Genomic DNA, 55,639 nt, shown 5'->3' with positions numbered 1-55,639 from the left:
AATGTTCGATGGCGAAGTGTCGCAGACGCAGGCGCGGCTGCTGATGTCGAAGGTTCGCGTGCTGTCGTTCGGCGATGCGACACCGGAGCGCGACAGCGGCAGCAACACGAACGGCAATAACGGCCAGCCGAGCAACACGCGCATCGCGGTACTCGCGATACCGACCGCGCAGGTCGATGCACTGACGCTCGGCGAGGCGAGCGGCCGGCTGACGCTCGCGCTGCGCAATCCGCGCGACGACGAGCTTGCGACGCAAACGGTGGCGGTGCGCACCGACAACAAGCTGTCGCCGTCGGCGCTTGCCGCCGCCGGCGTATCGCTGCAACAACTGTCCGGCACGTCGAGGACCGCAGTGGCCAACATGAATGTGCCGCCGCTGCCGTCGCGCCTGCCGCCTGCGGTGCGGCCAGGCGGCAGCGGTAGCAGCGGTGGCGGCGGCAGCATCGAGGTAATCCGGGGCGGCCGGTCGGAAACGGTTGCGTATTGAACAACATCGATGGCCATCGATATCAGCGACGACAAGTAACGGCCGTGCGACGGTCCAATAAACAATGAAAAACTCACTGATTGCATTCGCGATTGCTCTCTGGACCCTGACATTCGCCTCCTTTGCAAGCGCGAGCAGCACGATCGAGCTCGCGGTTGGCGCGCAGCGGCAGATTTCCGCCGGCCGCGCGCTGCAGCGGGTCGCCGTCGGCGATCCGGCGATCGCCGATGTGCTGATCATGAAGGGCAGTCGTGCCGGTTCGGTGCTGCTGATCGCGAAAGCGCCGGGGGCGACGAACGTGATGTTGTGGGAGCGCGGTCACGACGAACCGACGGTCTGGAGCGTCGAAGTCGTCGACGCGGCTGCGCAAGCGGTACTCGATGGCTCGACGCCGCAGGTGAAAGCGTACGGCGGGACATCGGTGCTGCGGGGAACGTCGGCATCGCTCGATGCGCACGAGCGGGCCGCGGCGGTTGCCAAAAACATGAGCCCCAAGGGCACGGTGATCGATCGCTCGACGCTGGTCGGCAAGAACGTGGTGCAGGTCGACGTGCGGGTGGTGGAATTCAGCCGCTCGGTGCTCAAGCAAGTCGGCTTCAACTTCTTCAAGCAGAGCAACGGATTTTCGTTCGGCTCGTTCTCGCCGGGCGGCGTGCAATCGTACGGCGGCGGATCGGGGCCGGGCACGGGCGGGTACATTCCCACGCTCGGCGCACCGGTTGCCTCCGCATTCAATCTGGTTGTGAACGCCGCGGGACGTGGCATCTTCGCTGACCTGTCGCTGCTCGAAGCAAACAACATGGCGCGCGTGCTCGCGGAGCCGACGCTCGTCGCGCTGTCCGGCCAGAGCGCCAGCTTCCTCGCAGGCGGCGAGATTCCGGTGCCGTCGCCGCAGGGGCTCGGCTCGACTGCGATCCAGTGGAAGCAATACGGCGTCGGGCTGTCGCTGACGCCGACGGTGCTGAGCCCGAGCCGGATCGCGCTGAAGGTCGCACCGGAATCGAGCCAGCTCGACTTCGTGAACAGCGTGACGATCAGCGGCGTTGCCGTGCCGGGCATCACAACGCGCCGTGCCGATACGACGGTCGAACTCGGCGACGGCGAGAGCTTCGTGATCGGCGGCCTGATCGACCGCCAGACGATGTCGAACGTGAACAAGGTGCCGCTGCTCGGTGACCTGCCGATCATCGGCACGTTCTTCAAGAACCTGAACTACCAGCAGAACGACAAGGAATTGCTGATCATCGTGACCCCGCATCTCGTCGCACCGATTGCGAAGGGGGCGGTACTGCCGGCGACGCCCGGCGAGTTGTCCGAGCAGCGTGATGGGCCGGTGTGGCGATCCTATCTGGGCGGCGCGGCGTCGCCGGATGCAGCACCGGGGTTTTCAAGATGAATGTGAAGCATTGCGCGTTGCGGCACATTGCTACGCCTTGCGTAATCGGGGGTGTTCGACATGAATGCACGAACTCAATCATTGTGTGAACCCGCCGTGACCGACTACTTCGTTTGCGCATCGACAAAGGAAGCGCATGTGCGCTGGCTGGCCGATACGCTGGTGTCGGCCGGGGCGGTCGAGGCCGCGTCGCTGGAGCCGGGTGCGCTTGCGCAGCGCATCACGGGGCTCAATCCGGCCCTGGTGTTCATCGATTTCTCCGAACGCAGCGATGCAGCGAGCGTCGCCGCTGCCACGGTACGCGCAGCGCATCCGGGGTTGCCGATCGTTGCGCTCGGCTCGCTCGCCCAGCCGGAAAGCACGCTCGCTGCACTGCGTGCGGGTGTGCGCGACTTCATCGACGTGTCGGCCTCGGCCGAGGATGCACTGCGGACGACGCGTGGTCTGCTGACTCACGTCAGCGAGCCGACGAGCCGCCACGGCAAGGTCGTCGCACTGCTCGGGGCGCGTGCCGGCATGGGCGTCAGCACGTTTGCCGCGAATCTCGCGGTCTGGCTGCAGAAGCGGGCGCTCGGCCCAGGGTCGACAGGCAGCCCGGACGGCGGCGTGCCGGCCGGTCGCCAAACCGCGCTGATCGATCTGGGGTTGCCAGCCGGTGACGGTGCGCTGTTCTTGAATACGCGCTGCGAATTCCATTTCATCGACGCCGTGCAGAACCTGCGCCGCATCGATCGCACGTTCGTCAACACCGCACTCACGCGGCACCAGAGCGGCGTCGCACTGACGACACTGCCGCCGGACCTGGGCGCGTTGCGCGACGTGTCTTATGCGTCATGCATCGGTTTGCTGAACCGTTTTCGCGCGTTCTTCGACCAGCAGGTCGTCGACCTCGGCGGGTTCTCGAATCGCGAGTTCGTCATGCAGATCGCCGCATCGGCAGACGAGTCGTGGCTTGTCTGCGATCAGGGTGTCGCATCGATCGTGTCGGCGGCCGACTTGCTCACCGGGCTGCGCGATGCGGGCGTCGATACCGACCGCGTCAAGCTCGTGGTCAATCAGTACGATCCCGCGCTGGACCTGATGCCGGGGCAGATCGCCGAGCGTCTCGGCTTGTCGCTGGTCGGCACCTTGCCCGCGCGTCGCGTCGCGATCGGCCATGCCGCGAACCAGGGACGGCTCATCGTCGATGCGGCGGAGCGCGATCCGTATGTACGCGCACTCGAATCCCTCGCCGCGCGGCTGCCCGGCGTATCGGGCATGGCGGGCGCGTCGCGCGCCGCGCCGGGCCTGTCCGCGCTCAAGCGTTTCATTAAACCCTCGTCCAAGCGGTCATAACCGATGGCACACGACATTCAATTTGCCGACGGCGCAGCGCCGTTCTCCCAGACGCAGCAATTCCACGACATCAAGAATGCCGCGCACGAGCATCTGCTGACGCGTATCGAGGAACTGGGCGCCGAGTTCGGCCGATGGTCCCGCGAGGCGATCAATCAGTTCGTCGATCTCGAGATTGACAGCTTCGTGCGCCTGCGTCGCATTCCGCTCAACGAGAACGAGGTGCGCACGATCGCCGAAGCGCTGACGAAGGAACTCGCGGGCTTCGGGCCGATCGAGGATCTGCTCGCGGATCCGGCGGTCGAGGACATCCTGATCAACGGCTATAACGACGTGTACGTGTCGCGCCACGGGATTCTCGCGAAGCTGCCGGTGCGCTTCACCGACAACGCGCATTTGCTACGCATCGTGCGCCGGATTCTTGCGCCGATCGGGCGTCGCCTCGACGAGTCGAACCCGATGGTCGACGCGCGACTGCCGGATGGCGGACGCGTGAACGTCGTGATCGAGCCGCTGTCGATCGACGGCCCGATCGTGTCGATCCGGAAATTCCGCAAGGATCCGCTCAAGCCCTCGGACCTGCTCGGCAACGGCACCTACAACGAAGAGATCGGTGCGTTGCTCGAGGCGGCGGTCGAGGCGCGTTGCAACGTGCTCGTGTCGGGTGGCACGAGTTCGGGGAAGACGTCGCTGCTTAACGCGCTTGCATTCCACATTCCGGAGGCCGAGCGTGTCGTGACGATCGAGGATACGGCCGAACTGTCGCTGAATCACCCGCACGTCGTGCGTCTCGAGAGCCGTCCGGGCGGTTTCGACGGAACCGGCGTCGTGTCGATTCGCGACCTGCTGCGCAATACGCTGCGAATGCGCCCGGACCGGATCATCGTCGGCGAAGTGCGCGGCGGCGAAGTGCTGGAAATGCTGCAGGCGATGAACACGGGCCACGACGGCTCGATGGGCACCGTGCACGCGAGCTCGCCGCGCGAGTGCTTGTATCGTCTCGAAATGCTCGCCGGTTTCGCGGGCTTCCAGGGGACCGAATCGAGCCTGCGTCGCCAGATCGCGAACGCGATCGACTTCATCGTGCAGATCGGGCGACTGTCGAATGGACGCCGCCGGATTCTGTCGATCACCGAGGTGACCGGGTTGTCCGACAACATCATCGCGACGCAGGAGCTGTATCGCTACGAAGCGCGCGTGACGCCGGAGGGCGAGGAGGTCGATAACTGGGAGTCGCTGGGTATCCATCCGCATTCGCCGAAGCTCGCACGTTTCCGCCAGACGTTGATGAACAGCGGATTGGGTGGCGGCGGGTTCGGCGGCAGCGGTTTCGGTCGCGGCGGGGGCTTCAATGTATAGCGCGATGGTCTGGATGCTCGCGGTCGCAATGGTGTGCGTGGCATCGGCGCTGATGTTGTGGCGACATGCGGAAACTCGGCGCGTGCGCACCGATGCAAAGCGCTTCATCGACAGCCGGCTTGAACCCGGTGCACGCGCGGCTTCGCCGTCTGCAAGACCGGCGTCATCCGCTGCGTCGCGGACTGTGGCGTCATCCGGTGGCGTGCGCAACGCGACATCTCGTGCTTTCTGGGCGCACTGGTACGCGGTCGCGACGGAGTATCTGACCAATCTCGTGAACCGCGCCGGGATCGAAGGCGCGCGCGGCAAGGCGATCGTCGCGCTGGCCGTGCTCGTCGCGATTGCGTCATTCGCGGGCAGCCGCGGCGGCGCGCTCGCGTGCTTCGCCGCGCTGGTCTGCGGGGCTGCGATTTTTGGCATCTGGATCGCATCGCGCATCCAGCGGCGGCGCCTGAAGATCGTCCGGCAGATCCCGTCGTTTCTCGACGGGATCGTGCGACTGGTGACGCTTGGCAACAGCGTGCCAGCCGCATTTCAGGCAGCGCTGCTGACGACGGAGGAACCGCTGCGCGGGTGTCTCGATCACGTGTCGCGGATGTTGCGGACGGGTGTCGAGATCGACCGCGCGATGCTCCATATTGCGAAGATCTATCGGGCGCAGGAATTCGAACTGCTCGGGTCGGTGCTGCGCTTGTCGGTCAAGTATGGCGGCCGCGCGGACGTGATGCTCGAACGCATGGCCGTATTCATGCGTGACCTCGAGCAGGCGGAGCGCGAGCTGACGGCGATGTCGGCCGAGACGCGGCTATCGGCGTTCGTGCTTGTGATGCTGCCGATCGCGATCGGCAGTTTCGTCGTGATGACCAATCCGAAGTATCTGGAAGGGATGTGGATCGACCCGGGCGGAAGAACGCTCCTCATCTTCGCGTTCCTGATGCAGGTCGCGGGAACCGTGTGGTTGTATCGAATGGCTCGACTCAGGTGATGCGATGACGGCAACTCAGATCGGATCGGTTGCTCTGGCGCTTGGCGCGCTAGGCGTGCTGTTGTTTGGACTGATTGCGTTGATGCGTGCGAGCGCCGCGTCGCGTGCTGAACGCGCGCTGGCCGATGCGCTCGACCAGCGCATGGCAACACGCGACGCGGCCAAGGTACGGCCCACGGCGGAGGACGCGACCGACGCGAAACCGGTTTCTCCCGGCCGTCAGCGCATCGAGCGCATGCTTGCGCGACTGTCCGCGGCGGGGATGCGCTGGCTCGATACCGGGTTCGGCAAGCACATTGTCGCGGAAGAGGATCGCCGCATTCTCGAGCAATGCGGCTACGTCGATTCGCGCACGCGCGGACTGTTCCTGAGCGCGCGGATCGCGTGCGGGATCGGGTTGCCGATTCTGTTCGCGATATTCGCCAGCGGACGGATGAAGGGCGCGTACTGGATGATCGGGATGTTCGCCGCATTCGGGCTCGGTTTCATGCTGCCGAAGCTTTACGTGCAACGCCGTGCCGCCGCTCGTCGCCAAAGCGTCGTCGATGAACTGCCGTTGTTCGTCGACATGCTGCGCCTGTTGCAGGGTGTCGGGCTGTCGCTGGATCAAAGCCTGCAGGTCGTGACCAACGATTTCCGCGGGATGATGCCGGTGCTGTCGTCGGAGGTCGGCATCGCACAGCGTCAGTTCGCAGCAGGCCGCACGCGCGATCAGTCGATGCAGCGGTTGTCGGGCGGGTTCGAAAACGAGGACTTGCGTGCGATTGCCCGGTTGATGGTGCAGGTCGACAAGCACGGCGGCGCGGTGCAGGAGCCGCTCAAGCAGTTCGGCGACCGGCTGCGGGAGACGCGCCGCGCGATGCTTCGCGAGCGGATCGGCCGACTGACCGTGAAGATGACGGGTGTCATGGTCCTGACGCTGTTACCCGCGCTGCTGATCGTAACGGCAGGGCCCGGGTTGCTGGCAGTGCTGCATGCGCTGTCGGCGCATCAATGATGGGTGGAAGGGGCGACGATGAAGCGGATCATCAGGATGACGAGGCACGCAAGTATGGTGGCGGCGGTGCTGCTGCTGGGTGCTTGCGCGTCCAAGGAAAGCGGCTACGGCGTCGGCGCGCAGACCGAACGCGCGGCGCTGATTCATGCGGCTGACCAGAAACAGGCGGTGCCGGATACGCCCGCGATGTATCTCGGTCTGATCCAGCGGATGCAGGCGCAGGGTCTCTATTACGCGTCGCTTGCGCATATCGATGCGTACGACAAGACGTACGGCGTGTCGCCGGACACGATCCTGCTGCGCGCAGACGCACTGCGCATGACCGACCAGCCTGCTGCCGGCGCGGCCGCCTATACGCAGTTGCTCAAGACGCCGCTCGCCGCTCGCGGTTACCGGGGGCTCGGGTTGATCGCCGGTGCGGCCGGCGATTTCGGTCATGCGGTACAGGCCCTGACGCAGGCGACCGAACTCGAGCCGACCGACGCGTCGCTGCTGTCCGATCTCGCCTACGCGAAATTGCGTAGCGGCGATGTGGTCGGCGCGCGGGTGCCGCTGATGAAGGCGGCGGAGCTGGATCAACGCAATCCGAAAATCGTCAGCAACCTCGCGCTGTATTTGCTCGCGGCCGGGCGCACACAGGACGCGCAGCGGCTGATGAACCAGCAGCATCTGTCGGCGGATATTCGCAAGGACATCGTCGGCGATGCCGCAAAAATTACGGCGGCTGCACATGCACAGCAGCGTGCGGTCGCAACGCCACCGGTGGTGTCGCGGCGCACCGCGACCGCGCCGATCACGCCGATGGCAAACAATTTTGGCTATGACCAGACCGTGCCATTGCTGCAACGGTTTGCACAATGAACAGAACAGACAGGCGGGGAACGACATGAATAACAACCATCAGCGGGCTATGCGTGCGGGGCGGATCGCAGTACTGGGCGCGATCATTTGCATGGCAATGGGCACCGCAGTCGTACATGCGCAGCAAGTTACGGCGCCAGCCGCATCCGACGTCGACCGTTCGACCAGGGCATGGCTTTCGATGCAGCGAGACAACCGTGCGGCGGCGCCGGTGCAGCCGATGCTCGGCGATGTCGCGTCGCTCGTTTATCAGCGTTATCTCGATTCGTTCAAGAACAAGATTCCGCAGTCGATGATGAGCACACTCGGCAGTTCGTCCGGCGGCATGTCGGGTAGCGGGCAGAGTGCGCAGTAAGCGAGATGACGATGCGGGCAGATCAAGCATATGGGTCTCGGCGGCGCGGCGCTCGCTCGCCGGGCAAGCGACGTCAACGCGGCTCCATCATGGTCATGGCGGCGATCTGGGTCATGGTCGCGATCGTTGTGCTCGGGGTGATCGACATCGCGAATCTGTATTTGCAGAAGCGGGATCTGCAGCGGATCGCGGACATGGCCGCATTGGCGGCCGTGCAGCCGATGTCGAACGATCCGGTCAGTTGCCTGAACGACGCACAAAACAATGTGACGACGAGTGCCACCATCAACGACAAGGGCTATGCATTTACGTTGATAGCTGCCACGGCGACGGGCAATCCTACCGCGGGAAACGACCAGATTGCCGTCAGCTGCGGAAGTTGGGATTCGTCGAGCGCTTACGTGACGCCGGCGTCGACTGCGGCGAATGCGGCGCAGGTAACGGTGTACCGGCAGGTGAACTACTTCTTCCTGGGGCTGCTGATCCAATTGAGCGGGCGACAGACCTCTGTCTACGCGACGGCTACCGCACGTGCGTCGGCAATCGACACGTTCAGCGTGGGTTCGACGCTTGCGAGCCTGAATACCTCCTCGTCCGCGATACTCGATCCGCTACTCACCGGATTGCTGGGGGCCTCGGCCAACGTCAACGTCGGCCTGGCCAACTACCAGGCGTTGGCCGGAGCAAACGTTACGCTGGGGCAGTTGGCGACGGTGGCGACCCAACTCGGCACGGGGGGCATGTCGGGTCCCGCCAGCATCGGGAAGTTGCTCGGTCTTAATCTGACCGTCTCGGATATCCTGAACCTCACCGCCACGGCGGTGGGCAGCAATACCACGGTGGGCACGGTGCTCTCTGCGCTAAGCAACAGTGTTGGCGCCAATGTCAATATCAACAAGATCTCTTTGGGGAGTCTCCTTCAATACTCGGGCAGCAACGCGGAGGCGGCGGCGAACGCGAGCATCAATGTGCTTCAGTTGCTGCTCACGACAGCGGAGATCGGTGCATACAACAGCGGGCTGACACTGTCGGTCAATTCAACAAGCTGCCCCAGTAGTGCGTTCTGTCCGCTCATTTCAGCGGTGTCGTCGCTGGTTCGAGTCAATAACCTGCAATTGCAGGTGCTGGCGCCACCGTCGATCGGAATAGGCGAAGCCGGACAAGTGAACGGCATATGGCGCACGCAGGCGTCGCAAGCGGAGATCGGGCTCCTCGTCGACGTGCAGGTGCTGTCGGATCCGCCACCGTTGGGACTCCCCGGCCTGTTGACGCTTCAGCTTACAGGGCCACATTTGCCCCTCTACATCATTCTGGGTGGGCCGGGTCGGGCCTGGCTGGCCAGTACGAGTTGCCAGTCGACCCCGGCATCGAGCACCGCGACGTTCGGCGCATTGCCGGGCGTGGCGATGATTTGCGCCGGACAGACTACCGCCGGGAAGTTGAATCTCAATGCCCCGAGCTGTGCGACCAGCAGCGGCACGCTTTCTGTGGCGCAGCTGTCGGGGTCAGGGCTCCTCGCGAATTTTTCGCTTCTGCAACTCAATCTGTCGCTGCCGAACCCCGTAGCATACGTTGGGACCAGCGCCAGCACGCCGATCTACAGTGGGCCGCCATTGCCTTCGACTCCAGGCGCACTGAGCAGCAGTCTGCAGTTGTCGGGGACGGGAATCGTGTATCCGAACAATTCGCAATACTCGTTCTGCAATACCAAGCCGAGTAACGGTGCATGCACGTCGTCCGCATGGTCTCCGGGACCCAATTGGACCACGTCGTCGACAGCGACCAACTCGCTCAATGTGCAGCTGACCAATCTGTTGAACGGCACGGCGATTCAGCTCAACGTGGCAGGGCTGGATCTATCGATCCTGACCCAGATTCTCAAGCCGCTCACGGATCAGCTCATTCCTCTGCTGCTCGGGCTCGTCAACCCGTTGATCAACTTGTTGGTCACACCGTTGCTGACGGCATTAGGATTGCAAATCGGCCAGGTGACCGTGATACAACATGGCCTGACTTGCAATGCCCCGCAAATCGTTCATTGAAAGCATCAACAATGAGAAACACCTCCGCAATCGAAGAGCTCGACCTGTACGTCTGGGAAGGCAAAGCGGACATTGTCGACCGCGTTGCCCGCTGCATGGCGAGCTTCGACGTCGAAGTGATCCGCGCCGACAATGCGGAAATCTCGCCGGAGCGCGCTGCCTTGCGGCCGTCGCTGGCGATCATCAGCGTGACGATGATCGAAACCGGCGCGGCGTTCCTGCGCGACTGGCAGGCCAACATCGGCATGCCGGTCGTCTGGGTCGGCGCGGCGCGCGACCACGACGCGTCGCAGTATCCGCCCGAGTATTCGCATATCCTGCCGCTCGACTTCACCTGCGCCGAACTGCGCGGCATGATCGGCAAGCTCGTCACGCAGCTGCGTGCGCATACGGCTGAAACGTCGCATCCGACCGAACTCGTCGCGCACTCGGAATCGATGCAGGCACTGCTGCACGAAGTCGATACGTTTGCCGACTGCGACACCAACGTGCTGCTGCACGGCGAAACCGGCGTCGGCAAGGAACGCATCGCGCAACTGCTGCACGAAAAGCATTCGCGTTACCGGCACGGCGAATTCGTACCGGTGAACTGCGGCGCGATTCCCGACGGCCTGTTCGAATCGCTGTTCTTCGGTCATGCGAAAGGATCGTTCACGGGCGCGGTTGTTGCGCATAAAGGCTATTTCGAGCAGGCGGGGGGCGGCACGCTGTTCCTCGACGAAGTCGGCGATCTGCCGCTGTACCAGCAGGTCAAGCTGCTGCGCGTGCTCGAGGACGGCGCGGTGCTGCGCGTCGGGGCGGCGACGTCGGTCAAGGTCGATTTCCGCCTGGTCGCGGCGAGCAACAAGAAGCTGCCGCAGCTCGTGAAGGATGGCCTGTTCCGTGCCGATCTCTACTACCGGCTCGCGGTGATCGAGCTGAGCATTCCGTCGCTGGAAGAGCGCGGCGCCGTCGACAAGATCGCGCTGTTCAAGTCGTTCGTCGCGCAGGTCGTCGGCGAGGATCGGCTCGCTCAGTTGTCCGATCTGCCGTACTGGCTGACGGATTCGGTCGCCGACAGCTATTTCCCCGGCAACGTGCGTGAACTGCGCAACCTCGCCGAGCGTGTCGGCGTGACGGTGCGGCAGACGGGCGGGTGGGATGCCGCGCGGTTGCAGCGGCTGATTGCGCACGCGCGCAATTCGGCGCAGCCGGTACCGGCGGAGAGCGCAGCCGAGGTCTTCGTCGACCGCAGCAAGTGGGACATGAACGAGCGCAGCCGCGTCATTGCGGCGCTCGACGCAAACGGTTGGCGGCGTCAGGACACAGCGCAGCAGCTCGGCATCAGCCGCAAGGTATTGTGGGAAAAAATGCGTAAATATCAGATCTTCGACGAGGAGCCCGAGACCCGCGAAAGTGAGTAATTAATGAGATAAAATCGCGCTGAATTATAACGACTCGGGCGGGAATAGAACTTCATGAGCCATAAGACGGGGTTGGGAAGGGCGTGCGTATTGCTCGCCCTGGTGGGGGGCATGCAGGGCGCATACGCGCAAAGTCTGGCAGACAGCGGTTCGCCGGCAGTACAGCAGGCGTCGGCGCCGGTTGCGGCAATTCCGGTGATCGATTCGCAGACGTCGGTGCAGCCGCAGGCGGGTGAATCGACGGGGCCGAGCACGGTCGACGACCTGCAGCGCCAGATCCAGTCGCACACGCTGACGGAAATGCGCACGAGCTATAACGGCAGCTACGGCGCGAGCCTGCTGTTCAACGTCAAGGACGGTGCGTACTTCGTTGCGCTGTTCCAGCAGAAGGCGTTCTGGCGCGTGATCAAGACTTACGACGAAACGCGTGCGGAAGCGATCTATCGCGATTTCTCGCATCAGGCGGAGCGGCTGGCCGTGAACGAACTGCGGGCAGCGAAGCTGGAATCGCAGAAAGCGCAAATGGACAAGCAGATCGAAGTCACGCAGGATCGCGCGCGGCGCCTGCAGGCCGATATCTCGATCGCCCGCCAGCAGCAGGCGGCAGTCGCGGATCGCCAGAAGAGCGTACGCAACGAGACGGCCGCATTGCAGGCGCAGCAGGCCGAGTTGCAGTCGCAACTGCGTGCGTTGCAGCAGCAGGTGCGTTCGTTGCAGCGCGAGGCCGATGCGGGCCTGCCGACGACGGCACACTGAACCCGACGGCGGTGCGGCGACATGCCGCGCCGGCCGCACAAGTAAAAAGGGCAAGCCGGTTGGCTTGCCCTTTTGTTTTACTGGCCGTCCGGCACGATTCGCCGGCGGCGTGTCACGATCACCGGCCCGTTGCCGCCGCGCGAATCCGACGGCGATGCGCTGCCGGATGCGTCGCCGGCGTCGCGTGGCGCGCCGTAGCTTTCGCGCGGTTCACGGGGTTCGCGCGGGGCGCCGTAGCCTTCGCGCGGCTCACGCGAGCCGTAACCTTCGCGCGGTTCGCGCGAGCCATAGCCTTCACGCGGTTCGCGGGAGCCGTAACCGCCGTCGCCGCGCGATTCGCGCGAGCCGCCGTGCGAGCCGTACGGGCTGTGACCGCCGCCTTCACGGCCACCCGGGCGCCCGCCGGTGCGCGGCCCGCGGGGGCCGCTGCCACCCGGGCGCGAGCCGCCCGTGTCGAGCTGGATCGTGGAAATCGCGCGCTTGTAGATGCCTTGCAGACCCACGGGGGTGCGCAGCATCACCAGGTACTGGTCGAACGACTCGATACATCCCGTCAGACGAATGCCGTTGACGAGATAGATTTCAACGCGCTTACGTTCCTTGCGCGCCGAATTGATGAAGTCGTTTTGCGGATGGGATTCTGCGGGATTGGCCATTGAGGTGCGGCAGGAGCCTGCGTCAGAGAATATGTTGTGCGTGTGTGTGGCGTGGTCGTCCACAAGGTGTTTGGCGGGATTCTACCCTGTTCAATCGGGGAGCGCGTAGCCGTGATTGTGTCGAACCGTAACCCACTATAGACGTTCCAGCGCATTTTCGCGATTCGGCCGAACGGCCAATGTCATTTCGTTACGCCGCGTTACGACTCTCGCAGTGCCGTATCACCTTGGTTCGCGCGCCGCGCGTACATTCGGTCGAGCGAGCCGGGCGGGCCGGCATATCAGGGATTCAGAACATGAACAAGAGACGATGGGCAGGGTGGGTCGGGGCCGTGGCGTTGCTGGCTTCCGGCAGTGCGATGGCGGGGCATGTCGACCTGTCGGTCGGCATCGGCGTACCGGTCGCGCCGGTCTATGTCGAACCGGCGCCGGTCTATGTGGCGCCGCAGCCGGCGGTGGTCGCCTATCCGGGCTACGGATACGGCTACTACGGCGATGACGACGACGATCGCTATCGCAAGTGGCGCAAGCACTATTACAAGCAATGGCACCGGCACCACGGCGACGACGATGACGATTGAGCCCGAGGCCGGCCCCGCCGGCGCGCATCAGAACGCGTAGTCGGGGTTTTTCGGGTCGAATGCGGTGTCGTCGAGTGTCGCCGGTGCGATTTTCTCGATGACGATCCGCTCGAAGATCTTGCCGTCGTTGTCATAGGACTCGACGGTCCGGAAATAGGGCGCGTGCAGGTCGAGCCCGAGGACTTCCTTCTTCGCGTAGAACTGCGGCCGGCCGGTCGGCGTTTCGTAGGTGAGCGCGACCACGCGCACGCCGCCGATCGTCCTGGTTTCCACATCGGTCGGCCGCTGCACGCCGGCTTCCACGTATTTCTTCCCTTCGGTCAGGTACAGGTTCGTGATGAACTCGGTGCCCAGATCCGTCACCTGGTGATTCGACTGGGCGCGCGCGAGTGCGCCGTCGAGTGCCGTCCACAGCGGAATCTTGCCGAGCAGGCCGCCGAGGTGACCGTACATCTCGTCCTTGCGCTGCGTCGCGTCGTAGATGGTCTCCTGGCCGGCGTGCGCACCGCCCGGCAGCCATTTCGCATAGACGCGCAGCGGCTCGCGGGTGGTCTTCACGAGCATGTGGTCGGGCGTATCGGACCATTTTCCGCTGATGCGCTCCTGGCGCACCATCGTGAACTGGTATGACGGATAGCCGTTGGGACCCTTACGGATATACAGCGGTACGGCGAGCGGATCGAGTCCCTTGAAGAGCGCCGTGAGCGTCGCGTCATCGAGTTGCGCGAGCGTGCCGCGCTGTGCGGCCGTGCGCAGCCAGCGCGCCTGCTGCGCGACCGGCTCGCGCGTGACTTTCGCGAGATCCGCCGGCAGCGCGACACCCGCTGCCGCGCCCGCGGCGGCGGCCGTTTCCTGTGCATGCAGGCCCGCCTGTCCGAGCGACAACAGGCAGGCGACTGCCACGGCGGCGGCATGCCGCGCGTGGCGCTTCTTTCCTTCGTTCATCGACGGCGTCTCCCGGGGCGATGGATCGTTCAGCCTTGCTTCGCGGCCTTGATTTTGGCGAGTTCCTCGTCGCGCAGCGCGCGGCGCAGGATCTTGCCGACGTTGGTCTGCGGCAGCGCGTCGCGGAACTCGACGAATTTCGGCATCTTGTAGCCGGTCAGGTTCTTGCGGCAATGCGCGAGCACGTCGTCGACCGTCAGCGACGGGTCGCGGCGCACGACGAACACCTTGATCCGTTCGCCTTGTATCTCGTCAGGAATGCCGATCGCCGCGGCTTCGCTGATACCCGGATGCATCACCAGCACTTCCTCGATCTCGTTCGGATACACGTTGAAGCCCGACACGAGGATCATGTCCTTCTTGCGGTCGATCAGGCGGATGAAGCCGCGTTCGTCCATCACGCCGATGTCGCCGGTGCCGAGCCAGCCGTCGGCGTCGATCACCTTGGCCGTCTCGTCGGGGCGCTGCCAGTAGCCGCGCATCACCTGCGGACCGTGCACGCACAGCTCGCCCGGTTCGCCGATGGGCGCCCAGGTGCCGTCCTCGCGGCGAAAGCGCACGAGGGTGGACGGCGCGGGCAGGCCGATCGACCCGCTGAACGCGGCCATGTCGTTCAGGTCCACGGGGTTCATCGTGACGATCGGCGAGCATTCGGTCAGGCCGTAGCCTTCGACGACCGGCCGGCCCGTCACTTGCTGGAAGCGCTCCGCGACCGCGCGCTGCATCGCCATCCCGCCCGCCATCGCGAGCTTCAGCTTCGAGAAATCGCGCTTGCGGAATTCCTCGTTGTCGAGGAACGCGTTGTACAGCGTGTTGATGCCGGTGATGCCGGTGAACGTCTCGTTGCGGATGATCTTCATCACCATCGTCATGTCGCGCGGGTTCGCGATCAGGATGTTGCGCCCGCCGAGCCCCATGAAGATGAATGCGTTCACCGTCAGCGAATAGATGTGATACAGCGGCAGCGGCGTGAGCACGGTTTCGACGTCGCCCGATACCTGGTCGGCGATCCAGGCCTTCGCTTGCAGCAGGTTCGCGATCAGGTTGCCGTGCGTGAGCATCGCGCCTTTCGCGACGCCCGTCGTGCCACCCGTGTATTGCAGGAACGCGAGGTCGTCGCGCGTGATCTTCACGGGTTGCGGCTTGCCGCGTGCACCGAGCGCGAGGGCGGAGCGCAACCGGATGGCCTGCGGCAGGTGGTAGGCCGGCACGAGCTTCTTCACGTGCTTCAGCACGAAATTGATCAGGCGTCCTTTCGCATTGAAGCCGTCGGCGAGCAGGTCGCCGAGCGCGGTGACGACGACGTTCTTCACCTGCGTTTCCGGCAGCGCGTCCTGCAGCGTGCGCGCGAAGTTCTCGAACACGACGATCGTCTGCGCGCCGCTGTCCTTCAGCTGGTGCGCGAGTTCGCGCACGGTGTAGAGCGGATTGACGTTGACGACGATCGCGCCGGCCTTCAGCGTGCCGAACAGCGCGACCGGGTACTGGAACGTGTTCGGCAGCATGATCGCGACGCGGTCGCCGGGCTTGACGCCGAGGCTTTGCAGATACGACGCGAACGCGTCGACTTTCCGCGCGAGCGTGCGGTAGGTCATCGATGCGCCTGCGCTCACATAGGCGACGCGCTCGGCGAAGCGGCTCGTGCATTCGTCGAAGAACTGCACGAGCGATGCATATTGCGTGACGTCGATCTCGTGCGGGACGCCGGGCGGGTATGACGCGTACCAGATACCGTCGGAGTTCGGCGGAACCTGGGCCGCTGCGGGTGCTGCGGAAGATGACATGACATGTCTCCGGTCTGTGCTCTCGGCGACGGCGGGTGCTTCAGCGCCCGCCCGTGCCCCGTGCCGCACGGTCGATCGACGGGAACGTCTCGACGCCCCGCGTGACCGCGCGTTTCAATCAAATCGTGAACAGGAAGTCGCGCGTGGCCTCGCGCGCTCAGTTCGTGGAATGCAGCGTCGCCGTATCGGCGGTGGTCGCGCCCGACTGCGGCAGCCCGAACGCTTCGCTCGCGCCTGCGTCGTCGAGCACGGCCGCGAAGATCGACAGTTGCGCGCTGTCGGGCATCGGCGCTTTCAGCGCGGCGACGATCAGCGACGACAGTCGCGCGATCATCTGCACGTCGTTCATCGTGCGGCCTTGCGAGAACTCGTCGATCAGGCTTTCCGTTTCGGCGCCGGCGAGCGCGCCGGACAGCGCGCCGATCGCGAAGTGCAGGCGCCAGCCGAGCTCCGTGCGCGGCAGGTGCGGCAAGGCCCGCTGGAACGCGTCGAAGAAGCGGCCCGCGACGCTCGCGTAGTGCGCGGTCAGGAAGTTGCGCACGAACGGCGACGGGTCGGTGTATGCACGGCCGATCAGGCGCAGGAACCCGGGCCCGCCGCGCTCGGGATTGCGCGATGCCTTCAGCGCGGGAATGAACATCGCGCCGAGCACGTGCTCGCAGGTGATGTGCGTGCCGAGTTGCGCATCGAAGCGGTCGAGGATGCCGAGGCGTTCCTGGTTGAGCTGGTCGAGCCGGCGCGACAACATCGCGTGAATCAGCGCTTCCTTGCTGCCGAAGTGGTAGTTGACCGCGGCCAGGTTGACCGCCGCGCGCGAGGTGATCTGGCGCATCGACATCGCCTCGAAGCCATGCTCGATGAACAGATCCTCCGCCGCATCGAGGATGCGTGCCTTCGTCCCACCGGTCTGCCGAGTGCCGGATGACCGCGCCCCGGACGGCCGTCCCGCGGATGGCCGTCCTTCCTGACTTACTGCCATGTCCCGCCTCCCATGCCGGTCGCCCGGCCGCGAACTGGTGATTTGTTTGTCTGATTCAAACAGTCGTTTTTATTAAGATAAAAAAGGGCAGGCGGAGCGGGCAAGCGGGGAATCTGGACAAATTCCTCTAGTTCGATGTGCGGATGCGGAAAGTATCGCGCGTGCCCTCGGCAGGGCGGGGCACGCGCGATGGTGCGATGCGGCAATGCGCGGGGTCAGCTGACCGCGCTACGCGTATTGACCGATTGCGTCATGTCGATGCCGCGCCGTTCGCGGCTGAACAGGATCAGCACGGCGATCACGACGGCGACGATGCCGGCCACGAGCGCGAGCGCGAAGCTGTAATTGTTGTTGTTCGACACGGCGAGCGAGGCCTGCATCGTCGCGTTGCCCGACGCGAGCAGGTTGCCGAGCTGGTAGACGACGCCGGGGAAGGTCGCGCGGATCTCGTCGGGCGAGATCTCGTTCAGGTGAACCGGGATCACGCCCCACGCACCCTGCACCGAGATCTGCATCAGGAACGCGCCCGCGGCGAGCGCAACCGGGCCGCTCGAAAATGCCCACAGCGGCAGTACGGGCAGTGCGATCAGCGCAGCGATGAAGATGGCGCGACGCCGGCCGATCCGCTCCGAGATCGCACCGAACGACAGGCCGCCGACGATGGCGCCGATGTTCAGCACGATCGTGATCCACGACACGGTATGCGGATCGAAGTGATGCTGTTCGCGCAGGAACGTCGGATAGAGATCCTGCGTGCCGTGCGAGAAGAAGTTGAACGCGGTCATCAGCACGATCGCGTAGATCGTGAGCTTCCAGTTCTGCCGCATCGTGGTGCCAAGGCTCGGGCGCGGGCGTTTCTCCATCTGCTTCCACGCCGGCGATTCGGGCACGTGTGCGCGCACGTAAAGCACGAGCAGCGCGGGCAGCACGCCGACCATGAACATCCCGCGCCAGCCGATGTACTGGTAGAACAGGCCGAACACGACGGACGCGAGCAGGTAGCCGCTCGGATAGCCGGCCTGCAGCAGCCCCGACACGAAGCCGCGCGCATGGGTTGGCACGGTTTCCATCGTCAGCGCGGAGCCGACGCCCCATTCGCCGCCCATCGCGACACCGAACAGCGCGCGCAACACGAGCAGCGCGGTCAGGCTCGGCGCGAAACCCGACGCGAGTTCGAGCAGCGAATAGCATGCGATGTTGACCATCAGCGTCGGGCGCCGGCCGAAGCGGTCGGCGAGCCGTCCGAAGATCAGCGCGCCGAGCGGGCGCATCGCGAGCGTCAGCGTGAGCGCGAACGCGACGGCGGGGATCGTCGAACCGAATTCGGCGGCGATGTCCTTCAGCACGAAAACCATCAGGAAAAAATCGAACGCATCGAGCGTCCAGCCGAGGTAGGCGGCGATCGTGACGTTGCGTTGTTCGCGGGTCCAGCTCATGTCCGAGGTCTCCTCGTTGGCTTGCGCGCTCACGATGTGCATGCGGATGCCGGCCCGGCTTGCGCGCGGTGCGGGGGCATTGATCGAGTGTAGGCCGCGGCGCCGGGCGATGTAGGGCGCGATAACGTCGAATCGGGAATAATCCCTAGGAAATGAACTGTTTCGGAAATGGAAACGGCGTCGCACGAAACAGGCGACAGGCATCTGTATCATTCCGGCAGGCTGTTTGTAGTTGTTTTGTAATGCGCCCGATGCACATCGTCACCGAATCAGGAGTCCCGATGACCGAACCTTCCGCCGCCACGCTGCCGGTGCTCGAAACGGCCCGGCTGTGGCTGCGTCCGCGCGTGCTGGCCGACCTCGATGCGTGCATCGAGATGGATCGCGATCCCGAGGTCACGCGGCACATCGCGGGCCCGTGGCACGATCCGGTCGAGCATCGACGCTTCGTCACGCACCGGATCACGCGCGACTATCCGCCAGGCCTCGGCTACTGGTCGATCTTCGAGAAGGCCGCGCCCGATGCGTTCATCGGCTGGATCCTGCTGATTCCCGACTATGCCGACGGCGCGCGCGACGTCGAGATCGGCTGGCGGCTGGTGCGTACGACATGGGGGCGCGGCATCGCGAGCGAGGCTGCGTCAGCGGTCGTGCGTCATGCCTTCGACACGGTGCGGCTGCCGCGCGTGATCGCCGATATCGCGGAGGCCAACAGTGGCTCGCTGAATGTCGCGCACAAGCTCGGGATGCGTCGCGTGAGCATCGTGCACGACGGTATTCCTTACATTCGACATCGTCTCGAACGCAACGATCTGCGCGCGTAGCGCGGCGCAGCGCATGCGCAGGAGGGTGTCAGAGATCGTCAACCGGATGCGTATCGAGGTCATGACGTATTAACGGCTCGCGCGATCAGGAGTATCGTTGCCGGAATTTCGCAACATGGGGTACGACCATGGCACTCGGCAATGATGTTCATCTGATTCCCGTCAAGCTTGAAGAACTGCGTCCCACGCAGATGACGGTCGGCTATCGCGAAGTCAAGGCGAAGCGCAAGCACTGGAAGGCGCTCAGCAAGCGTGCGCGCAAGGCCGCGATCGAATCGCACTGGTTCCCGGCCGTGCTCGGCCCGGATGGGCTGCACTACATCACCGATCACCACCATCTCGGCCTCGCGCTGATCGAGGAAGGCGAGGCGCGCGTGAACGCGATGCTGCTGAAGGATCTGTCGTGGCTCGACCACACGATCTTCTGGCGGATGATGGAACACAACCAGTGGGTGCATCCGTTCGGCGCGGACGGCACGCGCCGCGACTACGAGAATCTGCCGAAGGCGCTGACGGGGCTCGTGGACGATCCGTACCGCAGCCTTGCCGGCGAGCTGCGCACGGCGGGCGGCTATGCGAAGGACGCGACGCCGTTCAGCGAATTCCTGTGGGCTGACTACCTGCGCCAGCACGTGTCGCTCGACCAGATCCGCAAGAATTTCGCAAAGGCGCTCGATATCGCACTACATCGCGCGCACGAGCAGGACGCACGCTATCTGCCCGGCTGGTCGGGCGTCATCGCCGTCAAGCCCTGACCGCCTCATGACGACCGCCCCGATCCGTTCCGATGCCGGCCCGCAGCATGCCGACCATTTCGCCGTGCTCGACGCGACTTCGCCGCCACCCAAGCGACGCATCGGCCTCGATGCGCTGGCCGGCCTGTCGATCGCGGGCCTGCTGATACCCGAGGCGGTCGCGTACGCGGGGTTGGCCAACCTGCCGCCGCAGGCCGGTCTCATCGCGTTGCTGTCGGGGCTCGTCGTCTATGCGCTCACCGGCAGCAGCCGCTTCGCGATCGTGTCGTCGACGTCGTCGTCCGCCGCCGTGCTGGCCGCGACGGTGCTCGCGGAGTCGGGGATGGCGCTCGCCGCGCAGCTCGCGCTCGCGGCGGCGCTCGTCGCGATGACGGGCGTGCTGTTCATCCTGGCGGGCGCCGCGCGGCTCGGCGGCATGTCGGATTTCGTCGCGCGGCCGGTGCTGCGCGGCTTCACGTTCGGCCTCGCGGTGACGATCGTCATCAAGCAGTTGCCGAAGATTCTCGCGATTTCCGTGCAGCACAGCGATGCGCCGCATGTCGCGCTCGACCTGATCACCGGCGCGCCGCATGCGAATCTCGCCAGCGTCGCGCTCGGTGCGACCGCACTGGCGTTGCTGTTCACGCTCGGGCGGAGCTCGCGCGTGCCCGCGACGCTCGTCGTGATCGTGCTGTCGATCGCGGCCGGCTATGCGATCGACTGGCAGCGATACGGGATCGCGATCGTTGGCCACATCGATTTCAAGCACATCGAGTTCGGCTTGCCGACCCTCGACCGCAATGCGTGGATGCAGACCATCGAGCTTGCGTTCGCGCTGATGCTGATCCTGTACGCGGAATCGTACGGATCGATCCGCAACTTCGCGCTGAAGCATGGCGACAGCGTGTCGCCGAACCGCGACCTCGTCGCGCTCGGCTGCGCGAATCTGGTGTCGGGCCTGCTGCACGGGATGCCGGTCGGTGCCGGCTATTCGGCGACCTCGGCGAACGAAGCGGCCGGCGCGCAGTCGCGCTTTGCCGGCCTGTGGGCGGCGGGCGTGGTCGCGCTGATCGTCTGGCTGCTGCTGCCGCAGCTCGCGCGCACGCCGGAGCCCGTGCTCGCGGCGATCGTGATCTTCGCGGTCAGCCACTCGCTGCATCCGTCGGTATTCCGGCCGTATTGGGCCTGGCATCGCGACCGGCTCGTCGTGATCGCGGCGCTGCTCGCGGTGCTCGTGCTCGGCGTGTTGCACGGGCTGCTCGCGGCCATCGGCGTGAGCCTGCTGCTGACGCTGCGCAAGCTGTCCGAGCCGAACGTCAGCGTGCTCGGCCGGCTGCGCGACAGTCACGACTTCGTCGACGTGGCGAGCCATGCCGAAGCGAAGCCGGTGCCGGGCGTGCTGATCGTGCGGCCCGAGGCGCAGCTGTTCTTCGCGAATGCGGACCGGATGCTGAACCGCGTGCGTGCGCTGATGAAGACCGCGCCGGACACGCATACGGTGATGCTCAGCCTCGAGGAAACGCCGGATGTCGACGGCACGACGATCGAATCGTTGCGCACATTCGCGGCTGAATGCACGGCGCGCGGGTTGCGCCTTGCGATCGTACGGCTCAAGGTGCACGCGCTGCATGCGTTGCGCCGCGCAGCGGACGAGACGCTGCACGACGACGCGATGTCCGAATTGAGCGTCGACGAGAGCCTGCAGCTGCTGCAGGCCGGGATGCCGCCGAACGGTAGCGGCGGAACGACCGCCGCTTGACGGTGCGGGGGCGGCGCGCCTGCGCGTGTTATTGCGAAACCACGGCGTCGGCGGAGCGATCGATCATGTCGGTCACTTCGGCCGCCGTCGGCGCATAGGCGCCTGCATGCGCACAGGCGACCGCCGCACAGGCGGCTGCGTAGCGCAGATGCTCGGCGGCTGACGCATCGGGCCGCGCAAGCTGGCTCGCGAGCCAGCCCCCGATGCTCGCATCGCCGCAGCCGACGGTATCGGCAACCTCGGTCGGGAACGCGGGCTGGAACAGCACGGTGTCGCGATGCAGGAGCTGCATGCCGGATGCGCCGCGCGTGACGAGCATCGTTGCGTCCGGCGCCCACGTGCGCAGTTGCGCGAGCGCGGCGGCTTCATCGAGTTCGGGAAACAGCCCGTGCAGATCCTCGTCGGACACCTTGATCCAGTCGGCGAGCCCGGCCAGCCGGCGCAGCGTGTCGCGATACGATGGCGCGGCCATCGGCGCACGGAAGTTCGGGTCGAACGAGATCCGCTTGCCGGCCGCCCGCGCAGCTTGCGCAACTTCGATCAGGCGCGACGCGAGCGGCTCGCGCACGACACCGAGCGAACCGACATGCACGATCTCGGCCGCGTCGAGTGCACCGGCGGGCAGGTCCGCCGGATCGAACGCGAGATCGGCGCTGTGCTCGCCGATGAAGAAATAGTTGGGCGGCTGTTTCGACACGACCATCGCAAGCAGCGGCGCACGATCGACCTGCCGGATGAAACGCAGGTCGAGCCCCGCGTCGGCGCTCTTGCGCATCAGCTCGTCGCCGAAGATGTCGCGGCTGACCGTGCCGGCGAAGGCCGTCGGCACGCCGAGCCGCGCACCGACGCGCGCGACGTTCCAGCATGAGCCGCCAGCGACGCTGTGCCAGTGCTGCGCGTCGTCGCGGATGAAATCGGTCAGTGCCTCGCCGAATACGATCAGGCGGGGAAACGTCGTCGTCATGTCGAAACCTTGTGCCGCGACGTTGCGCGCGGCCATGCACGGGGGGAAGTCAGAGGCGGGTGGCGCCGGCCGTCGCGTGCAGCGATGCGGCCGGGCACCGCCCGGTTTTGCGGCGGGGCGGCGCGATCAGCGCGGGGTGCTCCAGCCCTTGTAGCTCTTCACGTTGTCGCGCGTGATGAGCGTCGGTTCGATCAGGATCATCGGGTTGGCCGGCTTCTGGCCGTTCATGATCCCGTAGCCGACGTTGACGGCCTGCTGCGCCATCGCCCACGGATCCTGGCTCGACGACGCCTGCACGAGCGTGTTGGTCTTGAGCGCGACTTCGATGTCGGGCGCGCCGTCCACCGACGTGATTACGATGCCCGGACGGTTCAGCTGTTTCGCGGCGAGATCGCTGCCGATCGCCTGCGGGTCGTTGATCGTGAATACTGCATCGAGCTTCGGAAAGCGCGTCAGGTAGCCCTGCATCGCATTCATCCCGCCTTCGCGCGAGCCTTTGCCGTCCTGGTCGCTCGACAGCACCTTGATGCCGGCATTTTTCGCGAGCACGGTCTTGCAGCCGTTGACGCGATCGATCACGGCGGACACCTGCGGGCCGTTCTCGATGATCACGTTGCCCTTGCCGTTGAGTTTCTTCGCGATGTAATCGCATGCCAGCTCGCCGGCCTTCACGTTGTTGGTCTGCACGGTCGCGTTCGCACCGGCGGCCGCGACGTCGACCGCGACGACCGTGATGCCCGCCGCCTGCGCTTTCTTCACCGCCGGCTCGATCGCCTTCGGGTCGGTTGCGTTGAGCAGGATCATGTCGACGTGCGCGGAGATGAAGTTGTCGATCTGCGTGAACTGCTTGTTCAGGTCATAGTCGGCCGACACGGCCGTGACCTTCGCATTCGGGTTGAGCTGCTTGGCGCGTGCCTCGGCGCCCTTGACGATCGTGACGAAGTACGGGTTGCCGAGCGACCCGACCGTGACGCCGATCGATTTGAGCGGCTTGTCGGCCGCGTGCGCGGCGGAAGTACCGAAGGCGAGTGCGCAGGCAGCGGCGGTCAGGACGGCTTTGTGTTTGAACATGTCGTTGTGTCTCCGAGAAGTGGGCTGGCGAGCGGGCGCAGGGATCGGCCTGCGCCGCAAGGTCGAATGAGCGGGAAGGGGTTCAGGTACGTGCGGAATCGCGCTGGCGGTAGCGGTCGAGCGCGACGGCGCCGATGATCACGAGCCCCTTGATGATGTACTGCCAGATGTCGGATACGCCGAGCAACACGAGGCCGTTCGTCAGCACCGCGATGATCAGCGCGCCGATCAGCGTGCCGACGATCGAGCCGACGCCGCCGACGAAGCTCGTGCCGCCGAGAATCACGGCGGCGATCGCGTCGAGTTCGTACGACTGGCCGAGCTGCAGGCCGTTGGCCGCATAGAGCCGCGCGGCCGACATCACCGCGCCGAGGCCGGCGAGCAGCCCCGACGCCGCGTACACGAACAACTGGATCGCCCGCACGTTGATGCCCGACAGGCGGGCGGCTTCCGGATTGCCGCCGACCGAATAGATGCGCATCCCGAGCACCGTGCGGCGCAGGATGAACCACGAGATCGCGATCACCGCGCACGCGATCACGACGAGCCACGGCACACCGAGGATCGTGCCGTTGCCGATGAACGCGAACGGCAACTGCGGATTGAACACGGTCGTGTCGTTGCCGATCAGGCGTGCGACACCGCGCACGGCCGTCATCGCGCCGAGCGTGACGATGAACGGCGGCAGGCGCAGGAACGAGATCAGGCCGCCGTTGATCGCGCCCAACACGAGGCCGACAACGAGCGCGAACGGCACGCCGAGCCAGCCCCAGCCCGGGATGGTCGACGCGAGCAGCGCCGCGACGGCCGCGGCGGCGAGCACCGAGCCGACCGACAGGTCGATGCCGCCCGTCAGGATCACGAAGGTCATGCCGGCGGCGAGCACGATGTTGATCGATGCCTGCTGCGTGACGATCGACAGGTTCTGCAGCGTGAAGAAGCCGTCGGTCAGGAAGCCGAAGCCGATGCACAGAACCAGCAGCACCGGCAGCATGCCGGCGGTGCGGATCAGCGATTGCATGCGGGCACGGTGATCGGTGCCGCGCAACAGCGGCGTACGGTTGCCCACCGGCTGGGCCGTCGCGGAAGCGAGGTTCCGCTGCTTGGTCGGGTTGATCATTTCGGTAACCTGAATGTAAAAGTGAAATGAAAGGGCGGGTTCAGTGCGCGTCGGCGAGTTCGGCCTGCGAGCCGGTGGCGAGCGCGATGATCGCTTCCTGCGTGATGGGCGTGTGCGTGTGGCCGCCGAGTTCGCCCGCGATCTCGCCTTCGCGCATCACGAGCACGCGGTCGGCGACACCGATGATCTCCGGCAGTTCGCTCGAGATCACGATCACGCCCACACCGGCTCGCGCGAGTTCGTTGATGATCCGGTAGATCTCGGATTTCGCGCCGATGTCGACGCCGCGCGTCGGTTCGTCGAGGATCAGCACGCGCGGCTTCGTCTCGAGCAGGCGCGACAGCAGCACTTTCTGCTGGTTGCCGCCCGACAGCGCGCCGACGTTGACGTTCGCGTTCGGCACGCGGATCGACAGCGACGCAATGGCGTCGCATGCGCGTTCGGCGCCGCGCGCGAGGTCGAGCGCACCGAGCCGCGCATCGCGGCTGCAGACCGAGATGTTGATGTTGTCGCGCACGCTCATGTCGAGGAACAGGCCCTGGCGCTTGCGGTCTTCGGTCAGGTAGACGAGGCCCGCGTCGATCGCGTCGCGCGGCGAGTGCGCGCCGAACGTGCGGTCGCCCACCTTCACGTCGCCGCGCACGCGCGGTTCGGCGCCGAAGATCAGCCGCGCGAGTTCGGTGCGGCCTGCGCCGACGAGCCCCGCGACGCCGAGCACTTCGCCGGCGTGCAGGTCGAAGCTGCAGCCGCGCACGCGCGCGCCGTCGGCGATGTCGCGGACCGACAGCAGCAGGTGGCCGGGATCGTACGGCGCGTGTTCCTTCTTGTAGAAGCCGGAGATGTCGCGGCCGACCATCATCGCGACGAGACGCTCGGCCGACAGCGATGCGCGTTCGAGCGTGCCGACGTACGCGCCGTCGCGCAGCACCGATACCCGGTCGGACAGTTCGTAGATCTCCGCCATCCGGTGGCTGATGTAGATGATCGCGAGACCTTCCTCGCGCAACTGGCGGATCAGGCGGAACAGGTGCTCGGTCTCGCGCGACGACAGTGGCGTGGTCGGCTCGTCCATCACGAGGATGCGTGCGCGGGTGTGCACGGCGCGCGCGATCTCGACGAGCTGCTGCTCCGCGATCGACAGCGTGTCGACGAGCGTGTCGGGCCCGAACGATGCGCCGAGGCGCGCGAGCACGTCCTCGCAGCCGCGCGCCATCGCCGCGCGGTCGATCGTGCCCCAGCGCCGGTTGCCGCGCCGCAGTTCGCGGCCGATGTAGATGTTTTCCGCGACGGTCAGGTTCGGCGACAGGCACAGCTCCTGGTAGATCACCGCGACGCCCGCATCGCGTGCGGCAAGGGGGCCGTCGATGTCGATGCGTGCGCCGTCGATCAGGATCTCGCCGCCGGCATCGGCGCGGTATGCGCCCGACAGGATCTTCATCAGCGTCGATTTGCCCGCGCCGTTTTCGCCCATCAGCGAATGGATCTCGCCGGGATAGACGGTCAGGCTGACGTTGTCGAGCGCGCGCACGGCCGGGAACGTCTTGCTGATCCCGCGCATCTCGAGCAGCGGGCGGGGCGACTCAGATCGCGACATGGCTGGCCTCCTGCGAGTCGGTGCGGGCGCCCTTGAGGATGCCGGCCCGCGGGGAGAAGTTGAAGAACATCGGCAGCGTGGCTGCGCCGATCGCACCGGCGTCGGCGCCGAACGTGCCGCGTACGAGCACCGGCGTGCCGCGCGCTTCGGGCGCGGTGGCCACGAGCGCCGCACGCAGGCGGGTCGTGACCGCGTCGAGCAGGCCCGCGTCGGTATCGGCGTCGAGCACGACCACCGGCGCATCGACCACGCACAGCACCGCGCGCAACGCCGGCGCGAGCGCGTCGACGCAATCGTCGATCCATTCGTCGACGGCAGGCAGGCCGCGGGCGATGCACGCTTCGAGATCGGCCCGATTGTCGACCGTCTCGCCGTGATGGCGCAGATGGCGCACGAGCGCATGCAGCGATGCGCGCGCGAGCAGGATGTCCCACGGGCCGCGCGGCGGCGGTGCGGATGCCAGCCGGCTCGGCGGCACGGGAATCACGGCGATGTCACCCGCATTGCCGGTTACGCCGCGCAGGCAGTCGCCGTCGATCGCGATGCCGCCGCCGATTGCCGGCCCGATGAACAGGTAGACGAAGTCGTCGCACTGCCGGCCGTATCCATAGAACAGCTCGGCGATCGCGGCCGCGTTGCCGTCGTTTTCTCCGAATACCGGGAGCGATAGCGTGCGACCGAGGTCGGCCGCGAAATCGACGTCTTCCCACGCGCGGAACGTGTCGGGTGCGAGGCCGAGTTCGCGCATCCACGCACCCAGGTTGTAGGGCTGCGCGACGCCGATGCCGGTCAGGCGGGCGCGCTCGTGGTCGGGGAGCAGGGCCTGCATCGCGTCGATGTCGTGCCGGACGATCTCGAGCACGTCGGCGGGCGGAGGCAGCAGCGTGTCGTGCGAGCGGCGGCCGAGCACGTCGCCCGCGAAGTTGACGAGCGCCGTTTCGATGCGCATGCGGTCGAGGTGGACGCCGATGCCGAATGCGCCGCGCGGATCGAGGCGGATCAGCGAGGCCGGCTGGCCGCGCTGGCCTTCGGTGCGGCCCGCGAATTCGATCAGCTTTGCGTCGGCGAGCGACGCGATGATGCTGCCGACCGCCGTGCCCGTCATGCTGGCGAGACGGGCGAGATCGGCCTTCGACGCGCTGCCGGCGCGGCGCAGCGTCTTCAACAGCAGGCGCTCGTTGTAACGGCGCACGTTGGCCGAGTTGCTGCCTTGGCCGAAGTGCGGGCTTCTCATGGCGTCTCCTTCCATGGTGCGCCGTTGGGTGGCGCATTAAATAAATCACGTTGATTTATTTAACCGCGTGAGCGCCGGCATGTCAGCCTAGGGAAATCCCGGTTTTGGGTGGAGGCGGGGATGGCGGAGTGAGGCGTCGGGAATCGGGGGCGGATTGCGGAGCGCTGGAAAGTCAGGCGCAACGTGATGCCGGTGGTGGCATTCATGCGGGACAAATGGCTGTCGCCGGGTTCGCAGCACACCGTCACGGCTCACCGGTGCTGATCGCGCAAACGGAACCGATGGGTTCGTTCGTGAAGATGGGGGGATGTGTTTCCGGAGCCGGAAATGAAAAAAGGCCGGCTAGAAGCCGACCTTTTCAAAAACAGATGGTGCCCAGGAGAGGACTCGAACCTCCACGATGTTGCCACCGCTAGGACCTGAACCTAGTGCGTCTACCAATTCCGCCACCTGGGCACGTTTCGCTTGTTGCTGCATCGCGAAAGAACGCAATTATAGCGTGTCCGAAGGGGCTGTCAACACAATTTGAGGTCGCGAACGAAAATAATTCGGCGGACCTGTTCGCGGGGCACCGGGCGGGTGGGGTGCGCAAACATTGCGGCGGTCGACGCGTATCGTCGAACTTGGGATGCCGACCAGGAACTCGAGCGCATCATTTCCGGATGCCGGAAATGAAAAAAGCAGAAAGCAGATGATGGTCGGCAGGGGGAGGGGCTTGATCACGCTTGCAAGCGTAGCCTTTCGAGATCTCGCGCGAAGCGAGCAGGCGCATTGTTTCCGGAGCCGGAAATGAAAAAAGGCCGGCTAGAAGCCGACCTTTTCAAAAACAGATGGTGCCCAGGAGAGGACTCGAACCTCCACGATGTTGCCACCGCTAGGACCTGAACCTAGTGCGTCTACCAATTCCGCCACCTGGGCACGTTTCGCTTGTTGCTGCATCGCGAAAGAACGAAATTATAGCGTGTCCGAAGGGGCTGTCAACACAATTTCATCGGCGACGATGAAAATTATCGCCCTTCACTGAACGGCCATTCATACACCGACCGGCTCCGCCCGTTTCGCAGCGAAATTCCAGCGCAGCGCCTGACCCGTCTCGACACGCGTCGGCAGCAGGCCGGCGGCCAGGAACGTGTCGGCGATCTGTTGCTGCTCGCCGAAATTTTGCGGGGCCACCGCGCGGACGAGATAACTGCGCCGCGCGTTCGCGCGCGCGATCGTCGTCGCGTCGAGCCCCCAGATCGGTGCGAGGGTATTCGCGGCCTCCTGCGGGTGGTCGCGCAGCCACGTGCCGGACTGCGACAACTGGTCGAACAGGATCTGGATGACGTCGGGACGCGCGGCGGCGAAGCGGCTCGATGCGAGGTAATAGCGCTGGTACGACGCGAGCCCGTTGCCGTCGGTGAGAATCCGCACGTCGGGATTCCGGTCGACCGACGCGACATAGGGATCCCAGGTGATCCACGCGTCCACGCTGCCGCGCTCGAACGCCGCGCGGCCGTCCGCGGGCGTCAGGTAATGGATCGCCGCATCGGCAGGCCCGAGCTTCGCGCGTGCGAGCGCGGCAAGCAGCAGGTAGTGGCTGCCGGCTGCCTTCGTGACCGCAATGCGCTTGCCCTTGAGATCGGCGAGCGTACGCAGTGCGCCGTCCTGCTTGACGACGATCGCCTGCGCCTTCGGCGAAGGCGCTTCCTGCGCGACATACACGAAACGCGCATGCGCGGCCTGCGCGAAGACCGGGACCGTATCGGCCACGTCGGCGCTGAAATCGACGGCGCCAACGTTGAGCGCTTCGGTCAGCGGCAATCCGCTCGCGAATTCATGCCACGACACACGCAAGCCGCGCGGCGCCAGTGCCTGTTCAAGCGCGCCGCGCGTCTTGAGCAGTGTGATGAGCGTCGACGATTTCTGGTAGCCGATACGCAACACATCGGGTGCGTTCTCGGCGTGCGTTCGGACGCCGGCGGCAGTGAGGCCTGCGGCCAGCATCACGCGTGCGAATGCGCGGCGGTTCATCGACGTCATGGATCGTGCTCCTGGTCTGGTTCGTTGCATTGAAGCGAGCCGGCTAACTTACAACGGGGCGGGCCGACGATAACCGATAAATTCTGCTATCGATCCGGCTGGCGAGCATAAGGGGAGGGTGGAGGCGCGGGTGGTCGCGGCGCGCCCGGTCACGTGCGGACAGTCGATCGATGTTTCCTGCTTGCATTTGATTGCATAGTCAAATATATTCATTGCAGAAAACTCAGAGTCAGCGATTGGCGTTGGCGCGGCAGTACCCGCGCGCCGCGCCGGTCGCTTTTTTTCCCTCATTTATCTGACTTGTCAGTTAATTTTGCTCGGTGTCGCGGCGGCTGTTCGCGTGGCGCCCGATCAGAAGGACCTCCGATGAAACCGTCCGAAAGTCCGGGCGCGCCGACGCCGCTGACCGGCGCCAGCTTCGCACTGGGCACGCTCGCGGTGGCACTCGCCACGTTCATGAACGTTCTCGATTCGTCGATCGCCAACGTCGCGATTCCGACCATTTCCGGCAATCTGGGCGTGTCCACCGACGAGGGCACGTGGGTCATCACGCTGTTCTCCGCGGCCAACGCGGTGTCGATCCCGCTGACCGGCTGGCTGACGCAGCGGGTCGGGCAGGTGAAGCTGTTCGTCTGGGCCATCCTGCTGTTCGTGCTGTCGTCGGCCGTGTGCGGGCTTGCACCCAACCTCACCACGCTCCTCGCGGCACGGATCATTCAAGGCGCCGTGGCGGGGCCGCTCGTGCCGCTGTCGCAGGCGTTGCTGCTGGCTTCGTTTCCGAAGGAGAAGAGTTCGAGCGCGCTGGCACTGTGGGGAATGACGGCTACCGTCGGGCCGATTGCGGGCCCCGCGCTCGGCGGCTGGATCACGGACAACTACAGCTGGTCGTGGATCTTCTACATCAATGTGCCGGTCGGGTTGTTCGCCGCCGCCGTGATCTGGGCGCTCTATCGCAACCGCGAGACGCCAACCAGCAAGCTGCCGATCGACAAGGTCGGGCTGATTGCGCTGGTCGTATGGGTGGCCGCGCTGCAGGTCATGCTCGACAAGGGCAAGGATCTCGACTGGTTCAATTCGTCGACGATCTGGATCCTGACCATCGTGGCGGTGGTCGGTTTCGTGTTCTTCCTGATCTGGGAGTTGACCGAGGAGCGTCCGATCGTCGATATCAGGCTGTTTGCACAACGAAATTTTCTTGGCGGAACGCTGGCCATTTCGATTGCGTTTGCGGTATTTTTCGCGAATCTCGTGATCCTGCCGCAATGGATCCAGGGTTCGCTCGGCTACCCGGTCATCAATGCCGGCCTCGTGACTGCACCGCTCGGCATCTTCGCGGTGCTCCTCGCGCCGGTGGTCGGGAAGGTGATGCCGAAATCGGATATGCGTGTGCTCGTCACGTTCGCATTTCTCGGATTCGCCGGCGTGTTTTTCATGCGCTCGCGCTATACGACGGGCATCGATACGTGGTCGCTCGTGGTGCCCACGTTGCTGCAAGGGATCCCGACGGCGTTCTTCATGACGCCGCTCACGTCGATCATCCTGTCGGGGCTGCCGCCCGAGCGCATCCCGGCGGCCGCGGGCCTGTCCAATTTCGCACGCGTGTTCATGGGCGCGGTCGGCACGTCGCTCGCGAGCACCGCGTGGAACGACCGCACGATCCTGCATCATGCGCAACTGGCCGAGCAGGGCAGCGTGAACAACCCGATCTTCGCGAGCGCGCTCTCCGGCGTGCAGAGTGCGCTGGATGCAGGTACGCCGAAGGCGCTGACGTTCCTAGAGGCGACGTTGAATGCGCAGGCAACGATGCTGGGGCTGAACGACGTTTTCTGGCTGTCGGCGGTGATCTTCGTGCTGATCATTCCGCTGGTCTGGGTGACGAAGCCGGGCAAGGGCGTGGCAGCCGGGGCGGCGGCGGCCGGCGGGCATTGAGCCGGCGTGCACGCGGGATGCCGCGTGCCTTGAAAAATCATGATGTCGCAATTATTGTGTCGGTCAACAATATCCGACTCAGCGAGCACGATGGAACACTACACGCCGAAGAATTTCCTGCTCACCGAAAGCGTGGGGTTCGTGCTCGCGAAGGCGCGCAACCTGGTCACGTCCGAGATGGATGCGGCATTGAAGGATCTCGATATCACGGCGCAGCAGATGGGCGTGCTGCTGTCCCTGCGGAGCGGCAGCGCGGCGACGCCTTTCGAATTGTCGAAGCTGCTCGGCGTCGACACCGGGCTGATGACGCGCTTGCTCGACAAACTGGAGGGCAAGGGGCTCGTCGAGCGTTCGCGCAGCGTGAGCGATCGGCGCGTGGTGGACCTCGCGCTGACCGAAGCGGGGCAGGCGGTTGCCGCGCAGATTCCGGAGATCGCGCCGAAGGTGCTCAATGCCCGCTTGCGGAAATTTTCGAAGGCCGAGTTCGATGAACTGAGCCGGCTGCTGCGCAAGTTCATCGGCGAGTAAGCCGGGCGCTGTCATGCGGGCGCCGGAAATGCTAAAAGGCCGGCTAGAAGACTTTTAAGAAGCAGAGGGTGCCCGCGAGGGGGGGGCTCGGTCACACATGTGCAGCCCCGGCTGCGCTTGCAGGCGCAGCCTTTCGAGATCTCGCGCGAAGCGAGCAGGCGCATTGTTTCCGGAGCCGGAAATGAAAAAAGGCCGGCTAGAAGCCGACCTTTTCAAAAACAGATGGTGCCCAGGAGAGGACTCGAACCTCCACGATGTTGCCACCGCTAGGACCTGAACCTAGTGCGTCTACCAATTCCGCCACCTGGGCACGTTTTGCAGTTAGCTGCTTGCTGCAAAGAAGCGAAATTATAGCGCCCCAATTATTCGTGTCAACACTTTTTTGCGATGCATCGCAAACCGGCCTCCGCCGCGCCTGCCGGCGGCATTCCCGTCATTTGGTGACACAGGCGGGTGATAGAATGACCCGCCGCCGTCAATATAGAACTGTCTGAAGGACACCTCTATGTTGATGCCGTGCACCATCAATCAACGCAACGAGAACAACCATCGACAAACCCTTGAGCAAATATCCGTACCCCATTCCGAGCCGTGAAGAAATTCTCGGCGTGCTGCGTACGAGCGACGCGCCGCTGGCCGCCAACGACATCGCCGAAGCCCTGTCGATCAAGCGTCAGGAGCGCGAGGGGTTCTTCCGGCGTGTCGCCGCGATGGAACGCGACGGCCAGATCCGCCTCGACAAGCGCGGCCACTACCAGTTGACCCATCCGTCGAATTTCGTCGCCGGGCGCGTGCAGGGGCATCGCGACGGCTACGGGTTCGTGATCCGTGACGACGGCCAGGACGACCTGTTTTTGCCGAACGGCGAAATGCAGAAGGTGATGCACAACGATCGCGTGCTCGCGCGGATCGTCGGCTACGATCGCCGCGGTCGCCCGGAAGGGCACGTCGTCGAAGTCACCGAGCGCGCGAACAAGCGCGTGATCGGCCGCCTGCTCAACGAGAACGGCGCGCTGATCGTCGCACCGGAAGACAAGCGCATCGGCCACGACATCCTGATCACGCAGAACGTGAAGAAGGCGAAGGTCGGGCAGGTCGTCGTCGTCGAGCTGACCGACTTCCCGAGCCGTCATTCGCAGCCGCTCGGCCGTGTCGTCGAGGTGCTCGGCGATATCGACGATCCGGGCATGGAAATCGAAATCGCGGTGCGCAAGTACGGCGTGCCGCACGAATTCAGCCAGCCGGCGCTCGACGAAGCCGCCGCGCTGCCCGACAAGGTGCGGCCGGCCGACCTGCGTTTCCGCGTCGACCTGCGCGACGTGCCGCTCGTGACGATCGACGGCGAGGACGCACGCGACTTCGACGACGCCGTCTACTGCGAGCCGGTCAAGGTCGGCCGCGGCGACGGCTACCGGCTGATCGTCGCGATCGCCGACGTGTCGCACTACGTACAGCCGGGCAGCGGGCTCGATGCCGACGCGCTCGAGCGCAGCACGTCGGTGTACTTCCCGCGCCGCGTGATTCCGATGCTGCCGGAGAAGCTGTCGAACGGGCTGTGCTCGCTGAATCCGCAGGTCGACCGCTGCGTGCTCGCGTGCGACATGGTGATCACCGCGCGCGGCGAGATCAAGGCGTACCAGTTCTATCCGGCCGTCATCCATTCGGCTGCACGCCTGACGTACACCGAAGTCGCGGCGGTGCTGTCGAACACGAAGGGGCCGGAGGCCGCGCGCCGCGCGGACCTGCTGCCGCACCTGCAGGATCTGTACGGCGTCTACAAGTCGCTGTTCGCCGCACGGCAGAAGCGCGGCGCGATCGACTTCGACACGACCGAGACCTACATCGTCTGCAACTCGCAGGGCAAGATCGAGCAGATCGTGCCGCGCCAGCGTAACGACGCGCACAAGCTGATCGAGGAATGCATGCTGGCCGCGAACGTCTGCGCGGCCGATTTCCTGAAGCGCAACAAGCATCCGGGCCTGTACCGCGTGCACGCAGGGCCGACGCCGGAGAAGCTCGAGAACCTGCGCGCGTTCCTGCGCGGCATGGGCCTGTCGCTCGGTGGCGGCGACAAGCCGCATGCGAGCGACTACGCGGCGCTGATGGCGCAGATTCGCGACCGGCCCGATGCGCAGATGCTGCAGCCGATGCTGCTGCGCTCGATGCAGCAGGCCGTCTACAGCCCGGACAACATCGGTCACTTCGGCCTTGCCTACGAGGCGTACGCGCACTTCACGAGCCCGATCCGCCGTTATCCGGACCTGCTCACGCACCGTGCGATCTACGCGATCCTGTCCGGCAAGAAATACGTGCCGAAGGCGCCGGACGGTTTCGAGCTGAACACCGCGCTGTCGCCGCGCGCCCGCGCGATGCAGCAGGCCGACGACGAAACGCGCGGCCGCTCGCGCCCGAACACGGCGATCTGGGAAGAGCTCGGCCTGCACTGCTCGGCGAACGAGCGCCGCGCGGACGAAGCGTCGCGCGACGTCGAAGCCTGGCTCAAGTGCTACTTCATGCGCGACAAGCTCGGCGAGGAGTACGGCGGGATGGTGAACGGCGTCACGTCGTTCGGCATCTTCGTGCAGCTCGACACGCTCTTCATCGAAGGGCTCGTGCACGTCACGGAACTCGGCTCGGACTACTTCCAGTACGACGAGATCAAGAACGAGCTGCGCGGCGAGCGGACTGGCATCCGCTATCGCCTGTCGGATCGTGTGCGCGTGCAGGTGAGCCGCGTCGATCTCGACGCGCGCAAGATCGACTTCCGCCTCGTGCGCGATACGCCGGTGAAGGCGCCGCGTCCGTCGCCCGCGCCGGCTTCCGCTGGCGGCGGCGTCGACCGCGGTAATGGCCCGCGCGTCCGCGCGCTGCCGCAGGCGGAGGAACCCGCGCCGCGCCGCAAGAAGGCCGCGAGCGCGCCGAGCGTTGCCGTGAACGAAGCGCGCGCCGCGCGTACCGCCGCGAAGAAGAAGGGCGGCAGTGGTGGTGGTGTGGCGGCGAAGCCGACCGCGAAGAAGACTCGCGCCCGCAAGAAGTATTGAGCGTTCGGGGCGGGCGCCAAGCGCCCGCCCTGCAGTATCGAGAGACGCCGCGTCACCGGTCATCGGCCGGCAACGCGGCGCTTTCCTTTTCCATGGATCGCGGTTGCGCGCGTCGCGCGGCCGCACGTTTGATCGAAGGTTGTTCCAGTCATGTCACGTCTGAAGGTTCTTTACGGTTTTCATGCGGTGACCGCACGTTTGCGGCACGATGCATCGACGGTGGCGGAGGTGCTGTACGACCAGACGCGCCGCGACCGCCGCATGCAGGACTTCCTGCACGCCGCGAAGGAAGCGGGCGTGCGGCTGATCGCGGCCGACGAAACGCGCCTGTGGGGCCTCGCCCATACCGAGCGTCACCAGGGCGTCGTCGCGCGCGTCGAGGACATCCCGCTCGCGCAGAACCTGTCCGAGCTGCTCGACGGCATCCAGGGCCCCGCGCTGCTGCTGGTGCTCGACGGCGTCACCGATCCGCACAACCTCGGCGCGTGCCTGCGTGTCGCCGATTCGGCCGGTGCGCACGCGGTGATCGCGCCGCGCGACCGTGCAGTCGGCCTGAACGCAACCGCGGCCAAGGTGGCGAGCGGCGCGGCCGATACGGTGCCGTACATCACGGTGACGAACCTCGCCCGCGCGCTGCGCGAGCTGAAGGAGGCCGGCGTGTGGATCATCGGCACGTCGGACGAGGCTTCTGCCACGCTCTACGAAACGAAGCTCGACGGCCCCGTCGCGCTCGTGATGGGCGCGGAAGGCGAAGGCATGCGCCGGCTCACGCGCGACACCTGCGACGAAGTGATGAGCATCCCGATGGCCGGCAGCGTGGAAAGCCTGAACGTGTCGGTCGCAAGCGGCGTGTGCCTGTACGAAGCCGTGCGCCAGCGGCGCGTGAAGGGCTGACACAGCCCGTCCCGCGCGACCTGCGCGGGCCTCGAATGACCCGAACGACGCGTGCCGCGATTCGATGCGGCACGCGGCTCTCCGGAGCTCGCGACCGATGACCCTGTTTCGCGTTGGCGCATCCTGCGCCGTGCTGTGCCTGCTGGCTGCCTGCACGGCGCCGTCGCTCGTCGAACGCGGCACCTACTACGCCGACACGAGCCTGCACGCGCGCGGGGCCGATTCGCGGATCCGCTTTCTCGTGATGCATTACACCGAAAGCGACGAGGCGAAATCGCTGCGCACGCTGACGGGCGATTCGGTCAGCGTGCATTACGTCATCCCGCCGCAGCCGCGCATCGAGCGCGGGATGCCGGTCGTCTACCAGCTCGTTCCGGAAGCCGAGCGCGCATGGCACGCGGGCGTCAGCGAGTGGCAGGGCACGACCGAGCTGAACGCGGTGTCGATCGGTATCGAGAACGTGAACCGCGGCCCGCTGGATCCGCAGAACCGCACCTGGCAGGCCTATCCACCCGAACAGGTCGCGGCACTGACCCGATTGTCGAAGGACATCGTCGCCCGCTACGGGATTCCGCCGACGCGCGTGGTCGGGCACAGCGACATCGCGCCGCAACGCAAGATCGATCCGGGGCCGCTGTTTCCGTGGCATGCGTTGGCCCAGGCCGGCGTCGGCGCATGGCCAGACGATGCGACCGTGGCCACCCGGCTCGGCGGTCGCGATCCGCATGCGCCGGTCGACGTGCGGGAACTGCAGCTCAAGCTCGCGCACTACGGCTACGACGTGGCCACCGATGGCGTGCTCGACGCACGCACGCGACGGGTGTTCGCGGCGTTCCAGATGCATTTCAGGCCGTCCGACTATGCGGGCAGCCCGGACGCCGAAACCGACGCGATCGCGCAGGCATTGCTCGACAAGTACTTCCCCGGCACGCAACCCGCGGACAACGCGCCCGGAGCGGGCGCACCCTGAACCTGCGGCGCGCCGTACGCCGAAAAACGCGGGCCGTCATCCGAGTCCGGTAAACTGGCGGTTTTCCGCAATCCCGCAGCATCACCACTCCATGACTCAAGACGAACTCAAACGCCTCGTCGGCCAGGCCGCCGCTGACTACGTGATCCAGAACGTGCCGGAAGGCGCCGTGATCGGTGTCGGCACCGGCTCGACCGCCAACTGCTTCATCGACGCGCTCGCCGTCGTCAAGGCGCGCTATCGCGGCGCCGTGTCGAGCTCCGTCGCCACGACCGAACGCCTGAAATCGCACGGCATCAAGGTGTTCGACCTGAACGAGGTCGACTCGCTGCAGGTGTACGTCGACGGCGCCGACGAGATCGACGCGGGCGGCGCGATGATCAAGGGTGGTGGCGGCGCGCTGACGCGCGAGAAGATCGTCGCGTCGGTGGCCGACACGTTCGTCTGCATCGCGGACGCCAGCAAGCGCGTGCCGGTGCTCGGCGCGTTCCCGCTGCCGATCGAGGTCGTGCCGATGGCACGCACGGCGATCGGCCGGCGCGTGACCGCGCTCGGTGGCGTGCCGGTGCTGCGCGTGACGAAGGACGGTGCGCCGTACATTACCGACAACGGTAACGAGATCATCGACGTGAAGGGGCTGCAGATCGCCGATCCGCGTGGCTTCGAAGCGCAGGTGAACGCATGGCCGGGCGTCGTGACGGTCGGCCTGTTCGCCGAGCGCGGCGCGAATCTGTGTTTGCTCGGCACGGAAAGCGGCGTTGAAACGATCGTTTATTCGGCTAAGTGAAAGATGTGGCAAGCAGTCCGTAATGGTGTGTCACACGCCGTAATGGACTGAATGTTTAAATCTTGTGGAAAACGGGGCCCGGTAGGCGCAATGCGCTTCCCGGGCCTTATTTTTAGCCGTATAAATCACCCCGTCAAAAAGAGGGATAACCCTGTCAGGTGTTTACCAGATAGCGAAATGTCCTCGAACTCATCAACTTATAGATCATAAGAACAGTCGTAACCAGGGCCGGCGGAACTGCGGAGCAGGTGTTCGCAAATCGACGCACGGGGAGGTGTCATGGAGCAGGGCAAAGACCGGTCACTGGTCGCCAAAGTGATGGATGGGCTTGTCTCGGGTATCGTCGAAGACAAGTATGGCGGCATCTTGCCGCCGCAGGACGTGCTGTCGAAAGAGTTCGATGTGAGTCGCACTGTGATGCGGGAAGCGTTGTCGATGTTGCTTGCGCGCGACATGCTCGACGTGCGGCCGAAGGTTGGCACGCGCGTGCGGCCGATGCGCGACTGGCGCATGATCGATGAGGATGTGGTGAGCTGGCGATTCCGGGCGAAACCCGATCCGCAGTTCATGCGCGACGTCATCGAATTCCGGATGCTGATCGAACCGCGTGCCACCGCGCAGGCGGCGGTGCGTGCGACGGCGGCCGACATCGCGGGCATCCGCGAAGCGTTCGATGCGTTCAAGGTGCTGCAGCCGGGCGACCCTGGCTACGACACGGCGGACGAGTTGCTGCACACGCGGATCGTCCAGGCGAGCGGCAACCAGTTCTTCCAGCAGATGGCGGCGATCGTGCGCGGTGCAGTGCGTCTCGTGAATCCGCGGGTCGTGCAGAAGGAAGGGGCGCACGACATTGCGGTGAAGGCGCATGCGCGTGTGGTCGACGCGATCGAGCGTCGCGATCCGCGCGAAGCCGAAGCCGCTTCGCTCGCGCTGATCGATTTCAGCGCCGACGAGATCTCGCGCGATTTCTCCGTCGACGTGCCCGTGCGCGCCTGACGCTGCGCGTGTCGCTCATCCGTGTGCCGCCGGGCCGTTTATCATGACGGCCGGCCGGCAGCGTGCCGGCCACCGTCATACGACCGACACGGAAGATCAGGATGAACGACAACGACCATCGCCCGGTGCGCTTCGGCATCGTCGGCGCGGGCAGCATCGCGCGCCGCTTCGCGCAAAGCCTGGCGCATGTGCCGGGCGCCACGCTCGCCGGTGCCTGGGCCCGCCGCGCCGATGCCGCGGCCGACTTTTGCGGAGCGTACGGCGGTACGCCAGCCGCCAGTCTCGACGCGCTCCTCGCGAGCGATATCGACGCGGTCTACATCGCGACGCTCCATGACAGTCACGCACAGTACACGCTGGCCGCGCTTGCCGCCGGCAAGGCCGTGCTGTGCGAAAAGCCCGCGACGCTGAACGCGGCGCAGCTCGAGACCGTGTTGCGTGCGGCACGCGACGCCGGGCAGCTTTTTATGGAGGCGATGAAGCCGCCGTTCTTTCCGCTGTACCGCCAGTTGCGTGCGCACCTGCATGACGATCCGATCGGCGAGATCCGGCTCGTGCGGGCAGGGTGCGCGTCGTCGTCGGTGCCGGACGACCATTCCGTCTATCGCCTCGATCGCGCGGGCGGTGCGCTGCTCGATATCGGGATCTACGAGGCGTTTCTTGCGGTCGACTGGCTCGGCGCGGCGCGCGACGTGCAGACGCTCGGCCGCGTCGGCGCAACCGGTGTCGACCTGTTTGCGAGCCTGAACAGCGTGCATGCGAACGGCGGGATCGCGCAGCTCTTTTGCGGGCTCGACGTGATGGGGCGCGGCGACGCACTGATCGCCGCGGCCGGCGGCCATGTGACGATTCACGAGAAGTGGTGGAACCCGTCACACGCAACGATTCGTTATGCGGACGGGCGCACCGTCGAACTCGACGCGCCGGTCGACGGCGGCGGGCTGAACTACGAGACCGCGCATTTCTGCGACCTGCTGCGCGCGGGCAAGACCGAAAGCCCGATCATGACGCATGACCATTCTCGGCAGATGATCGCGATGACCGATGCCGCGCGTGCGGCACTCGGCGTGCGCTATTCGGGCGAGTAGGCGGGAAAGACGGCGCCGGGCACGCGGGTGCGGCCCGGCGGATGACGTGCGCTCAGTGCCGCGACGGCAGCGACAGGCGTTTTTCGTACCAGCGCTGTACCCATTCGAGGATCTGGCACAGGATCCAGTACACGGCCGCGGCGGCGAGATAGAGCGGCAGCGGCTGATAGGTCGCCGCGATCACTTCCTGCGCGCTGCGCAGCAGTTCGGTCACGGTGATCACGGACACGAGCGACGTGTCCTTGATCAGGCTGATCAGGCTGTTCGACAGGCTCGGCACCGCGATGCGCAGCGCCTGCGGACCGATCACGTAGCGCAGCGTCTGCCCCCACGACAGCCCGAGGCTGTATGCGGCGAGCCACTGGCCGCGTGCGATCCCGTTGATCGCGCCGCGCATGCTTTCCGACATGTAAGCCGCGACGTTCGCGGACAGCGCGATGACGCCGGCAGGTGTCGGGTCGAGCGAGATGCCGAGGCTCGGCAGCCCGTAATAGATGACGAAGATCTGCACGAGCAGTGGCGTGCCGCGCATCAGGCTCACGTACGCGCGTGCCAGCCACGCGAGCGCGTTGACCCAGATGCGTTCGAAGCCTTCGAGCGCTTCGCTTTGCCGGATGCCCATCATCGCGAGCACGACGGCACCAAGCAGGCCGAACACCATCGACAGCACGGCGAACTTGACGGTCAGTACGGCGCCCTGGGCGAGCACCGGCAACGATTGGACGAGCAGGGACGTTGTCGACATGGAATACGAATCGAATGCGTGCGCGAAAGCGCAATCATAAACCGGACGAATAAAACAAAGGGCGGCATCGTTACGGATGCCGCCCTTTCCGGCCCGCCGTCAGGCGGGAAATGCAGGCGTGCTTACTTGATCGGCTTCGTCACGTCGATGCCGAACCACTTGTCCGAGATCTTCGTGAAGGTGCCGTCGGCTTCGAGTTGCGCCATCGCGTCGTCGATCGCCTTCTGGAACTTCGGGTTGCCCTTCTTGAACGGGATGCCCGACGGGTTCGCCGAGCCGACGTTCGCGCCCGGGCGCAGCGGCAGTTGCGAATTCTTCGTCAGGTACGCGAGCATCAGGCGATCGTTGAGCGCCGCGTCGAGACGACCGGCCGCGAGATCGCGCAGGTACTCGGGCGCGCCCGGGTACGTCTTCACGTCGATGCCGGGCACCGACTTCGCCATGTCCATGTAGTTCGTGCCGAGCGCGACGCCGAGCTTCTTGCCTTTCAGGTCTTCAAGCGACTTGAACTGGCGCGTGTCGTCGTTGCGCTGGATCAGCTGCGCGGACGAATACGTGTACGCCGGCGAGAAGTCGAGCGTTTCCTTGCGCTTGTCGGTGATGCCGACCTGGTTGGCGATCACGTCGAACTTGCCGGCCTGCAGGCCCGCGATGATGCCGCTCCATTCGGTCGTCACGAATTCCGCTTTCACGCCGAGCTTCGCGGCCACCGCCTTCGCGATGTCGACGTCGAAGCCGACGAGTTCACCTTGCGGGTTCTTCGAGTTGAACGGCGGGAACGTGCCTTCGAGGCCGACCCGCAGCGTGCCGCGTTGTTTCACCTGGTCGAGGAGGTCGGCCGCATGCGCGGTGGCGGCGGCGAACGACGTGCCGATCAGGCCGGCAACCAGCAGCTTCTTCAGCAGCGCAATCTTCATCGTGTGTTTCCTTGCCCTGTCCGGGTCATTGATTCTGATAACGGGTCGATGATAGCAAAAATGCAATCGACCTCTAAATATCGTTTGTTTATGCCTATATTACGCGGTGCGTTCGTGGGCGATGGCCTTCACGCATTCCGCGACGAGCGCGGGGCCGCGGTAGATGAAGCCCGTATACAGCTGGACGAGTGCCGCGCCGGCCGCGAGCTTGGCGCGGGCGTCCTCGCCCGAGAAAATGCCGCCGACGCCGATGATCGGCACTTCGCTGCCGACTTCGGCGTGCAGCTTGCGGATCACTTCGTTCGACGCGTCGAACACGGGGCGGCCCGACAGGCCGCCGGCTTCGTCCGCATGCGGCAGGCCCTGGACGGCCGCGCGCGACAGCGTCGTGTTGGTGGCGATGACCGCCTCGATCTTGTGGCGCAGCAGCGTGTCGCCGATTTCCTTGACCTGCTCGTCGTCGAGATCGGGCGCGATTTTCAGTGCGAGCGGCACGAGCTTGCCGTGCAGGTCGGCGAGGCGCTGCTGCTTGTCCTTCAGCGCGGCGAGCAGCGCGTCGAGCTCGCCCGCGCCCTGCAGCTGGCGCAGGTTCTTCGTGTTCGGCGACGAGATGTTGATCGTCACGTAGCTCGCGAACGGGTAGACGCGCTCGAGGCAGTACAGGTAGTCCTCGGCGGCGCGCTCGATCGGCGTATCGGCGTTCTTGCCGATGTTCAGGCCGAGGATGCCGCGATAGCGGGCGGCCTGGACGTTCTTCACGAACTGGTCGACGCCGTGGTTGTTGAAGCCCATCCGGTTGATCAGTGCTTCGGCCTGCGGCAGGCGGAACATCCGCGGGCGCGGGTTGCCGGGCTGCGGGCGCGGCGTGACCGTACCGACCTCGATGAAGCCGAAGCCGAGCGCCGCCAGGCCGTCGATGGCTGCGCCATCCTTGTCGAGGCCGGCCGCGAGGCCGACCGGGTTGCGGAACGTGAGCCCCATCACGGTGCGCGGTGCGTCGGGCACGCGGGCCGACAGCGCGCAGGCGAGGCCGGTGCGGCCGGCCGCGCCGAGCGCGCGCAGCGTGAGGTGGTGAGCGTCTTCCGCATCCATCTTGAACAGGGATGCGCGGGCCAGCGGATAGAGGGAACTGAACACGGGAATAGGGCGGACAGCCGGAATGAATGACAACCCGCTATTTTACCGGGAGTTGCGCGGCAGAGGCGCGCTTCGCTTCGTTACCCCTGGCGGCGCGTGTCAGCCCGAGCCGGAATGCCCGCCCGGCAACGGCGCGCGGGCCAGTGCCGCGTCGACGGGCGGCAGGTCGATCCGTTCCGGGTCGAGTATCTTCCAGCGGCCGTCGATCAGCCCTTCGAGCGGGTGGAAGTTCGCCTTGTAGGCCATCTTCGGGCTCTCGCGGATCCAGTAGCCGAGATACACGTAGGGCAGGCCGAGGCTCTTCGCCTGCTCGATTTGCCACAGGATGTTGTAGGTGCCGTAGCTGGTGTGCGCGTCGTCGGGTTCGAAGAACGTATAGACCGACGACAACCCGTCGCCGAGGATGTCGATCATGCTGACCATGCGCAGCTTGCCGGGCTCGCCGCCCGGTGCGTCGAGGTCGCGGAATTCGACGAGGCGCGAGTTGATCCGGCTCTGCAGCAGGAATTGCTCGTACTGGTCGCGGCTGTCGCGATCCATGCCGCCGCCCGCGTGGCGTGCGGACTGGTAGCGCATGTAGAGCGCGTAGTGCTCTTCGTCGTAGTGCAGCGGCGAGACCGTCGCGACGAGCGTGCGGTGGCGCTTCCACATCCGGCGCTGCGTGCGCGACGGTACGAACGCGTCGACAGGCACGCGCACCGGCACGCAGGCACGGCAGCCGTCGCAGTACGGACGATACGTGAACACACCCGAGCGCCGGAAGCCGGCCTTGACGAGCTCGGTGTAGATGTCGGAATTGATCAGGTGGCTCGGCGTCGCGACTTGCGAGCGCGCGACGCGGCCGTCCAGATAGCTGCACGGATAGGGCGCCGTTGCATAGAATTGCAGCGCCGAAAGCGGTGAAAGCGGCAGCTCAGTCGGGTGAGTCATGGGCAGCTCTCGTTGCAGGGAGGGAGGGCCGCGCTAGCGCTCGATCCCGGAGGGGGCCGCCGTTTCGGCGCGGCCCGTCAGCGCGGCGAGCACGCGCTTGTCGAACTGCCACGGAATCGGCGGTTCGGCTACCGCGCTGCGCACGTGAGCGACAAAGGCCTTGCGTGCGATCTCGCGGCCGCCGAGCGACGCTAGATGCGACGTATTCTGCTGGCAGTCTATCATCTCCAGCCCCTGCTCGCGAAGGTGCGCGACGAGCGTGGCCAGCGCGATTTTCGATGCGTCGGTCGCGTCCGCATACATCGACTCGCCGAAAAACATCCGTCCGAACGACACGCCGTACAGGCCGCCGACACGCCGCCCGTCGTGCCACGTTTCGATGCTGTGCGCGTTGCCGGAGCGGTAGAGCGACGTGTACGCGTCGATGATCTCGGCCGTGATCCACGTGCCGCGCTGCCCGCGGCGCGGCGCCTGCGCACACGCGCGCATCACGCCCGGAAAGTCGTAGTCGACGCGCACTTCCCATTCGGGCGCGCGCAGCACGCGCTTCAGCGTCTTGCGCAGCGAAGGCGACACCTTGAATTCGGCCGGCACGAGGATCATGCGCGGGTCGGGGCTCCACCACAGCACGGGCTGGCCGTCCGAATACCACGGGAAGATGCCGCGCAGGTACGCGTCGATGAGGCGCGACGGCAGCAGGTCGGCGCTCGCGGCAAGCAGCCCCGGCGCGCCGGTCGCGGGGCCGAGCGCGCGTTCGATGGGCGGAAAGGGATCGTCCGGGCCGAGCCAGGGGACCATGGGGCGGGGGCTCAGCCGTTGCGCAACGAGCGGAAGATATCGCCGGTGTGCACGCCGTAGTCGCCCGCGGCGCGATCGGCGAAGAAGAATCGCAGGGTCTGGCTGACGGTCGGGAACGCGATCTCGTCCCACGGGATGTCGGCTTCGTCGAACAGCTTCACTTCGAGGCTTTCCTCGCCGGCCTCGAATGCCGGATCGGTGAGCCGCGCGAGGTAGAACAGGTGGACCTGGTGCACGTGCGGCACATTGAGCAGCGTGAACAGGTTCTGCACCTCGACGCGCGCGCCGGCTTCCTCGAGCGTTTCGCGCGCGGCGGCTTCGGCCGTTGTTTCGCCCATCTCCATGAAGCCTGCCGGCAGCGTCCAGAAGCCGTAGCGCGGTTCGATCGCGCGGCGGCACAGCAGGATCTGATCGCCCCAGACCGGGACCGTGCCGACGACGTTGCGCGGATTCTGGTAGTGGATCGTGCCGCAGTGATCGCAGACGAAGCGCTCGCGATTGTCGCCCGGAGGAATGCGCGCGATGACTTCGTGACCGCAGACGGAGCAGAATTTCATGTCGAGTGGAAGGGACGAGGTGATGCGAGTGTATCACCGGGATGCGGCATTCTCGAACGCGGGCGCGTGCAGGCCGCGTGTCGCGCAAAGTGGAGGGTGCGGGTGCGCGAAGCGGCGCGGGGAGTACGACGGAAAAACAAAAAGCCCGGCACTAGGCCGGGCTTTTTGCATGAATCTGGACGTTGGTTGCGGGGGTAGGATTTGAACCTACGACCTTCGGGTTATGAGCCCGACGAGCTGCCAGACTGCTCCACCCCGCGTCCGTCGAAGAAATGAATTATAAGGAGTAACCCGAACGCGTGCAAGCGTTTTCTGACAATTTCTTGTCGCCGCTTGTGGGGCCGGTACGGTGGGTGGGTGCGCTAGAATCGAGCGGTTTGTTTCGTCTCTTCGGCAGCGGGGCTGTGCGCGATCGCGTCGGCACCGTTGTGACTCTCATTACTGTATCGACGGATTCATGGACATCGCTCACGATCTGCAATCGATCGGCGCGCAGGAACAGGCGCTCGTGTTTCCCCATTTCGACCCGGCCCGCGCATGGGCGCTCGGCAACCGGATGCATGCGCTCGCGACGTCGCGCGGCCATGCGGTCGCGATCGACATCGTCACGTTCGGCCAGCCGCTGTTCTACGCGGCGCTCGCTGGCGCCACGCCCGAGAATGCCGACTGGGTGCGCCGCAAGCGCAACGTCGTCGCGCATTTCCGCCGTAGTTCGTACGCCATCGGCCTGCGCATGCAGCAGGCCGGCACCACGCTCGCGGACAAGCACGGGCTGCCGGTCGCCGAGTACTCGCCGTACGGCGGCTCGTTTCCGCTGATCGTGGCGGGCGCCGGCGTGATCGGTTCGATCACCGCATCCGGGCTGCCGCAGCGCGCGGATCACGAATTCGTCGTCGAGGCGCTGTGTGCGGAGCTCGGCCACGACTACGCGGTGCTGGCCCTCGCAAGGAGCTGAGCGATGCAACTGCCCGGTTACGCATGGCTCGCGATCGCGATCGTCGCGGAAGTGATCGGCACGTCCGCGCTGCGTGCGGCGGACGGCTTCACGCGCCTCTGGCCGTCGTTGCTCGTCGTCGCCGGTTACGGCATCGCGTTCTACTGCCTGTCGCTCACGTTGCGTACGATGCCTGTCGGCATCATCTATGCAGTCTGGTCGGGCGCCGGCATCGTGCTGATCACGCTCGTCGCGATGCTGCTCTATCGTCAGGTGCCGGATCTGCCGGCGGTGATCGGCCTCGGCCTGATCGTCGCCGGCGTCGTGGTGCTGAACCTGTTTTCGAAGATGCAGGCGCACTGAGCGTGCGACTGCCATTTGCCGGATGACCCTCATGACCGATTCCACTTCCGCTGCCGTTTCCGCCGAATCCGCCCAGCCCGACGTACGCGCGTATGTCGCGAACCGCATCGGCTTTCTCGAACTGAACCGGCCGAAGGCGCTGAACGCGCTGTCGGTCGGCATGATCCGGCTGATGCAACGGGCGCTCGACGCGTGGCGCAACGATCCCGAAGTCGTCGCGGTGGTCGTGCACAGCCCGCATCCGCGCGCGTTCTGTGCGGGCGGCGACGTGCGCTTCTTCCATGAGGCGTGGCAGCGCGACGACCGTGACGCGGTCGACACGTTCTTCATCGAGGAATACACGCTGAACCATACGATCTTCACGTATCCGAAGCCTTACATCGCGCTGATGCACGGCGTCGTGATGGGTGGCGGCATGGGGATTTCGCAGGCGGCGCGGCATACGGGCGGCCTGCGCGTCGTGACCGACTCGACGAAGATGGCCATGCCGGAAACGCGTATCGGCCTGTTCCCGGACGTCGGGATGAGCTGGTTCCTCGCGCGCACGCCCGGCGCGATCGGCCGCTATCTCGCCGTGACCGGCGCGACGCTCGACGCGGCCGGCGCGCTGTACGCGCAGCTTGCCGACGTCTACTTGCCCGATGCCGCGCTGCCCGCGCTGCTCGATACGCTGCGCAGCGCGCGCATCGACAACGGCGAGCAGGCCGTCGCCTGCGTGGCCGACGCGGCGGCCGCGCACAAGGTCGTGCCGACGCCCGACACGTCGGCGCTGGCCGACGCGCGCGCCGGGATCGACCGGCATTTCGCGCAGCCCGACATCGGCGCGATTCTCGCGTCGCTCGACGCCGAGCAGGATTGCGCGGCCGTCGACGGGTGGGTCGAGAAGGCGACCCATGCGATGCGCGAACAGTTGTCGCCGCTGTCGATGGCCGTATCGCTGGAAGTCGTCGAACGTGCACGCGGCGCGACAATGGCCGATTGCCTGCGGCGCGACCTCGATCTCACGCGCTCGACGTTCGCGCACGGCGACGTGATCGAAGGCGTGCGTGCGCTGATCGTCGACAAGGACCACCAGCCGGTCTGGCGCTTCCAGTCGACCGCCGACATCGATCGTGCAGACGTGCTCGCGATGTTCGACAGCCCGTGGACGCCGGACACGCATCCGCTGCGGAATCTGCAGGACTGACGTCGGACTGACCGAAGCACACGCTGGAAACGAAAAGGCCGCCTGCGCACGCAGGCGGCCTTTTTCATGGAGGCGACCGGCCCGCGGTCGACGGGCGTCGCGCTTGCGCCCGCGTTACTCGTCGCCTGCGTCGTCCGACATGAACGCGCGCATGAACACGAGTGCGCCGAAGCCCCATACCGCGTTCGCCGCGAAGCCGGCCGCGAGCACGGGCATCATGTTGCCCGACGGCCAGATGCCGCGCAGCGGATCGATCGCGAACACGCGGGCGGCCGTCAGCACGATGCCGCCGAACACCAGTGCACCGATCCACGATGCCTCACGTTCCGGCGACACCCGCAGCAGCCACGCCATCGGGACTGCACAGCATGCGCTGATCAGCGCATTCGCGACAAATTCAGGAATGCCGAGCGGCGCGAACGGTTGCGTGGAGAAGCCGGTTGCGGCGATCAGGTCGGCCGTATGAAGGAGTGCGAGCGTGGCCTCGCGGAAGAACAGGGCGGCCAGGAAGCCGGACAGGAATGGCAGGATGACTTTCTGCATCGATGAGTGCACCGCAGGCGCGCACGGCCGGGGCCGTCCGCGCGGAGTTATTCGGATAGGTGCGTCATTATAGGGCCCGCCCGCTGCGATATTCGCTCCAGCGTCGTGCTAATCACGAAAGCGGAAAACCTAAGCTCAAAAAAATCGTTCCAAAGCCCTGCACCGATCCCTAGACTGATTTCCCAGAAACAGCCGTGCAATCGCGTCCTCGCCCGCTGCACGGCCTGACCGGCGAGCCATCCCGATTCGAACGCACACCATGCATGCGCCGCTGATCCGCGACGCGAGCAGGGCGGTGTTTTTTTCAAATTCCGGCAAGGACAGTCAAGCAGGAGCAGCAAATGAATGTGTTCTGGTTTATCCCCACGCACGGCGACAGCCGCTATCTCGGTACGGCCGAAGGTGCGCGCGCCGCGGACTACGATTACTTCAAGCAGGTCGCGGTGGCGGCCGACACGCTCGGCTACGAGGGTGTGCTGCTGCCGACCGGCCGTTCCTGCGAGGATGCGTGGGTCGTTGCGTCGAGCCTCATCCCGGCGACGCAGCGCCTGAAGTTCCTGGTCGCGATCCGTCCCGGCATCGCGTCGCCGGGGCTGTCGGCGCGGATGGCCGCGACGTTCGACCGCCTGTCCGGCGGCCGCCTGCTGATCAACGTCGTGACGGGCGGCGATGCCGCCGAACTCGAAGGCGACGGCCTGTTCGCGGATCACGACACGCGCTACGAAATCACCGACGACTTCCTGAACATCTGGCGCGGGCTGTTGTCCGCGTCGCACGACAACGGCGGGTTCGACTACATCGGCAAGCATCTGCAATCGAAGGGCGGCAAGGCGCTGTACCCGCCCGTGCAGCGTCCGCATCCGCCGCTGTGGTTCGGCGGCTCGTCGCCGGCCGCGCATGAGATCGCGGCCGATCACATCGACACCTACCTGACCTGGGGCGAGCCGCCCGAGGCCGTCGCGAAGAAGATCGCGGATATTCGCGCCCGTGCGGAGGCGCGCGGCCGCAAGATCAAGTTCGGCATTCGTCTGCACGTGATCGTGCGCGAAACCGAGGACGAAGCGTGGCGCGACGCAGAGCGCCTGATCAGCCGCCTCGACGACGAAACCATCGCACGTGCGCAGAAGGCGTTCGCGAACATGGATTCGGAAGGCCAGCGCCGGATGGCCGCGCTGCACGGCGGCAAGCGCGGGGGCCGCGAGGCGCTCGAGGTGTATCCGAACCTGTGGGCCGGTGTCGGCCTCGTGCGCGGCGGCGCGGGTACCGCGCTCGTCGGCAATCCGGAACAGGTCGCGGAGCGCATGCGCGAATACGCGGATCTCGGCATCGAGACCTTCATCCTGTCCGGCTATCCGCACCTGGAGGAGTCGTACCGCTTTGCGGAACTCGTGTTCCCGCTGATCAAGGGCAACGGCGAGGCGAAGGCGACCGGCCCGCTGTCGGGCCCGTTCGGCGAGATCGTCGGCAACAGCTATCTGCCGAAAGCGGCCCAGAGCTGAGCGACGGGAGGCCTGCGATGACAACGAAAACGTCGACGACGGGCGCGGCCGTGGCCGCCCGCGCATGGCGCGGCGTCGCACCGTGGCTCGTGCCGCTCGCGCTGCTGGCGGCATGGGAAGTCGGCGCGCGCACCGGCTGGCTGTCGACCCGCGTGTTGCCCGAGCCCGTGGCAGTCGTCCGAGCGGCCTGGTCGCTCGTGACGTCGGGCGAAATGTGGGCGAACGTGAAGGTCAGCACCTGGCGCGCGCTGTTCGGTTTCGCGATCGGCGGCGGAGTCGGCCTCGCGCTGGGGCTCGCGACCGGCTTGTCGAAGGCGGCCGAGGTTGCGCTCGATTCGACGATCCAGATGATCCGCAACATCCCGGCGCTCGCGATGATTCCGCTCGTGATCCTGTGGTTCGGCATCGACGAGAAGGCGAAGCTGTTCCTCGTTGCGCTCGGGGTGTTCTTTCCGGTCTACATCAACACGTACCACGGGATCCGCTCGGTCGACGCGAACCTGATCGAGATGGCGAAGAGCTATGGCGTGCGCGGCTTTGCGCTGTACCGCGACGTGATCCTGCCCGGTGCGTTGCCGTCGATTCTCGTCGGCGTGCGCTTCGCGCTCGGGCTGATGTGGGTGATGCTGATCGTCGCGGAAACGATCTCCGCGCAGTCGGGCATCGGCTACATGACGATGAACGCGCGTGAATTCCTGCAAACCGACGTGGTGGTGGTCGGCATCCTGCTGTACGCGGTGCTTGGCAAGCTGGCCGACGTGCTGGCGAAATGGCTCGAGCGCGTGACGCTGCGCTGGCACCCCGCTTATCAATCAGGAGCAAAGGCATGAATGCGACGACTTCGGCGGCCGCCTATGGCCTGCTCGCCGGCGCAGACCTCGAGGCCGAACTGGCGCAGGCGCGCGTCGCGGACGGCGACGCACGGGATGCGGCGATCCTCGAACGTGACGGCAGTGCGTCCGTCGTTCCGCTTGCACGGCGGCGGGCAGGCGGCCCGGCACCCGACGATGCGGTGACGCTGTCGGGCGTCAGCAAGCGCTTCGGCGCGCGCACGGTGCTCGACAACGTCGAGCTCGGCATCGCGCGCGGCAGCTTCGTCGCGATCGTCGGTCGCAGCGGCTGCGGGAAATCGACGCTGCTGCGTCTCGTCGCGGGGCTCGAGCAGCCGAGCAGCGGCGCGCTCGTGACGCGCGGCGAGGGCGGCGGCGAACTCGATACGCGGATCATGTACCAGGATGCGCGCCTGCTGCCGTGGAAGACCGTGCTGCAGAACGTGATGCTGGGCCTTGGGCGCGGCGCGCGCGACCAGGCACGCGCGGTGCTCGATGAAGTCGGCCTGCTGGAACGCGCGAACGACTGGCCCGCGCAACTGTCGGGCGGCCAGCGGCAGCGTGTCGCACTGGCCCGCGCGCTCGTGCACCGGCCGCAATTGCTGTTGCTCGACGAGCCGCTCGGCGCGCTCGACGCGCTGACCCGCATCGAGATGCATGCGCTGATCGAGCGGTTGTGGCGCGAACACCGGTTCACGGCGCTGCTCGTCACGCACGACGTGCAGGAGGCCGTTGCGCTCGGCGACCGCATCCTGCTCATCGAGCAGGGGCGGGTGGCGCTGGATCAGCCGGTGCCGCTCGACCGGCCGCGCGCCCGCGCATCGGCCGCGTTTGCGGCGCTGGAGGATCGCGTGCTGAAACGCGTGCTTGCCGGCGGGCCCGGTACGGCCGGCCAGGACGCGACGCATGAGACGGATAACGTTCGACCGGTCGGGCAGATCCGCTGGGCCGTTTAAATCCGGGCGGCAACGGCCGCCCGTTGTGAGATCTTTTTCTTCGGAGCGATCAACCTGATGAGCATCACTGCAATCAACGTACGTAACCAGTTCAAGGGCAAGGTGAAGGAGATCATCCGCGGATCCGTGGTCTCCGAGGTCGACGTCGAGACGCCGTTCGGCATCGTCACGTCGGTGATCACGACCCGTTCGGTTGACGAACTCGAACTGAAGGTCGGCGCGGAAGTCGTCGCGCTCGTGAAATCGACCGAAGTGTCGATCGCGCGCCTCTGAGCCCGCGTGTCCAGCGCCGGTGCGGCGTCGCGGGCAAGCTGCCCGTTGGCGCCGCCCGGCATTTCCGTAGCGCGTTTGCCTTGGTATTCGACGTCCGGACGAAGTGCTAGGATGGAGCGACAACGATGCCGGAGGCCAACGCATGACCCCCATCCTTTCCCCCGAAGCCATCGAGGCGCTGAAGTGGATCGACCAGTTCGGTGAAAGCCGGCCGGTTCCCGCCGTGTTCGACGACGTCGTCTACGCGTTGCTGAACGAGGGGCTGATCTACCAGGCGGCGGCCGACCGGGTCGACCTGACGGCCGATGGCAAATCCTTTTTATCCGACGAATACGATTGAGCGCACGGCGCCGGCCGCGCGGGCGGCCCGGCGCTGCGTCGCCACGGAGCGTGCGATGGAACCGAGAGGCAGCGACCTCGGCGATTTCAGCGAGCCGTACCGCGGCTTCGAGATCGAGGTGAAGACCGAGCAGGTCTGGGACGGCGAGCACGCGCATTACCGCGTGCTGCAAGGCGATGCCGTGCGGATCGACTGGCGGCTCGTCAAGGTCGACGGGATGCTGCTGACCGAACGACGCGTGATCGAGCGTGTGCTCGACGAGGCGCGGCGGGCCGTCGATACGGAGCTCGGCGAAGGGTAGCCTGCGTGCCGGGCAGGCACGGACCGTCTTGCGGTAAAATACCGGGTTGTTCCCGCGCCGTCTGGCCTGTTGCCCGAAATCCATGTCCGTACCGTCCTCGCTTCCTCCCCGCCGCGTATCCGTCGCGCCCATGCTCGACTGGACCGACCGCCATTGCCGGTCGTTCCATCGGACGCTGACGCGCGACACGTGGCTGTATACGGAGATGATCACGACGGGCGCGCTGCTGTTCGGCGATGCCCAGCGGCATCTCGCGTTCACGCCGAACGAATCGCCGGTTGCGCTGCAGCTGGGCGGCAGCGAGCGCGACGACCTCGCGCGTGCCGCGAAGCTCGGCGAGCAGTGGGGCTACGACGAAATCAACCTGAATTGCGGATGCCCGTCCGAGCGCGTGCAGCGCGGCGCGTTCGGCGCGTGCCTGATGAACGAGCCGCAACTCGTGGCCGACTGCGTGAAGGCGATGAGCGATGCGGTGTCGGTGCCGGTCACGGTCAAGCATCGGATCGGTGTCGATGCGGTCGAGGACTACGCGTTCGTGCGCGACTTCGTCGGCACGGTGGCCGAGGCTGGCTGCAAAACGTTCGTCGTGCATGCGCGCAATGCGATCCTGAAGGGGCTGTCGCCGAAGGAGAATCGCGAGATCCCGCCGCTCAAGTACGACTATGCGTATCAGTTGAAGCGCGATTTTCCGTCGCTCGAGATCGTCATCAATGGCGGCATCACGACGCTTGACGAAGTCGCGCAGCATCTGGAGCATGTCGACGGCGTGATGCTCGGCCGCGAGGCGTATCACAACCCGTACGTGCTTGCGGAGGTCGATGCGCGCTTCTACGGATCGACCGCAGCGGTGCCGACGCGCGAAGAGGCCGAGGCGAAGCTGATCGAATACTGCGCGGCCGAACTGAAGCGCGGGACTTACCTCGGCGCGATCGTGCGGCATGCGCTCGGACTGTATCGCGGCATGCCCGGCGCACGCGGCTGGCGTCGTGTGCTGTCCGACAACAAGAAGCTCGCACGTGCCGATCTGGCCGTGTTCGACGAGGCGCGCGCGCATCTGAACGAGGCCGAAGAAGTTTTTGAAAAAAAAGCTTTGCAAGATTCAAAAGTGTTCGTATAATCTTGTTCTTCGCTGCTGAAACACAAAAGCAGCGAAGAACAAAAGGCAGTAACAGTGGTGGCTGTAGCTCAGTTGGTAGAGTCCAGGATTGTGATTCCTGTCGTCGTGGGTTCGAGTCCCATCAGCCACCCCAAAGAATGCATTAACAAAACAGGCGCTTAGGCGCCTGTTTTGCTTTGCACGGTATGAATTTCGGAACGGAAAACGCAATTTCGGAATTCACTCCGTCGCGTCAGCAGCTTTCACCTTCCGTCGATCGTAGTGCCGATGTGTTGTACCCGGATTCGCATGTGCTGCGAAATCGTATGCATCAGCATCGCGATTCGCGAGCTTCGTTGTAATTGCGGCCGGGCGAATATCCTGTAAAGAGAAGTAGTCGGGGTGCTTTGTTAGCATCAGTTCCATGCCACCCTTGACCGGTCGATTGATTCGATTCGCGATTCGCTGCGCGGCCTCCCGCATCTTCTTCACCTCAAACTCCTTCGCGATCTCAGCGTCGTACGACCCGATGTAGCCATACATCGCGTCTTGCCAGACCGACGCCCATCCACTCTTCGAATACATCTGCCCCTTGCGGTTGGGAAAGAGGGATAGGCTGTCGACCTTGCAACCGCGTTTCGCGCGTTCGACTACAGCATGCAACCTCGGCGACCAGTGCCGAAGCTTGACCGTTTGCGCCTCGCCTTTCTTTCTCTTTGCCCCGACCACGTGCACGCCAGCGTCCGTGAGTCCGGACATGTGATATGGGCGTACCTCCGCGGCGCGGAATCCAGTGAGATAACAGAACATAGCGGCGAAGCCCATCGTGCGATACGCTTGGTCTTGCCGGAGCGACCAGACATAGAAGCGAAGCACCTGATGCCGCTCGATCGCTCGGACGTCCTTCTCTGCCTTGTTCTGCATCATCCCAACGAATGGATTGCCCTTTATAAGCCCCCAGCGGATCCAGTAATTGCACATCGTCGACATGAGCGCCATGTCCTTGTTGGCGCCGATCGGTGCGCCGGCCTTCGCGCGCGTCGAGAAACTGGTAACCGTGGATGCTTTCGAGCCGCTGCGGTGCCATGCGGCCGAAGAAGAGAGTCAGACGATCGTAGGCGGAGTTGCGGACAGCTTTGCCATCACGCGACTGGTCGCGGAAGTGATCAGGATCTACCTCATCGCGAAACCGCTCGATGGCTTGACCGACCGATCCCGCAACGATTGTGCCTTCCTGAATGTCCAGTGCGCGACGTTTTGCCGTGCGCTCGGCGACGACAAGGGCCGCGCGATCACCACGCGGAGCTGTGGAAAGCGTCTCGGATCGACCGTCCGGATACTTGTACCAAAAGGAGATTTTCCGGGTGCCGGTCCGCTTGTATAGTCGGTCAACACCAGTTGATTCGTACTTAGCAGAACGCTTGGAGGTTAGGGCCGGCATCGTGTCGTGTTGTTTGTGTTTTGGTGGCGAGGCCGAGCTTCTGGTCGCGGTATGCGCGTGCGACTTTTGGTAGGCCAGTCTTGTCGACGACGAAGCGCCAATGGTTCAGCTCAAGCCAGCGCGACATTGCTGCGCGCTGATTCGGTTTGCAGCCGACGAGGTCGACCAGCTCGTGGGCGGTGAGATAGTCGCTCATGCTACGATCCCCGTGTCTCAAAAAGGCGTTGAAGCGATACAGAAAAAATTTGTGATGCGCGGGTACGAGATGAACTGCGAACCGCGCGTGACGGAGGACGGCAAGTTTGCCGCCCAGGTCGAGGTAACGAAGTTGGGTTTCAGTCGAGAAGCTGCGTTTCGACAGCTTGGCGAATTCGCGACGGAGGCAGAGGCGGTCGAGTACGCGAAGAACTTCTCAGTGGAGTGGCTTAGCCGCTACGGATAGCATGAATCGAATGACCTCGCGGGCCAAGGCCATTGCACCCATATTCGATATGGGAGGCGCAGCAAACGCAGCACGGCTCTTGTGTTCCGTACCCGGACTCGCACTGATTATCCCGAGGGTTGCATACGCATGCGGTGACGGTAGCTGTGCGGCAGGTCTTGCGGTTGACTTGATTCTCGGATTGGCTGCGATCTGGCTAATCTTTAGCACCTTCATGTTCTGGTGTTTTAGAAAGTATCGGATGCGCAAGCGACTCGGATTGACGCTGCTGATCGCTTTTGGACCGCTAATTTGGCTCGCGATTGTGTTTCTGGTGGAGTTGTTTCAAGACCAATTCAATTGAGGCTTCCGGCGACACCTTAAATGCGCACCGCGTCTGCGTCTTGTCGCCTTCGAGCATGGCTCGTACCATGGAGCCCCAAAAAACATCGGGGATTCA

55 protein-coding genes, 5 tRNA genes and 1 pseudogene (1 of these 61 running past the window's edge) are annotated in these 55,639 nt (G+C 65.3%); 37 read left to right on the top strand and 24 right to left on the bottom strand.

From position 1 onward, the window contains the following. From cpaB to G3N61_RS05875, 11 genes are all read left to right on the top strand, one after another. A protein-coding gene (cpaB, locus tag G3N61_RS05925; RefSeq protein ID WP_205821840.1) for a Flp pilus assembly protein CpaB crosses the window boundary here: on the top strand, positions 1-487 show its 3' portion. Its footprint begins 458 nt before the window's first position; 487 of the gene's 945 nt are visible here — the last part of the coding sequence; its start codon lies beyond the left edge, outside the window; its stop codon occupies positions 485-487. Positions 488-551: 64 nt separating this feature from the next. Then, the gene (locus tag G3N61_RS05920) at positions 552-1,883 is read left to right on the top strand and encodes a type II and III secretion system protein family protein (protein WP_205821839.1); all 1,332 of its coding nucleotides are present in this window, start codon (positions 552-554) and stop codon (positions 1,881-1,883) included. Between the two features lie 60 nt (positions 1,884-1,943). Next, the gene (locus G3N61_RS05915; RefSeq protein ID WP_043183145.1) at positions 1,944-3,218 is read left to right on the top strand and encodes a fimbrial protein; all 1,275 of its coding nucleotides are present in this window, start codon (positions 1,944-1,946) and stop codon (positions 3,216-3,218) included. Between the two features lie 3 nt (positions 3,219-3,221). Further along, positions 3,222-4,577 (top strand): CpaF family protein, encoded by a 1,356-nt coding sequence (locus G3N61_RS05910; RefSeq protein WP_205821838.1) that lies wholly within the window; start codon positions 3,222-3,224, stop codon positions 4,575-4,577. After that, on the top strand, positions 4,570-5,562 hold the full coding sequence (locus tag G3N61_RS05905) for a type II secretion system F family protein (protein ID WP_205821837.1): 993 nt from the start codon (positions 4,570-4,572) through the stop codon (positions 5,560-5,562). The genes G3N61_RS05910 and G3N61_RS05905 overlap by 8 nt, the downstream gene beginning before the upstream one ends. 4 nt (positions 5,563-5,566) lie before the next feature. Continuing rightward, complete coding sequence (locus G3N61_RS05900; protein WP_043182611.1) at positions 5,567-6,559, top strand: type II secretion system F family protein; 993 nt, start codon at positions 5,567-5,569, stop codon at positions 6,557-6,559. Between the two features lie 18 nt (positions 6,560-6,577). After that, positions 6,578-7,420, top strand: coding sequence for a pilus assembly protein (locus tag G3N61_RS05895; protein ID WP_043182613.1), 843 nt, complete (start codon positions 6,578-6,580; stop codon positions 7,418-7,420). Positions 7,421-7,445: 25 nt separating this feature from the next. Then, positions 7,446-7,775: a DUF3613 domain-containing protein gene (locus G3N61_RS05890; protein WP_043182615.1), complete on the top strand. Its 330-nt coding sequence runs from the start codon at positions 7,446-7,448 to the stop codon at positions 7,773-7,775. 5 nt (positions 7,776-7,780) lie between these two features. Beyond that, a complete protein-coding gene (locus tag G3N61_RS05885; RefSeq protein ID WP_346778551.1) occupies positions 7,781-9,817 on the top strand; it encodes a pilus assembly protein TadG-related protein in 2,037 nt (678 codons plus the stop codon). An 11-nt stretch (positions 9,818-9,828) separates the two neighbouring features. Next, positions 9,829-11,220, top strand: a complete 1,392-nt coding sequence (locus G3N61_RS05880; RefSeq protein ID WP_205821836.1) for a sigma-54 dependent transcriptional regulator — start codon at positions 9,829-9,831, stop codon at positions 11,218-11,220. A 54-nt stretch (positions 11,221-11,274) separates the two neighbouring features. Beyond that, on the top strand, positions 11,275-11,976 hold the full coding sequence (locus tag G3N61_RS05875; protein WP_043182618.1) for a DUF2968 domain-containing protein: 702 nt from the start codon (positions 11,275-11,277) through the stop codon (positions 11,974-11,976). Between the two features lie 77 nt (positions 11,977-12,053). On the opposite strand, the gene hfq is transcribed toward G3N61_RS05875, so the two are convergent. Further along, on the bottom strand, positions 12,054-12,632 hold the full coding sequence (gene hfq / locus G3N61_RS05870) for an RNA chaperone Hfq (RefSeq protein WP_089450387.1): 579 nt from the start codon (positions 12,630-12,632) through the stop codon (positions 12,054-12,056). 296 nt (positions 12,633-12,928) lie between these two features. On the opposite strand from hfq, the gene G3N61_RS05865 reads away from it, so the two are divergent. After that, the gene (locus G3N61_RS05865) at positions 12,929-13,213 is read left to right on the top strand and encodes a PXPV repeat protein (protein WP_043182620.1); all 285 of its coding nucleotides are present in this window, start codon (positions 12,929-12,931) and stop codon (positions 13,211-13,213) included. A 27-nt stretch (positions 13,214-13,240) separates the two neighbouring features. On the opposite strand, the gene G3N61_RS05860 is transcribed toward G3N61_RS05865, so the two are convergent. From G3N61_RS05860 to G3N61_RS05845, 4 genes are all read right to left on the bottom strand, one after another. Continuing rightward, positions 13,241-14,158, bottom strand: coding sequence for a DUF1571 domain-containing protein (locus G3N61_RS05860; protein ID WP_205821835.1), 918 nt, complete (start codon positions 14,156-14,158; stop codon positions 13,241-13,243). 29 nt (positions 14,159-14,187) lie between these two features. Beyond that, entirely contained in the window at positions 14,188-15,942 is a 1,755-nt protein-coding gene (locus G3N61_RS05855; RefSeq protein WP_205821834.1) for an AMP-binding protein, read from the bottom strand. A 157-nt stretch (positions 15,943-16,099) separates the two neighbouring features. Beyond that, positions 16,100-16,921, bottom strand: coding sequence for a TetR/AcrR family transcriptional regulator (locus tag G3N61_RS05850; RefSeq protein ID WP_043182625.1), 822 nt, complete (start codon positions 16,919-16,921; stop codon positions 16,100-16,102). Positions 16,922-17,136: 215 nt separating this feature from the next. Continuing rightward, complete coding sequence (locus G3N61_RS05845) at positions 17,137-18,357, bottom strand: MFS transporter (protein ID WP_043183148.1); 1,221 nt, start codon at positions 18,355-18,357, stop codon at positions 17,137-17,139. Between the two features lie 281 nt (positions 18,358-18,638). Between G3N61_RS05845 and G3N61_RS05840 the strand changes: the two genes are divergently transcribed. The 3 genes from G3N61_RS05840 (at position 18,639) to G3N61_RS05830 (ending at position 21,674) form a co-directional block, all read left to right on the top strand. Beyond that, on the top strand, positions 18,639-19,181 hold the full coding sequence (locus G3N61_RS05840) for a GNAT family N-acetyltransferase (protein ID WP_205821833.1): 543 nt from the start codon (positions 18,639-18,641) through the stop codon (positions 19,179-19,181). Between the two features lie 128 nt (positions 19,182-19,309). Further along, complete coding sequence (locus G3N61_RS05835; RefSeq protein WP_043182629.1) at positions 19,310-19,936, top strand: ParB-like protein; 627 nt, start codon at positions 19,310-19,312, stop codon at positions 19,934-19,936. 7 nt (positions 19,937-19,943) lie between these two features. Then, a complete protein-coding gene (locus G3N61_RS05830; RefSeq protein ID WP_089450391.1) occupies positions 19,944-21,674 on the top strand; it encodes a SulP family inorganic anion transporter in 1,731 nt (576 codons plus the stop codon). Between the two features lie 28 nt (positions 21,675-21,702). Here the strand turns inward: G3N61_RS05830 and G3N61_RS05825 are convergent, their stop codons facing one another. The 8 genes and pseudogenes from G3N61_RS05825 to G3N61_RS05790 all read right to left on the bottom strand — a co-directional run bounded on the left by G3N61_RS05825 (position 21,703) and on the right by G3N61_RS05790 (position 29,679). Further along, positions 21,703-22,638: a carbohydrate kinase gene (locus tag G3N61_RS05825; protein ID WP_205821832.1), complete on the bottom strand. Its 936-nt coding sequence runs from the start codon at positions 22,636-22,638 to the stop codon at positions 21,703-21,705. 126 nt (positions 22,639-22,764) lie between these two features. Further along, the gene (locus G3N61_RS05820) at positions 22,765-23,709 is read right to left on the bottom strand and encodes an ABC transporter substrate-binding protein (protein ID WP_089450392.1); all 945 of its coding nucleotides are present in this window, start codon (positions 23,707-23,709) and stop codon (positions 22,765-22,767) included. Between the two features lie 82 nt (positions 23,710-23,791). Then, a pseudogene (locus G3N61_RS05815) lies at positions 23,792-24,745 on the bottom strand (ribose ABC transporter permease); the annotation flags it as partial. Positions 24,746-24,869: 124 nt separating this feature from the next. Continuing rightward, positions 24,870-26,423, bottom strand: coding sequence for a sugar ABC transporter ATP-binding protein (locus G3N61_RS05810; RefSeq protein WP_205821831.1), 1,554 nt, complete (start codon positions 26,421-26,423; stop codon positions 24,870-24,872). Next, positions 26,410-27,657, bottom strand: a complete 1,248-nt coding sequence (locus G3N61_RS05805; RefSeq protein WP_043182636.1) for an ROK family protein — start codon at positions 27,655-27,657, stop codon at positions 26,410-26,412. The genes G3N61_RS05810 and G3N61_RS05805 overlap by 14 nt, the downstream gene beginning before the upstream one ends. A gap of 369 nt (positions 27,658-28,026) precedes the next feature. Further along, a tRNA-Leu gene (locus G3N61_RS05800) sits at positions 28,027-28,113 on the bottom strand. A 375-nt stretch (positions 28,114-28,488) separates the two neighbouring features. Further along, positions 28,489-28,575 (bottom strand) — tRNA-Leu (locus G3N61_RS05795). Between the two features lie 114 nt (positions 28,576-28,689). Beyond that, entirely contained in the window at positions 28,690-29,679 is a 990-nt protein-coding gene (locus tag G3N61_RS05790) for an aliphatic sulfonate ABC transporter substrate-binding protein (RefSeq protein WP_205821830.1), read from the bottom strand. A 366-nt stretch (positions 29,680-30,045) separates the two neighbouring features. On the opposite strand from G3N61_RS05790, the gene G3N61_RS05785 reads away from it, so the two are divergent. Together G3N61_RS05785 and G3N61_RS05780 are read left to right on the top strand one after the other, a co-directional pair. Then, complete coding sequence (locus G3N61_RS05785) at positions 30,046-31,608, top strand: DHA2 family efflux MFS transporter permease subunit (protein WP_205821829.1); 1,563 nt, start codon at positions 30,046-30,048, stop codon at positions 31,606-31,608. Positions 31,609-31,698: 90 nt separating this feature from the next. Then, positions 31,699-32,136: a MarR family transcriptional regulator gene (locus tag G3N61_RS05780; protein ID WP_043182642.1), complete on the top strand. Its 438-nt coding sequence runs from the start codon at positions 31,699-31,701 to the stop codon at positions 32,134-32,136. Positions 32,137-32,359: 223 nt separating this feature from the next. Here the strand turns inward: G3N61_RS05780 and G3N61_RS05775 are convergent. Then, a tRNA-Leu gene (locus tag G3N61_RS05775) sits at positions 32,360-32,446 on the bottom strand. A gap of 250 nt (positions 32,447-32,696) precedes the next feature. On the opposite strand from G3N61_RS05775, the gene rnr reads away from it, so the two are divergent. The 6 genes from rnr (at position 32,697) to G3N61_RS05745 (ending at position 39,912) form a co-directional block, all read left to right on the top strand. Then, complete coding sequence (gene rnr, locus G3N61_RS05770) at positions 32,697-35,177, top strand: ribonuclease R (RefSeq protein WP_205821828.1); 2,481 nt, start codon at positions 32,697-32,699, stop codon at positions 35,175-35,177. Between the two features lie 150 nt (positions 35,178-35,327). Further along, positions 35,328-36,071, top strand: coding sequence for a 23S rRNA (guanosine(2251)-2'-O)-methyltransferase RlmB (gene rlmB, locus G3N61_RS05765; protein WP_043182646.1), 744 nt, complete (start codon positions 35,328-35,330; stop codon positions 36,069-36,071). A 97-nt stretch (positions 36,072-36,168) separates the two neighbouring features. After that, the gene (locus tag G3N61_RS05760) at positions 36,169-37,041 is read left to right on the top strand and encodes an N-acetylmuramoyl-L-alanine amidase (RefSeq protein WP_205821827.1); all 873 of its coding nucleotides are present in this window, start codon (positions 36,169-36,171) and stop codon (positions 37,039-37,041) included. Positions 37,042-37,132: 91 nt separating this feature from the next. Beyond that, positions 37,133-37,828, top strand: a complete 696-nt coding sequence (gene rpiA, locus G3N61_RS05755) for a ribose-5-phosphate isomerase RpiA (protein WP_043182651.1) — start codon at positions 37,133-37,135, stop codon at positions 37,826-37,828. Positions 37,829-38,107: 279 nt separating this feature from the next. Beyond that, the gene (locus G3N61_RS05750; protein WP_006484155.1) at positions 38,108-38,824 is read left to right on the top strand and encodes an FCD domain-containing protein; all 717 of its coding nucleotides are present in this window, start codon (positions 38,108-38,110) and stop codon (positions 38,822-38,824) included. A gap of 101 nt (positions 38,825-38,925) precedes the next feature. Further along, positions 38,926-39,912 carry a Gfo/Idh/MocA family oxidoreductase gene (locus G3N61_RS05745; RefSeq protein WP_089450400.1) on the top strand — a complete coding sequence of 329 codons (987 nt, stop codon included), beginning with the start codon at positions 38,926-38,928 and terminating at the stop codon, positions 39,910-39,912. 52 nt (positions 39,913-39,964) lie between these two features. On the opposite strand, the gene G3N61_RS05740 is transcribed toward G3N61_RS05745, so the two are convergent. From G3N61_RS05740 to G3N61_RS05710, 7 genes are all read right to left on the bottom strand, one after another. Then, positions 39,965-40,657, bottom strand: a complete 693-nt coding sequence (locus G3N61_RS05740) for an amino acid ABC transporter permease (RefSeq protein WP_043182654.1) — start codon at positions 40,655-40,657, stop codon at positions 39,965-39,967. 122 nt (positions 40,658-40,779) lie between these two features. Beyond that, positions 40,780-41,574, bottom strand: a complete 795-nt coding sequence (locus G3N61_RS05735) for a cystine ABC transporter substrate-binding protein (RefSeq protein ID WP_011351851.1) — start codon at positions 41,572-41,574, stop codon at positions 40,780-40,782. A gap of 99 nt (positions 41,575-41,673) precedes the next feature. After that, positions 41,674-42,711, bottom strand: a complete 1,038-nt coding sequence (locus G3N61_RS05730) for a quinone-dependent dihydroorotate dehydrogenase (protein ID WP_089450402.1) — start codon at positions 42,709-42,711, stop codon at positions 41,674-41,676. 99 nt (positions 42,712-42,810) lie between these two features. Beyond that, positions 42,811-43,641 (bottom strand): arginyltransferase, encoded by an 831-nt coding sequence (locus G3N61_RS05725; protein ID WP_043182659.1) that lies wholly within the window; start codon positions 43,639-43,641, stop codon positions 42,811-42,813. 33 nt (positions 43,642-43,674) lie between these two features. Further along, the gene (gene aat, locus G3N61_RS05720) at positions 43,675-44,439 is read right to left on the bottom strand and encodes a leucyl/phenylalanyl-tRNA--protein transferase (RefSeq protein ID WP_043182662.1); all 765 of its coding nucleotides are present in this window, start codon (positions 44,437-44,439) and stop codon (positions 43,675-43,677) included. Positions 44,440-44,450: 11 nt separating this feature from the next. After that, positions 44,451-44,996, bottom strand: a complete 546-nt coding sequence (locus tag G3N61_RS05715; protein ID WP_011351855.1) for an NUDIX hydrolase — start codon at positions 44,994-44,996, stop codon at positions 44,451-44,453. A gap of 183 nt (positions 44,997-45,179) precedes the next feature. Continuing rightward, positions 45,180-45,256: transfer RNA gene (locus tag G3N61_RS05710), tRNA-Met, on the bottom strand. Positions 45,257-45,453: 197 nt separating this feature from the next. On the opposite strand from G3N61_RS05710, the gene G3N61_RS05705 reads away from it, so the two are divergent. The 3 genes from G3N61_RS05705 to G3N61_RS05695 are packed head-to-tail and all read left to right on the top strand — an operon-like array spanning position 45,454 to position 47,479. After that, the gene (locus G3N61_RS05705) at positions 45,454-45,951 is read left to right on the top strand and encodes a heme-degrading domain-containing protein (RefSeq protein ID WP_043182665.1); all 498 of its coding nucleotides are present in this window, start codon (positions 45,454-45,456) and stop codon (positions 45,949-45,951) included. A gap of 3 nt (positions 45,952-45,954) precedes the next feature. After that, on the top strand, positions 45,955-46,293 hold the full coding sequence (locus G3N61_RS05700; protein ID WP_011351857.1) for a multidrug efflux SMR transporter: 339 nt from the start codon (positions 45,955-45,957) through the stop codon (positions 46,291-46,293). A gap of 31 nt (positions 46,294-46,324) precedes the next feature. After that, positions 46,325-47,479 carry an enoyl-CoA hydratase/isomerase family protein gene (locus G3N61_RS05695; RefSeq protein ID WP_205821826.1) on the top strand — a complete coding sequence of 385 codons (1,155 nt, stop codon included), beginning with the start codon at positions 46,325-46,327 and terminating at the stop codon, positions 47,477-47,479. 114 nt (positions 47,480-47,593) lie between these two features. Here the strand turns inward: G3N61_RS05695 and G3N61_RS05690 are convergent, their stop codons facing one another. Then, the gene (locus G3N61_RS05690; protein WP_043182670.1) at positions 47,594-48,022 is read right to left on the bottom strand and encodes a hypothetical protein; all 429 of its coding nucleotides are present in this window, start codon (positions 48,020-48,022) and stop codon (positions 47,594-47,596) included. Positions 48,023-48,363: 341 nt separating this feature from the next. On the opposite strand from G3N61_RS05690, the gene ssuD reads away from it, so the two are divergent. The 8 genes from ssuD to G3N61_RS05650 all read left to right on the top strand — a co-directional run bounded on the left by ssuD (position 48,364) and on the right by G3N61_RS05650 (position 53,471). Beyond that, on the top strand, positions 48,364-49,521 hold the full coding sequence (ssuD, locus tag G3N61_RS05685) for an FMNH2-dependent alkanesulfonate monooxygenase (protein WP_043182672.1): 1,158 nt from the start codon (positions 48,364-48,366) through the stop codon (positions 49,519-49,521). A 17-nt stretch (positions 49,522-49,538) separates the two neighbouring features. After that, entirely contained in the window at positions 49,539-50,351 is an 813-nt protein-coding gene (gene ssuC, locus G3N61_RS05680) for an aliphatic sulfonate ABC transporter permease SsuC (RefSeq protein WP_043182674.1), read from the top strand. Further along, the gene (locus G3N61_RS05675; protein ID WP_205821825.1) at positions 50,348-51,307 is read left to right on the top strand and encodes an ATP-binding cassette domain-containing protein; all 960 of its coding nucleotides are present in this window, start codon (positions 50,348-50,350) and stop codon (positions 51,305-51,307) included. Before ssuC ends, G3N61_RS05675 begins: the two co-directional genes overlap by 4 nt. Positions 51,308-51,364: 57 nt before the next feature. Beyond that, positions 51,365-51,580 (top strand): TOBE domain-containing protein, encoded by a 216-nt coding sequence (locus G3N61_RS05670; RefSeq protein ID WP_006476104.1) that lies wholly within the window; start codon positions 51,365-51,367, stop codon positions 51,578-51,580. A gap of 142 nt (positions 51,581-51,722) precedes the next feature. Next, positions 51,723-51,920 carry a hypothetical protein gene (locus G3N61_RS05665; RefSeq protein ID WP_089425274.1) on the top strand — a complete coding sequence of 66 codons (198 nt, stop codon included), beginning with the start codon at positions 51,723-51,725 and terminating at the stop codon, positions 51,918-51,920. A gap of 55 nt (positions 51,921-51,975) precedes the next feature. After that, positions 51,976-52,221 (top strand): hypothetical protein, encoded by a 246-nt coding sequence (locus G3N61_RS05660; RefSeq protein WP_043182680.1) that lies wholly within the window; start codon positions 51,976-51,978, stop codon positions 52,219-52,221. 130 nt (positions 52,222-52,351) lie between these two features. Then, positions 52,352-53,338, top strand: coding sequence for a tRNA dihydrouridine(20/20a) synthase DusA (dusA, locus tag G3N61_RS05655; protein ID WP_241017608.1), 987 nt, complete (start codon positions 52,352-52,354; stop codon positions 53,336-53,338). Between the two features lie 57 nt (positions 53,339-53,395). Further along, positions 53,396-53,471, top strand: a tRNA-His gene (locus tag G3N61_RS05650). Positions 53,472-53,557: 86 nt separating this feature from the next. On the opposite strand, the gene G3N61_RS05645 is transcribed toward G3N61_RS05650, so the two are convergent. Then, positions 53,558-54,307 (bottom strand): hypothetical protein, encoded by a 750-nt coding sequence (locus G3N61_RS05645; RefSeq protein WP_205821824.1) that lies wholly within the window; start codon positions 54,305-54,307, stop codon positions 53,558-53,560. On the opposite strand from G3N61_RS05645, the gene G3N61_RS05640 reads away from it, so the two are divergent. After that, positions 54,291-54,701, top strand: coding sequence for a hypothetical protein (locus G3N61_RS05640; RefSeq protein WP_205821823.1), 411 nt, complete (start codon positions 54,291-54,293; stop codon positions 54,699-54,701). The two genes, G3N61_RS05645 and G3N61_RS05640, sit on opposite strands and share 17 nt — an antisense overlap. 25 nt (positions 54,702-54,726) lie before the next feature. Here G3N61_RS05640 and G3N61_RS05635 read toward each other — a convergent pair whose 3' ends face one another. Next, complete coding sequence (locus tag G3N61_RS05635) at positions 54,727-54,954, bottom strand: DUF4224 domain-containing protein (protein ID WP_205821822.1); 228 nt, start codon at positions 54,952-54,954, stop codon at positions 54,727-54,729. 36 nt (positions 54,955-54,990) lie between these two features. On the opposite strand from G3N61_RS05635, the gene G3N61_RS05630 reads away from it, so the two are divergent. Both G3N61_RS05630 and G3N61_RS05625 read left to right on the top strand, forming a co-directional pair. Next, the gene (locus G3N61_RS05630) at positions 54,991-55,200 is read left to right on the top strand and encodes a hypothetical protein (protein ID WP_205821847.1); all 210 of its coding nucleotides are present in this window, start codon (positions 54,991-54,993) and stop codon (positions 55,198-55,200) included. A 1-nt stretch (position 55,201) separates the two neighbouring features. Further along, entirely contained in the window at positions 55,202-55,543 is a 342-nt protein-coding gene (locus G3N61_RS05625; protein ID WP_205821821.1) for a hypothetical protein, read from the top strand. The last annotated feature ends 96 nt before the right edge of the window (positions 55,544-55,639 follow it).

Origin of the sequence: Burkholderia sp. Ac-20349, assembly GCF_017104865.1 — a bacterium.
GTDB classification, from domain to species: Bacteria; Pseudomonadota; Gammaproteobacteria; order Burkholderiales; family Burkholderiaceae; genus Burkholderia; species Burkholderia aenigmatica.
Note: the sequence above shows the minus strand (reverse complement) of the source record. Positions and strands in the feature narration are given on the sequence as shown.

Coding starts and splice junctions, on each gene's coding strand:
- G3N61_RS05670 (WP_006476104.1), top strand. CDS start 51,365: ATGAGCATCACTGCAATCAACGTACGTAACCAGTTCAAGGGCAAGGTG.
- ssuD (WP_043182672.1), top strand. CDS start 48,364: ATGAATGTGTTCTGGTTTATCCCCACGCACGGCGACAGCCGCTATCTC.
- G3N61_RS05830 (WP_089450391.1), top strand. CDS start 19,944: ATGACGACCGCCCCGATCCGTTCCGATGCCGGCCCGCAGCATGCCGAC.
- G3N61_RS05690 (WP_043182670.1), bottom strand. CDS start 48,022: ATGCAGAAAGTCATCCTGCCATTCCTGTCCGGCTTCCTGGCCGCCCTG.
- G3N61_RS05810 (WP_205821831.1), bottom strand. CDS start 26,423: ATGTCGCGATCTGAGTCGCCCCGCCCGCTGCTCGAGATGCGCGGGATC.
- hfq (WP_089450387.1), bottom strand. CDS start 12,632: ATGGCCAATCCCGCAGAATCCCATCCGCAAAACGACTTCATCAATTCG.
- G3N61_RS05635 (WP_205821822.1), bottom strand. CDS start 54,954: ATGAGCGACTATCTCACCGCCCACGAGCTGGTCGACCTCGTCGGCTGC.
- G3N61_RS05735 (WP_011351851.1), bottom strand. CDS start 41,574: ATGAAGATTGCGCTGCTGAAGAAGCTGCTGGTTGCCGGCCTGATCGGC.
- G3N61_RS05700 (WP_011351857.1), top strand. CDS start 45,955: ATGCAACTGCCCGGTTACGCATGGCTCGCGATCGCGATCGTCGCGGAA.
- rlmB (WP_043182646.1), top strand. CDS start 35,328: ATGTCACGTCTGAAGGTTCTTTACGGTTTTCATGCGGTGACCGCACGT.
- G3N61_RS05725 (WP_043182659.1), bottom strand. CDS start 43,641: ATGACTCACCCGACTGAGCTGCCGCTTTCACCGCTTTCGGCGCTGCAA.
- G3N61_RS05780 (WP_043182642.1), top strand. CDS start 31,699: ATGGAACACTACACGCCGAAGAATTTCCTGCTCACCGAAAGCGTGGGG.
- aat (WP_043182662.1), bottom strand. CDS start 44,439: ATGGTCCCCTGGCTCGGCCCGGACGATCCCTTTCCGCCCATCGAACGC.
- G3N61_RS05900 (WP_043182611.1), top strand. CDS start 5,567: ATGACGGCAACTCAGATCGGATCGGTTGCTCTGGCGCTTGGCGCGCTA.
- G3N61_RS05855 (WP_205821834.1), bottom strand. CDS start 15,942: ATGTCATCTTCCGCAGCACCCGCAGCGGCCCAGGTTCCGCCGAACTCC.
- G3N61_RS05835 (WP_043182629.1), top strand. CDS start 19,310: ATGGCACTCGGCAATGATGTTCATCTGATTCCCGTCAAGCTTGAAGAA.
- G3N61_RS05850 (WP_043182625.1), bottom strand. CDS start 16,921: ATGGCAGTAAGTCAGGAAGGACGGCCATCCGCGGGACGGCCGTCCGGG.
- G3N61_RS05805 (WP_043182636.1), bottom strand. CDS start 27,657: ATGAGAAGCCCGCACTTCGGCCAAGGCAGCAACTCGGCCAACGTGCGC.
- G3N61_RS05785 (WP_205821829.1), top strand. CDS start 30,046: ATGAAACCGTCCGAAAGTCCGGGCGCGCCGACGCCGCTGACCGGCGCC.
- G3N61_RS05920 (WP_205821839.1), top strand. CDS start 552: ATGAAAAACTCACTGATTGCATTCGCGATTGCTCTCTGGACCCTGACA.
- ssuC (WP_043182674.1), top strand. CDS start 49,539: ATGACAACGAAAACGTCGACGACGGGCGCGGCCGTGGCCGCCCGCGCA.
- G3N61_RS05665 (WP_089425274.1), top strand. CDS start 51,723: ATGACCCCCATCCTTTCCCCCGAAGCCATCGAGGCGCTGAAGTGGATC.
- G3N61_RS05790 (WP_205821830.1), bottom strand. CDS start 29,679: ATGACGTCGATGAACCGCCGCGCATTCGCACGCGTGATGCTGGCCGCA.
- G3N61_RS05845 (WP_043183148.1), bottom strand. CDS start 18,357: ATGAGCTGGACCCGCGAACAACGCAACGTCACGATCGCCGCCTACCTC.
- G3N61_RS05905 (WP_205821837.1), top strand. CDS start 4,570: ATGTATAGCGCGATGGTCTGGATGCTCGCGGTCGCAATGGTGTGCGTG.
- G3N61_RS05860 (WP_205821835.1), bottom strand. CDS start 14,158: ATGAACGAAGGAAAGAAGCGCCACGCGCGGCATGCCGCCGCCGTGGCA.
- G3N61_RS05825 (WP_205821832.1), bottom strand. CDS start 22,638: ATGACGACGACGTTTCCCCGCCTGATCGTATTCGGCGAGGCACTGACC.
- G3N61_RS05885 (WP_346778551.1), top strand. CDS start 7,781: ATGACGATGCGGGCAGATCAAGCATATGGGTCTCGGCGGCGCGGCGCT.
- G3N61_RS05745 (WP_089450400.1), top strand. CDS start 38,926: ATGAACGACAACGACCATCGCCCGGTGCGCTTCGGCATCGTCGGCGCG.
- G3N61_RS05910 (WP_205821838.1), top strand. CDS start 3,222: ATGGCACACGACATTCAATTTGCCGACGGCGCAGCGCCGTTCTCCCAG.
- G3N61_RS05750 (WP_006484155.1), top strand. CDS start 38,108: ATGGAGCAGGGCAAAGACCGGTCACTGGTCGCCAAAGTGATGGATGGG.
- G3N61_RS05695 (WP_205821826.1), top strand. CDS start 46,325: ATGACCGATTCCACTTCCGCTGCCGTTTCCGCCGAATCCGCCCAGCCC.
- G3N61_RS05880 (WP_205821836.1), top strand. CDS start 9,829: ATGAGAAACACCTCCGCAATCGAAGAGCTCGACCTGTACGTCTGGGAA.
- G3N61_RS05875 (WP_043182618.1), top strand. CDS start 11,275: ATGAGCCATAAGACGGGGTTGGGAAGGGCGTGCGTATTGCTCGCCCTG.
- G3N61_RS05675 (WP_205821825.1), top strand. CDS start 50,348: ATGAATGCGACGACTTCGGCGGCCGCCTATGGCCTGCTCGCCGGCGCA.
- G3N61_RS05660 (WP_043182680.1), top strand. CDS start 51,976: ATGGAACCGAGAGGCAGCGACCTCGGCGATTTCAGCGAGCCGTACCGC.
- G3N61_RS05895 (WP_043182613.1), top strand. CDS start 6,578: ATGAAGCGGATCATCAGGATGACGAGGCACGCAAGTATGGTGGCGGCG.
- G3N61_RS05840 (WP_205821833.1), top strand. CDS start 18,639: ATGACCGAACCTTCCGCCGCCACGCTGCCGGTGCTCGAAACGGCCCGG.
- G3N61_RS05625 (WP_205821821.1), top strand. CDS start 55,202: ATGAATCGAATGACCTCGCGGGCCAAGGCCATTGCACCCATATTCGAT.
- dusA (WP_241017608.1), top strand. CDS start 52,352: ATGCTCGACTGGACCGACCGCCATTGCCGGTCGTTCCATCGGACGCTG.
- rpiA (WP_043182651.1), top strand. CDS start 37,133: ATGACTCAAGACGAACTCAAACGCCTCGTCGGCCAGGCCGCCGCTGAC.
- G3N61_RS05915 (WP_043183145.1), top strand. CDS start 1,944: ATGAATGCACGAACTCAATCATTGTGTGAACCCGCCGTGACCGACTAC.
- G3N61_RS05760 (WP_205821827.1), top strand. CDS start 36,169: ATGACCCTGTTTCGCGTTGGCGCATCCTGCGCCGTGCTGTGCCTGCTG.
- G3N61_RS05820 (WP_089450392.1), bottom strand. CDS start 23,709: ATGTTCAAACACAAAGCCGTCCTGACCGCCGCTGCCTGCGCACTCGCC.
- G3N61_RS05645 (WP_205821824.1), bottom strand. CDS start 54,307: ATGTCGACGATGTGCAATTACTGGATCCGCTGGGGGCTTATAAAGGGC.
- G3N61_RS05865 (WP_043182620.1), top strand. CDS start 12,929: ATGAACAAGAGACGATGGGCAGGGTGGGTCGGGGCCGTGGCGTTGCTG.
- G3N61_RS05715 (WP_011351855.1), bottom strand. CDS start 44,996: ATGAAATTCTGCTCCGTCTGCGGTCACGAAGTCATCGCGCGCATTCCT.
- G3N61_RS05740 (WP_043182654.1), bottom strand. CDS start 40,657: ATGTCGACAACGTCCCTGCTCGTCCAATCGTTGCCGGTGCTCGCCCAG.
- G3N61_RS05705 (WP_043182665.1), top strand. CDS start 45,454: ATGGACATCGCTCACGATCTGCAATCGATCGGCGCGCAGGAACAGGCG.
- G3N61_RS05890 (WP_043182615.1), top strand. CDS start 7,446: ATGAATAACAACCATCAGCGGGCTATGCGTGCGGGGCGGATCGCAGTA.